This is a genomic window from Rhodococcus sp. UYP9, assembly GCF_040547235.1.
Lineage (GTDB): Bacteria > Actinomycetota > Actinomycetes > Mycobacteriales > Mycobacteriaceae > Rhodococcoides.
The window spans coordinates 1-57,671 of the sequence record NZ_JBEPPH010000010.1 but is presented as its reverse complement, the minus strand read 5'-3'; the positions used below and the strand labels follow the sequence as shown (position 1 = coordinate 57,671).

Sequence of the window (57,671 nt, the reverse complement as noted above, 5' to 3'; positions counted from 1 at the left end):
AGCATCGGTAGTCAACGACAACATCGAATTCGACGACACCGCTGGACGGTTCGAGGTCAACTCCGCACCCGAAACGGTTCTCTCGAAGATGGCGAAATATTCCGACCCGTCCGCTACCTCGACCGAGGAGATGATCGACGAAGCGATCGGTGCGGTAACCAAGATCGCCGGCATGGCCATCGGTGCTGCGATCACCGTCGCCAAAGACGTCATCACCCCCGAGACAATCGGCCAGCTCGCCACCGTCGGACTGACCAACCCGCCAGCAGCACTCGGCCTACTCGCCGCCAAGGTCGCGACGTCGACAGTCAAGCTCGTACCCCCAGCCACCATCGACTCCGCCGTCGACGTCGCCTTCAAAGAAGTATCGAACACCATCGACGAAAACGCCGGCCTCGCCCAGCTCGTCACCGACACCTCGTACTGGAACACCGCCACCAAACACAGCTCCTACGACAGTGTCCCGGTCGGATCCAAAGGTGAAACCCCCGTCGAGCTGACAGTCCGGTGGATCGTCGCCCTCGCCGCCGACCTCACCGGCGATCAAGCTCTCGCCGACAAAGTCGGCGCAGTGATCACACAGGGCGCGGCACTGTTCGCCACCAACGAGACCGTGCGCAGCGCCGGAAGCATCCTCACCGCCCACGCCACCACCGGAGCAACACCTACCGCCACCGCCACAAGTGTGCCGCAGACCCCGGCAACGAGCGCCGCCACTGCACTTACGACCGCCGCAGTACCGACACCCGCAGCCCGCACCGCTGCGTCGACACCAACCCCCACCGCGACCACACCCACTCGGTGACCGAGAACGCCGGAGAAGGAGGTGCGCCCAACATGGCCGCACAACCAGCAGAGCACCGTGATTTCTACCCCGCCCACCAGCCGCCCATCACCCCTGCCGGACTGCGGGTGCCCCCATCTTCGCGGTGCGCCCCGATCCACCAGGACCCGGTCGCCGAACACGGTCGTCCGCCTGTGGTGTGGCTTCTGGCCGCCCACGGGCGCTCCGGCGCAGGCACACTCGCCCAAATCTGGGCACCGGCAGGAGATGCCCGACGCGGCTGGCCCGCAGCGGACCGTCATCGGGGCGTCGTGGTTGTCTCTCGCACCGACCGCGACGGCCTCGATGCTGCCCATGACGTGCTCCTGCAAGCCGCAGGGGGCCTGACCGGCGGCTGCACCCTCCTGGGCCTGGTACTGGTCCCCGATGCCCCCGGCCCACTCCCGAAAACACTGCGCAGACGCGCCGACGTCGTCGCCTCCGCCGCCCCAGCGGTATGGCGCGTCCCCTACATCCCCGACCTACGCACCCACGCCCAGAGCGAGCTCGCGGTGTGGTCACCGAAAGAACCCGACCCGCTCCCACTTACGCGGATGCGCGCACTCGCCCCCTCGACCACAGCACCACACCCCGAACTTGCCGCGATCGGGCGGGACATATTCACCGCCGCCCGCATCGCGGCAGGCCGCTGACGTTCGCCCTCCCACCCGAACAGAAAGAAACATCATCATGATCACCACTCTCGCAGCATCCGCCACCGACTTCCTCGCGCAGAACATCGGCGATGTCAGCCCCACCGCGCCAACTGGCGCCGCAGGCACCAAAATCCTCGAGCTGCTCTCGTGGCTGATGTGGATCTGCATCATCGGGGCCGTCGGCGGTCTCATGGTCTGCGGCGCGAAGCTCGCCGTCAGCAAAATCGGTGGTCAAGGCGGCGAGAACGGATCCGGCCTGGCGTGGGGCTTGGCTGGTTCAATCCTCATCGGTTCGGCCGCCGGCCTCGTCAACATGCTCGTCCTATGACCGGCATCATCTGGGCTCAACCGCCCACCTCTCCTGTGGAGTGGCCCGCCGAGGTGTGGCAACCGATCATGACCGGTCTGTCATTGCTGCTTTGGTTCGCCATCATCACCTGCGTCGCGGCGCTGATGGCGTGCGGAGCGGTATTCGTGAACCAGCGCAAATCTACCGGCACACAAATGGTCGAGGACGCCACCATGGCACGGATCCTCATCTGCGCCGCACTCATCGGCTCCGCATCCGGAATCGCTCAAGCCGTTCTCGCCTGAGTACCTGAACCCACTGCACCCGTTCTTCATTCGACCCGAAAGGCATTGTCCTGATGACCACCTCGCGCACACTCCGGATCGCCGCGACAGCGGCGACCGTCTTCGTACTCGCTGCGTGCGGATCCGGCACCGACGACGCACCGGCCACCACCACAGACCCGGCACCGGATCTTCGGTCCGCTCCGGCCGAGCTGACCTGGCGTCAAATCAACGGCGTCTCAGTACCGACATCACGGATCGATGGCCCTCGCACCGGCACGTCGGTCAACCGCACCGGATACACCCAGACACCACAGGGCGCTGTGCTGGCCGCGATCAACGGTCAGACCGCACTCGCCGTCGCCGACGACCGGACATGGCCGGACGTGGTCAACACCGTCACCGCGCCTGGACCTGGACGCGACCAGTTCGCGGCCGCGCGCACCGCAGTGACCGTCTCCGGCTCAGTCCCCCCCGACGCTGCACCGAAGTTCGTCGGCTTCGACATCACCGACTATCAGACCGATCAGCTCTCGGCGGCGGTGTCGGTGGCACAAACAATCGGCGACGACAACCAGCTCTACTCGTATCCCGTTGCATTGCAGTGGATCGGCGAGGACTGGCGGATCGTCCTTCCGACCGCCGAAGAGAACATCGACGCAGTCGAGCTCGACTCCCTCGACGGCTACACCACCTTGGAGCAGAACTCATGAGCCGCCGCCTGCGCAACACCCTGATCGCGGCCGCGGCCCTCGTCGTGGTCGCTGTGGTCGGCGGGATCTTCTTCATCGTTCCCAACCTCAACGACGACGCTGCACCGACCACAGCCGCACCGCCGACCACCCAGCAAGCACCGCCCGCATCTTCGGGATCGGGGAACAACGGGCAGAACGGTTTCGGCGTACCAGTGGTCGACATCCTCGGTCGCAAGGTCACCGTCCCGAACAACCCCATCGGGCAGCCGCTGCCACAGAGAAATCCGGAACAGCGGATCGAATGCACCCCGACCAACACCCCGATCACATCACCGTCCGGAGTGCAGATCCAACAAACCGCCTCGTTGCCGCTGTTGGTTTCGACCACGGACGGCCCCGTCGCTGTGACCGGCAACGTGCCCACGGGTTACACCCAAACTCCGCAAGGGGCTGCTCTGGCCGGATGGAATTGGGTTGCAACGACCTACGGACCCGGCCCGGTCGCCAAAGACGCCTATGAGCTCCTCACGGTGCACACCGACGAACTCGATCGGAAAGCATCCACCGAGACATGGGACTCTCCCGGCCAGGACGCCGGCACTGGATACCCCGCACCGGTGGCGTTCCGGATCGCAAGCTGCACCGCCGATTTCACGTCGGTGGAGTACGCGATCGAAATTCCCATCGACGACAACGGTCAGCGCCGCACCACACCGGTCTACACGGTGCTTCGCACGTCGATGTTCTACGACGGCAGTACCTGGAAGAGTCGATTGGACCAACGTTCCGTGGCCGCCGACACCAACGTCACCGACATCAGCTCCTTCACGCGCTGGAGCTTCGTATGAGCGCGTTACGCTCGATCGCCGGACTCCGCACCACCCTCACCCGTCTACTACTGCTGGCGGTCATCACCCTCGGCATCGTCGCCGGAAGCAACGCCGTCGCCTACGCCCAAGACAACCCGCCGCCCGCGGTCCCTGGAATCGCCGACATCGCAAGTGAAGGTAACGACTTCCAGAAGGATCGGCGCGAATGCCTCGCCGAGACCGCCGACGGTAACGCATTCCAGAACTTCATGAACGACATCACCGGCAACGCCGTCCCACAGGCAGCGTGCTTGGTCCAGTCGTTCGAAAGCAACCCCGGTGATGCAGTCTCCACCGCCGTCTCCTCGGCAACATCAGCGTTCTGGGGCGACCCTATCGGGGACTTCACCAAATCAGTGATGGAAGGCAACTCCCAAGCCTTCCGGTCCGTGATGACGTTCTGGATGTCCTCGGGCATCCCCGGTCTCGCAGCCGAGAACGCCATGTCGGGCCTCCGCAACATCATCTCCGCATTCACCGTGGTGGCCTTGTTCGCCTCGATCGTGATTGCCATGACCAAACTCGCCCTCGCCCGAAAACAAGCAGTGATGGAAGGAGCCGCAGAAACGGCGAACATGCTGGTCCGCACCGTCATCACCGTCACTTTGCTCCCGGTTCTGGTGCTGATGTTTCACCAGGGTGGAGACATCGCATCGGCGTACGCGCTGGAGAAGTTCGTCGGCGGGGATCTCAACGAGAAGATCACCGCCATCACCGCCTTCGACGACAAGACGGGCCTGGGCCCGATCCTCGCGCTCGCCTGCGCCGGATTCGCCTTCCTCGGCTCCGTCGCCCAGCTGATCGCCCTGCTCATCCGTGAAGCGATGCTCTGCGTTGTCGTGGCCGTCATCCCAATCGCCGCTGCGGCGTCTGCGACCGGCACCGGCCGATCCTCCTACAAGTCGATGATCGCGTTCACCCTCGGCGCACTGTTGTTCAAACCGGTTGCCACACTGCTGTATCTGTTCGCGTTCTGGGCTGCCTCGGCGTCGGCAGACGATCAGATCGCCACTGTCATCATCGGCTCGATGCTCCTCGCCGTGGTCGGCTTCTCCCTGCCCACCTTGATCCGCATCGTCGCTCCCGCAGCAGAATCTATCTCCGCCGGTGGCCGCGAAGTCGGAATGCTCGGCGCCGCAGGTGGAGCAGCGATGGGTAGCGCAGCCGCAGGCGGCGCACGTGCCCTCGGCGGAATGGCAAGCACAATGTCCAGGCCTGCCGGTGGCGGCCGCAGCGGAGGCGGCTCGGGTGCCGGCGGTACAGGTGCACGTCCCGCCACAGGTCTGCAAGGGCGCTACACCGGCGGATCGGGAAGCAGCGGCGGACCGGGAAGCAGCAACACCACGCACGCCGGCGCATCATCCGGACCGATGGGCGCAGCCCGCCGTGTCGGGTCCGCAGCCGCATCGGCAGGACGTACCGGCACCTCAGCAGCAATGCGCGGCGCAGCGGGCGCACTCAAAACCGCGGGCAGCGTCGGCCGCGCCGCAGGATCGGCCTCGAGCACCCTCGGCTCAGCCGCTGAAGGCGCGGTCGGCAACTACCACGGACGGATTCAACGATGAGCAGTTCACTCGAAGCACCGTACGAACCTCCGATCTACTCCGCAGGCAACCGACCGCAGAACACCTTCGCGTTCGGGCTTCCAACCAAGATCGTCGGCTACGGGGCGGGATTCTTCGCAATCTCCTTCGCCGTCCTGATCTTCGTGCACGTCGTAGCCGGACTGGCACTGATGGGCATCGGCGCACTCGTTCTCACCCCTCTGGTGTTCGCACCGAACGGCCGAACCCTCTACGAGACAGGACAATTAGCTATGCAATGGCAGTTCCGTAAGCACATCGAGAAGTCCACCGAATACCACGCCGGACCGCACTCGCGGATCCCCGGCGGTCGCTACCGACTTCCCGGCATCCTCTCTCGCACCAACCTCTACGTGGGAATCGACCGGCACGGCAACGAATTCGGCATGATCCACAACCCCGACGATCACCGCTACACCGTCGTCTTCGATGCCCTCCCGGGCGGTGACGAAGCGATCATCCAACGCGACAAAGACCTCTACACCGCCGACTGGGGCGTCTACCTGGCCGATCTCGGCCTGCCCGGTGACATCGTCGGCGCGGTAGTGGTAGTGGAGAACATCCCGGCCACGGGCCTGCGGTTGGCCCGTCGCGCCCGGCAAGAACTCGTTCACTCCGCACCGCCCATGGCGGCTGAGTTCGTTCGCCAGTCCGCCGTCCGGATGCCCTCGGGTCGACACCGCACCCTCGCCCGGCTCGCGATCACCTTCAGAGCCACCACCAAGGAGCGGCAGAAAGATCCGGAAGAGATGGCCACCGAACTGGCTCGGCGTCTGCCGGACCTGTACGAATCACTGAGCGGAGCCGGGATCGACGCCCAACCGATGACTGCCGCCGAGATCACCGCAGCAGTGCACCGCAGTTACAACCCCTCGACCGAGAACGACTTCGAAGAACTCGACATCTCCGGTGAAGACCACGGCGTCGACTGGGAAGACGCCGGCCCGGGCCGCGCCAAGACCGAATGGGGTCATTACCGCCACGACGGCGGCGTCTCGGTGGTCTGGGAAATGGCTGCGCCACCGGAATCGGTGTTCACCGACACCGTCCTCAAACCGCTCCTGCAACCGCACGACGACCTGCCGCGCAAACGCCTGACCCTCATCTACCGCCCCTACTCGGCCGGGGACGCAGCGAAGAAGGTCGACAAGCAACACCGAGACGCCCTGCACGCCATCAATTCCCGCGGCAACAAGATCACCTCCGCAGGATCGGAGAAGCGCCACGAGATCGCCGAACAGGCACGACGAGAAATGGTCTCCGGAGCCGGATACGAGCGCTACTCCGCTCTACTGACGATCACCGTCGGCTCGGTGGAGGAAATCGCAAACGCGGCCGCAGTGACCGAATCCCTCGCGGCGCGTTCCCGCCTGCGGTTGCGGCGCGCGTTCGCTTTCCAAGATGCTGCGTTCGCCGCCGGTCTCGGCGTCGGAGTGCTCCTCCCCGACCAGATCTCCACCTCGATCCTGGTCCGGCGCAGCTAGACCACCCCATCGTCAAACCCCAACTCCTGCGACCACAATCCAGCTCACTGCGAAGAGAGAGACGCTCGATGACCCTCACCGACGATCGCCCCGAACTGGGCTACGACGATCCCTACTTGTTCGAGACCGACACAGTGCAGCCGTCGGCGTTCGTGCGATGGATCATCGGCGACACCGACTACGCAGACCTCGCCGCCCGCATCGCCACCGGTGACGCGGACGACCCCTACAAACTCTCCCGGCGCGGCATCGGACTGGCTCGGTGGCGGAACGATCACCCCCACACCGTCCGGGCCGTCGCCGAGGCAACCGGGGACCCCTGGTGGCGCGAAGCGCTGAGCAGCAGCGCCCGCGGCCTCAAAGGTGCAGGCGGTGGCCGCATGTCGACCGTGCCGGCACCGATCGAATACGAAGCCACTTCGGTTCAGATGTGTGGGCTGAGCCCCTGGGCGATCGGTGCGGCCGCCCCCTCGGCCGGAACCATCGTCGGCCAACACGCCGTCACCGACGATGCGGTCTCGTGCGATCCGTTCGCCTACTTCCGCGACAACCACATCGCCAACCCCAGCATGTTCGTGCTCTCGCTACCCGGTCTTGGCAAGTCGACGCTGATCCGCAAAATCCTCATAGGTGCGTGCGGATGGGGTCAGACCCCGATCATCGCCGGTGACATCAAAGGCGAATACATCAAGCTCACACGTCTGATGGGCGGGCAGATCATCACCCTCGGACACGGCGGCGGTCACCTCAACCCCCTCGCCGGCGGGGCGCTCGGACAAGCCGTCGTCCGCGCAATCGCCGCCCGCAACATCGAAACCGACCCCGACCGCATCGTCGAGCTCGACGAGCTGATCGCCACAGCCAAAATCAGCATCCGCACCCGCCAAATCAACGCCGTCTGCGCCCTGGTCGAGCTGATCCGCTACGACACCCACTCGGTGAAAGCCTTCGAGAACTCCCTGATCGGCATCGCACTGCGCGAGCTCTACTCCGAGGCCGGCGGGTTTTCCTACGAGAACCCGCCGCTGCTCAAGGATCTCTACAACCGCATCGACACAGGATCCCCGGCCATGTGGCAAGCGGCCTACAAGACCGAGAGCAAGGGCTACCGCGAGGCCATCACCGAACTCATGCAAGCCCTCGGCGCGTTGACCTCCGGCCCCCTCGGAGACATCTTCGCCGACCACACCACGCAGCCGATCGACCTCGATGCCCCGATGATCTGCATCGACGTCTCGAGCCTCGACCGGGGAGATACCACCCTCAAAGCTGCCGTGATGCTCTCCTGCTGGGCCGATGCCTACGGCACCGTCGAGGCCGCACACCTGCTCGCCGACGCGGGCCTGGACCGCCAGCGCCTGTTCCTGATGGCCCTCGACGAGCTGTGGCAGGTCATCGGCGCAGGACCGGGCATGGTCGCCCGCGTCAACGAAATCACCCGCCTCAACCGCACCGACGCCACCGGCCTTCTGATGATTACTCACACCGGCCGTGACCTGGAAACCTTGCCCACCGAAGCCGACATCAAGACCGCGAAAGGATTCATCGACCGCGCCGGCATGGTCGTGTGCGGGGGGCTGCCGATCGGCGAGGTCGAACGCCTGTCCGGGGAGCTGAAGTTCACCGCCGCCGAAGCCGACATGGTCACCTCCTGGTCACGCGGGGCAGCACTGCGCGGATCCGAACGCCGCACCGCTCGCGCCCCTGTTGGACGCGGACATTTCCTCATCAAGGTCGCCAAAGACAACACACCCGGCATCCCGATCCGAACCGTGCTCACCGACGTCGAAATCGAGACCGGCGTCCACGACACCAATGCCCGCTTCTCCGAATACTTCTCCGGCCGCAACGTCGAATCCGCTGCCCTCGACGATGATGCCTCCCAGATGGCCGGCGCGTACTGATGCGCGCCGGATACACCCCCCAGACCCGCGCCTGGGCACTCGAGGAATACAAGAAGTCCCGGCCCAACTACGGCTCCCGCGCCGAATGCGTTGCAGCACTCGCCGTAGCGATCGGAGCCCACGAGAACACTGTGGCCCGATGGATCAAGCTCGAATACGGTCCACCCCGGTTACCCGCCGCCGATGAGACGGTCGTGCGGATGCGGGCAGTGGAGGCCGAGAACGAACGCCTGCGCAACGAAAACCTTACGCTCACAGCACGGCTCGCCGCATATGTACCGCGCTCGATCGCCGGCGAGTCGCTCGGAGCGGCAGCGCTGTGAAAAAAGGCGGCGCGATAACCCTCACCGTCGTACTCGCGTTGTCACTGTTCGTGATCCTGTTCATCACCACCGGAGTCCGCGACGACGCCGCCGAGTGCCTGCCCTCCGGCGGCGGGGGCTCGTCCACGGCGGCGGGAGGGGTGCCTGCCGGATCGTTCGCGAAGCCGACGAAGACCACCGAATCGACCCTCTCGAGCCCGTTCGGTGAGCGAGAAGGCACCATGCACAACGGCATGGACCTCGCCGCCCCCGTCGGCACACCCATCTACGCCTACGCCGACGGCATGGTCACCCAGGCCGGACCCGCGACCGGATTCGGGCAGTGGATCGTCATCGAGCACAACATCGCCGGCCAGATCGTCTCCACCGTCTACGGCCACATGTTCCCCGACGGGGTCCTGGTCAAGGCCGGAGACCACGTCACCGCCGGTCAACACATCGCCGACGTCGGCAACAACGGACAATCGAGCGGGGCGCACCTGCACTTCGAATACCACACCGGGCCATGGTCTTCCAGCAACGCGATAGACCCGACACCGTTCTACGACGCCGCCGCCGACCCCGGCACCGGGCAGAGCGGCCAGAGCCCACTCCCAGCACCCTCCACCAGCCCACCGTCCGCACCGTCGCCTGCCGGCGGAACCGCAGAGATGGCGGCCTTGTCCGGATCCGTCGGCTCCGAAGACCACTGGCAGGTCGACACCGTCCGCGTCGCCCGCGCCGTGCACGCCAAGTTCCCGCAAATCTCACGTATCGGCGGCTGGCGGCCGGGCGGCGGCGGGTACGACGATCACCCGTCCGGACGCGCTGCGGACATCATGATCGAGAACTGGTCCTCCGAAGAGGGTAAAACACTCGGTGAGCAGGTCAAGGACTTCCTGTGGGCGAACCGCGACTACTTGCAGATCGAGTACATGATCTGGCGTCAGCAGTACATTCCCTCGACGGGTGAGTCGAACACGATGGAGGACAGGGGATCTCCTACCGCGAACCATTTCGATCATGTCCACGTCACCACCGTCGGCCACGGAATGCCGGTACCAGGGCAGACCTATGGACCTATCCCCGGCGGTACCGGATCGGCACCGAAAGCGGCAGGGAACTGCACCACAGCCCCCGGCGCTGGGCTCGGTGACCGAGCCGACCTGGCGGCCGGCCAAATCCCGCCTGAATTCCAGCCCTGGCTCACGCGGTCGGCCGCACAATGCCGCGAGGTGTCCCCCGCGATCCTCGCCGCACAGCTCAAACAAGAAGCCGGTTTCACACCCGGCCTGAAGAGCCCCGCAGGGGCCAAAGGGTACGGACAGTTCATGCCCGAAACCTGGGCCGCATACGGATTCCCCGTCGATGACAACGGAACCGTCACCGGCCCAGCAGGAGCAGGCGACCCGAACGACATCGGTGACGCCGTGATGGCACAAGGGCGCTACAACTGCTCGCTCGCGGACACCCTGCGGCCCGGTATCGAATCCGGCTCCATCACCGGCGATCCCGTCGAACTGATGCTCGCCGGATACAACGCAGGCCCCGGTGCCGTGCAGCAGTTCGGCGGTATCCCGCCCTACCCCGAAACCCAGAACTACGTCACCACCATCACCGCTAACGCCGCGAACTACGACCTCGCCCGATAGCCGCACCCACCAGGAGACCCCGATGACAACACCTCACTGCGCCGACGATCACCCGACACCGCCGCAACTGTTCGAAGCCCGCGGATGGCTTCTGGACTGCGGTTTCAGCGACGAACTGATATTCGACCTCAACGACAGCGCGATCATGCGCTTCGTGGACCGCGAATACGAGGAAGGCTGGGCCGCGTTCCTGACCGCCAGCACAGGCACTCTCATCGAACGACAGATCACCACGAACCGCCACAGTGTCACTACCGATGCCACTACCGATGCAGTGGCACAGTGGACGCTCATGCTCGCCAAAGCACACGCACTCGGGCAGCTCCGACCCGATGACCAGCCAGCTCCAGCGCGTAATGGAGCTGGACTATGACCCGGCGAACCTTGGCCGTGTTGATCGGCCTCGGCCTTCTCGCCGCTGCTGGGGTCGCGATCATCGTCGTGCTGATCTTCGGCGGCACCAGCTCCCCTGAGCTGCCAGGCACCGATGCGGGATACGCCATGTCCCCGATCGGTACCGAACCTGCCGACGTCGCTGTAGCGGTGATGTCAGGGGTCTTCACCTGGCAACCGGCAGCTCAAGACTCCTCATGGGAAGCACTGCACAACCAGAAGGACCAGCTCAGCGGCGCGATGGCCACCGCCGCAGCGCAGCCACCAACACCCGCACCGCGCCCCCTTTCCGAATGGGCAGCATGGGCACGAAGCCGGGACACCATCACCGCGATCGTGCAACCGGACGGCGACACCGTCGTCGACGGAGACACCGCCACCGTGCCTGTCACGATCAGTCAAACAGTGCAGCACACCGACGGCTCCGTGACGTCGTTCACCACCTACACCGCCAGCGTGACACTCGAAACTGATTCCGGTGCTTGGAAAGTAGCGAACTATTCTCTTCAGAACAGCGACCGGTAGATCGTGCTCGCGCATGAGATTCCCGAGCAGTACTTCGGATCTACAAGTGCTATTATTGCTGCATGTCGGACGAGTGGAGTGAACTGCGGGCGGTCTCGCGTGATCAGTTCTGGTTGTTCACCGCCGCCCAGGCACGCCATCGCGGGTTTCGCACGTACCAGTTGGCCCGAGCAGTGGATCGGAACGTACTCGTGCGGGTCCACCACGGGGTCTACGGGTTCGTCGACGCCGAAGGGTGGTGTCCGTTCGAGAACGTCGCCGCCCAGTGGCTTGCGCTGGACCCCGGAGCCGACATCGATGCGCGCCGCGGCGCGCCGGAGGTGATCGTCAGCCATGAGAGCGCTGGCTCGATCAGGGGCATGGGAACGCTCGCCTCGTACGGGGTGGACCTGACATCGCCGAGGCGGATCAACGTCCGTGACCCGCATACCCGCACCTACCGCCGGCCTCTCGGGGAGCGCGGCGTCGACTGGGATCTGTACGAGGGATTACCGGTGGCCACCGAAACGCGGGTGATCACCGATCTTGCCGAAAAGCGGGTCGATGGCGGCGATCTGGGCACTGTCGTACGCGATTGCATCGACTACGGCACCCTGTCGGCCGACACAGTCATCGACCTTCTCGCCCCATACGCCGCGCGGTGGAATCTCCCGGCGTTCGACGGCAAGAGTCTGCTCGAGCTGCTGTTGTGGTCGTGCCGTGAGCCGGTAGGGGCCTGAGTGCCGCATTACGCCGACGAGGGCGACTTTCGGAAAGCGTTGATCACGCGGCTTCGACAGCTCGGCACGGACACCGGATGGGGTCCACAGGACGCCGCTCGCGCCTTCGCACTGCAACAGCTCACCTCACGACTGTTCCGATCTTCCAGCGCCCAGAGCTGGGTGCTCACTGGCGGTACCGCCCTGCAATACCGCAGCAGCGAAGCCCGTCCGACCACCGACGCCGACCTTGCGTTCGCGGCCGACACTGGCGCGCTCCGCAGCACTCTGATGAGCGCCCTTGCACCGCGCGAGGGCGAGTACGGCACTTTCGACCTCGCCGTGAGTGTCTCCGCTGACCGGGGCCAGCACAAAGCTCGCATCACCTATCTGGTCGACGGTCAGCGGTTGGCCAGTGCAACTCTCGACGTGAATACGACTCGTACAACCGATTTCGAGCCGGACACTCTCACTCCGGCGCCGTTCGTGTCGATGCCCGACCTTCTACCGCCGCCGCCAATGCAGGTCTATCCCGTCGCGCGGCATCTGGCGGACAAGGTGACCGCGATGTACGAACGTCACGGCGCCGCTTCGGCGTCGCCTTCCACGCGCCCGCACGACCTCGCCGACATCGTCATCCTCGCCCGCAGCAGTACCGTCGATGCCATCGATTTGCTCGGCGCGATCCGCAGCGAAGAGCAACGCCGCGGTGTCACAGTGCCATCCCCACTTGTTCTGCCTGACGAATTGTGGGTGAGCAGCTACCGTCGCCGCGTCGAACGCAGCGGATTGCCTGCCTCACTGCACGAGGCGCGTTCTGCACTGGGCGTCGCCAACGAACTGCTTGGCCCGATCATGTCCGGACAGGTACTCGACGGGCGGTGGGATCCGAGCTCTCTCACCTGGACTGCTGGCGACACGGGCGCAGGGCCTCCGCTATCGATGAGGATGCTCTTTCGTGCTGTCAAGCCGCGGCAATCGACGTCGCAGCCACGGCAATCAAATCACCAGTCGGCGCCGCAACCTCCAATACCGCCGATTCACGAAGCGCGCCCGGACACCGGATTCTCACTGTGAGGCTTCGCCGCGAAGGGCGGGGCGCTCCCGGAGTACGGCACACTGGTTTCAGACTTTGGTCAGTCGCTCGATCGCGACCTTTCGAGCACCATTGCCACGTACTCGCCGTCATCGGCTGACCACTCGACGCGGTGTAGTGACGCGCGTCGACCATGTTCGCGACGTCCTTATCGGTGGCTGACCTGTGGTTAATTCACTGTTCCTCCTCTGTAGATTGTTCTTCCGGCCTCTTCAGTGCGGCGACGACCTGCTTCACCTGGTAAAGCTGGGCAGATCCGCCGCTGCCCTCTTGAAAATTCACCCGTGGACCGCCTTCCCAGGGCATCGAGAACACCGCGTGCTCGTGCCCTGCTGACGCGGCGATCCGAAGATGGACGCACACCGCGATCAGCTCGGCGTACCGTACGGCGTTCAGTGACGTTTCGAGCAATACGCGAGGTAACAGCTGTTGGCGGCACGGCCACCACCCACACGATCCAGCAGGGCCGGGCCCGCTGAGAAGGCCCCTGCCGTTGGATACTGATGCATGCCTGGTCTATGTACTGTCGTTCTCCTCTGCACAGGGCTCTTGACCCAACTTCTGGGTATAGCCCTTGTTGTCGCGGACATACGTCGTGACCGTCGCCTCAACAGAGAGTTTGAACGTTGGATTCGGGTAGCGAAGGAAGCCGAACAGGAAGCGGAGCTGCAGCGTTCGCAGCCAGGGCTGTCACTCGACGAAGATCTGGAACTCATAGTTGGGGCGATCACAGCGTGGGGTCCTGTCTATGATCCAGAGTTTCAACTCCAGCGCACAGCCGGGAGTGGCGCCGGCTGGGCAGGTGTCGTCTTGCTGGCGGTCGGGACCGTAGCGAACTTCGCCGCGTCAGTCGGACCTCTGATCTGAGATCCCCCCGATTTTGCTGCGTCGGATGACGCACCAAAACATCGTTACAAAGACGTTACAAAGATCCTGATAGCCCTTCAGGTTTTTTGGAATTAGACGAGCCACGGTCGCCCCCAGAGATCTGATGATCTTTTCCCGTATTCGATATACGGCCCCGCGAATGCGGCTCGCAACATGACACGCAAACCACCGAAAAACACTCCCGGAAGCGTTCTTTTCACGCCGTCACAACGTATTTCACCCTGGCCAACGATCAACTAGACTGTAACCGGAGGCAAAATCGGAGACCTCTATGCTGTCAAATCCTTTGACCAGCAATCAAATTCAGTATACTTGAGCGCGCTCATAGTCCATTGAACAATCCGAAAACAAGGAGGCGTTGCACAACGCTGATAACATGAAAAGTGAAGGTAAAGAATATGATTGGTAGAAACAATAGTAACCATAGTAGCAATAATGACGGTAAGCCAGAAGGGACATTCTGGTGGTTCTACGCTCACCCGATGACCTTGATTTTGCTGGTCGTCGTGTTCGTTCTGATTGGATGGGCCATCCTAGGACCAGTGCCCGTAGTGACGTTGGGGATCGCGATACTCAACTTTGCAGCTACCGGATACGGCGGTAGTTCCTAAGTAAATGATGAGACCGGGGCCTCGATGGGCCAGCAGTGCCATCGAGGCCCCGGTCTCATCGATCATCGGCAATGAAGATCATTTTGCCAGGCGCGAGGAAACGCGCCTAAAATCACCTCAAGGATCGAGCGTTGCCTGGCCGGCAATTTCGCGAGTTCTCGTACACCCTCGGAACCTCCCCCAACCGGCGGAAAGCGACGACGACTGCGGCGACTCGTTTTAGCTCCTTGCCCTTGTCCGTTCATTCAGCCGGACAACCCGCGCCCCTTCCGAGACGCGGGTTGTCTATAGGACAGGAGTTCTACTTGCTCTTGCCGGCACCGTTCTTAGTGCGATCGACGACCACGTAACCCTGCCCCGCTTTCGGAGCGCACGTACTCAGCAACGGCGTCGACTGGGTCAGCCTGTTTTTCGACGGTCGAGTGAAGGTCGCGTCACGTTCGCATTTGTGGGACATTGTCGACTCTGGCAGGCATACGGCGCTGGGTGAGTACGTCATCCTCGTTGTTGGCCGGGGCGCTCGATGTTGAACCGAGGCGAGGGCCGCCGAGGTGCCCGACTATGCGATCAACCTCAACCCAGCTCGGTCGGACGGTGGCCGCCACTGTGACCGCCGACAACGGCACATTCGTAGAGTTTGTCCACTACGGCAGCGTCAGGGTGGGCAGTGATGGCCGCGACATTGCAGAGACCTTCAACATCGGACGGGAATCACTCGACGGTGGTGCATCCGGCAGCGGCAGCGCCGTCATGGTCACCTTCGTCGGCACCTACAGACCGTCACGCCCGTGTCGCAACGACTTCCTCGTCGAGATTGCACCGCGTGAACGCCCCGCACGCAACCACCCTTATCCAGAGGGTACGTGATCGACGAAGGCAAAATAGGCCCACCAGCAGCCGAGACCCACTCGTGGTTCTAACAACCACGCCTATGGTGTTGTGCTCGCAATCGGGTTCGGACCGGGCCATGCTTCGCAGATGCTCTTGGCCAGCTCGACCGACCGGTTGTTGATGTCCGACTCAGTCCACGTCTCGGCGTGACGGTCAATAATCTCCTTATTGAGCACCAACACACTGAACTTGCTGAGTAACGATCGCTTGCCCCGCCCCGCTTCCTTACCTGTGGGAGCCACTTTCACGGCCTCGCTATCGGTCCACGGGCGATGCGAGAGCGATCCATTGAGGCCCTGCGTCACAAGGGTCAAGTTCCCCAAAGTATTGACCGCGGAATCCCGCCGTCGCGTGGCCGCGTCGTCGAGTGACGGGTTTTCGTCCCAGTGCTTTCTCCACTTCTGCGGCATCACATGCTCAATCTGCAACGGCTCGGCAATGGTGACGCTCTCGTGCCGTTTCGTCCGGAGCAGCTGCTCAATGCGTTCGAGTACCACTCTCAACCGGTTCTGCCGAATGTTCGCATACATCCTTAGCTCCGGAACGCGTTCGACCAGTTCAGAATCCGTCGGCCACAGTCTGGCGTCGGCCGTCTGAATCGTCAGGAACCCGCGCACCAATGTCCCGATCTTGTCGGCACCGTCCTTGTCGAACATCGACAGTATCGACACCATTGTCTTGTTGACGTCTTTCATGGTGTATCGGAGCAAGGTACGGCGTATCACCCAACTTTCGAGCGCCGACAATGCGATCGTAATCTGGTCCTCGGGAATCTTGTGGTTGTCGGAGATGATCCACAGCAACAGAGGTGTGGTCGCAGCGAGCTCGAACTCCTGCACCACCGTGCGATGAAACCTGCCGGCCGCAGTATCCGAGGGCTTCTGGGCCAGCTCTCGGTACTTGCGAGCGTCGAGCAGCAGTTCGCTGAGCAACCCTTCCGCCGCGGTTACCGTGGTCATCAAAGCTTCGGCATACTCGACAAACCTTCTGAATGTATCGTCAGTGAGGACCTCATTGCGGGTTCGCATAGTGAGCCAGTACTGAAGAAACGTATCGATGCGTGACCGCAGGTGACGACCTTGGGCAACCTCCTCACGCCACCACTCGTCATCGAACTCCGACCAGAACTTTTCTGGCCAGTTCTCGATGTCTGCTCGAAGCCGCTCACCTTGTTGAAAAACCCAATTCTTGACCAGATCTGCCTTCAAGAGGGGGGTACCGCGGTCGTTGAGTGTCTCAAAGATCAGTTGTGAGTCGTCGTGGCCCGACAAGTTGATAGCCACGACGTACAGCCGAGATTGAAGCACGTCGGTCAGAGCTCGTACCCGTTGCAGCTCGTCCCCGACGGCACCGCTGTTCGTATCAGTGATCCAGGCATGGATCTCGGACTTGAAGAAGTTGTGGGCTTGGACCACACGATGATCGCCGAATGCAGTCGTGTCAGCGGCGTCCATGACGGCAGCGAATGCATCTCTGTCCAGGCGCGACGGCCAGAGCTTGAGCCGGTCTGGTTTATTGCGGAAACGGTTTGCTGAGTTGAAGGTCAGCTCGTTCAGAGCCTCTGCGTCATCTACATACCCGAGCGTCTCGAACACTTTCTGTGCTGCGTCGAGGAGCAGTTGCAGCGTCGTAGTGCGCTGCTGACCATCGATGACCGAGTGTCGCGTGACGTCGCCGGACGACGCGGGTTTGGATTTGAAGACGATTGCTCCGAGGAAATGTCCGCCCACCCGTTCGAGCGCGTCCGGGTCTTCACCGGCGTCGAGGACTTTGAGTACGACACGCTGCACGTCCTCCCATAGCGGTGCCCACTGATCTACTTCTGACCACACGTACGGTCTTTGAAAGACCGGTATTTCGTAATGCACCGCGCTATCGAACAAGGCTTTCGGCGGCAAAGCGTCGGCTTTCAAGGGCATGCCTCTCGATCGGGGTGTGGCGACACTATGGTGCCTTGATCAAGCCCACGCCGAAAAACAAGGGTTCGATGATTCGGCCGAACGCCCGGTTTGTCAGGAGGGCGGGCAGCAGCTTCCAACCCGAAACCACGGTGCGTGAGCCACGCTGGACGCAGGCCGATCCCCCTCCGTTCATCATGTGCAAACTAGGGTCATCAACGTTGACCATGTCGTAGGTGTACCAAACACGGAGGCTCAGTGAGCGATTTCGAGCAATTCCTCGGTGACGCGGATGTCCGTGAAATCCCGTGGGCAAAGCCATCCGGTGCCCCAGTTTCGCTTACTACCGACAGGGTGCTCATCGCGGACGGTATCGACGCCCTCGAAATCGCAGTGGCCTCTGCGGCAGCCCGACCCAAGGTCGACGAGGTCCGTCGGTTGTGGGCTGCAAGATGGGGCCGTCGGGCGGCACCAGTCGTACTTGTAGTCGCATACATCGTCGACGGAGCCTATAAAGCCGCGGTGTGCGGGACGAAGGACGACCCTGTCGTCCTAACCGACTTGGACTTGTCGCAGGTCGAGCGGATTTGCACGGCCGCGCTGGCTGCGCCAGACCCGGTTAACGCCGAACGCGCCTTTCACCGACTCCTTGTCGGGCAGAAAGATCAGTTGGTGGCCGGCCTCACCAATGCTGGGCTGTTTGCCTCTCACGAGTTGAGGGCGGGCGTTCCCACGCGACCGGACTGGCAGAGTGAACGCGAAAAGGGAAGTGCACTGCTGCGGCAACGCGGAACCGACTTGATCCGTGGTCTGGGGTACAAGGTAACTCCCCACGGATCTAGTGCGCTGATTCTGACATCGAACGATACCCACCGGGCGGTTGCCGTGCTGCTCGATGACCACGAGGTGTTCGACCGCCCAACCGCCCGCTTCGGCGCGGTATCGCCGGTCGCGCAGGGTCTCGCGATCGCTCAGCAACAGGGTTTGCCTTGGCTCGTGGTGACCAGAGGAACCCAAATTCGGCTCTACCCTGCAAAACCTGACGTCGGCGTCGGGCGCAAGGGCCAGGCAGAGACGTTCACGGAACTCGACCTGGCATTGTTGGCCGACGACGACGCCGCGTACTTACCACTACTCTTCTCCTCCGACGCCCTGGGCTCCAACGGCAGTGTTTCCGCAATACTGGCCGCATCGTCCGATCACGCCGCCGCACTGGGAAAGCGGCTCCGCGACCGGGTATACGTCGATGTCGTCCCACAGTTAGCCGTTGCGGTCGCCAACCGGATGCGCGCAACCTCGGAGGCCGATCTTGCCGAGGCATACCACCGGACCCTGGTCATCCTGTTCCGATTGCTGTTCGTCTCATACGCAGAGGACAGGGGTCTGCTTCCGTACCAACGCAACCCCCGTTACACCAAGAAAGCACTGAAGACCACAGCCCGCGAGCTGGCCGAAAACCCTCACATAATCTTCGATCCGGACGCCACCGACCGGTGGGACGACCTTCTAGCAATCTGGCGCGCAGTCGACGACGGAAACAAAGAATGGGGCGTACCGGCATACAACGGTGGCCTTTTCGCCAGTGACGATGTGCATCCTTCAGGTAGAGCCATAGCCACAATGCGGATGACAAACGCCGAGATCGGCCCAGCGCTGAGATCGCTTGTCGTCGACACCGGAGAGGATGGAACGTTTGGTCCCGTCGACTTTCGATCTCTGTCTGTGCGCGAGTTCGGCACGATCTACGAAGGCCTGCTCGAATCATCACTCAGTATCGCGCCCAACGACCTAACAGTCGATCAGAAGACAGGAGCATATCTACCTGCAAAGCCATCGGAGACCATCGAAGTCCCGTCAGGCCAGGTCTACTTCCACAACGCCTCTGGATCACGTAAAGCCTCCGGCTCCTACTTCACGAAAGCGTTCGCAGTAGAGCACCTGCTCGACGCATCTCTTGAGCCAGCCCTGACCGAACACCTTGCCGGCGTCGCCACATTGCTTGAGTCAGGTGACGACGCCCAGGCCGCTGAGAAGTTCTTCGATTTTCGCGTGGCCGACCTCGCCATGGGATCCGGACACTTCCTCGTCGCTGCAATCGATCGCATCGAGAATCGGTTCGCAACGTTTCTGGCAACCCGCCCGATCCCTGAGGTGACGGAGGAATTGCGTCGGTTGACCCTTACTGCCCAAGAAGCACTAGGTGCGGAATCACTTGACATCGAGTTGGAATCCCGGGCGGTGCTCCGGCGCCAGATCGCGCGCAGATGTATATATGGTCTGGACTTGAATCTGATCGCCGTGGAGCTGGCACGCCTAGCGATTTGGATCCACACATTCGTACCCGGACTCCCTATGAGTTCACTGTCGCACGGACTTGTCGTCGGCAACAGCTTGACTGGAATCGCCACCGTCGACGAGGTACTGGACATCCTCGATCCCGACACGAGCGACGGCACCATCAGCATGTTCGAGGATCAAATTCTCGACGAGTTGAACACTGCGCGTGAGCGACTATTAAGAGTCGCCCGTACTTCCGAAGCGACGAAGAAGGAAGTGCGGGAAGCAGCCAAAGCACACGCCCAAGCTATGCGAGATGCGCAGGACGTCTCGGCAATCTTCGACGCAGCCATCGCTACACGATTGGGTTTGATAGGCCGTGTAGCGACCCCAGACGTCGCTATTCGAGCTGCTGCGGACCCCAAAGTGGCCGAACAGGTAAAGCACCTGAAGGCAGCGCACTTTCCGGTGCTCTTTCCTGAAGTGTTTCTCCGCCAGAATCCCGGTTTCGATGTTCTGCTCGGCAACCCACCATGGGAAGAAGCCACAGTTGAGAAATTGGGCTGGTGGACCCTGCGTTTTCCAGGATTGAAGAGCCAGGCACAGAAAGCGCAGAAAGAACGGATTGCCGAGCTTGAGGCGACTCGGGCCGACCTTGTATCTGAGTATGAGGCTGAAGTTGTCGAAACGGCCCTGTTACGTCGAGCGCTCCTGAGCGGCCCATTTGCCGGTATGGGTAGAGGCGACCCAGACTTGTACAAGGCCTTCACCTGGAGGTTCTGGCAGACAGCTCGCCAGGACGGCGCTATCGGCACAGTGTTGCCACGCAGTGCGCTAAGCGCGGCGGGAAGCGCAGAGTGGCGAAACGAAGTTTTGACTGGAGGAACCTTCTCCGACGTCACCCTTTTGGTCAATCATGGGAAATGGGTTTTTGAAGAAGTTCACCCCCAATACACTATTGGTTTGGTCGCGATCCGTAAGGGCCGTAAGCATTCGGGGGCCCTGCAACTGCGTGGCCCGTTTGCGTCGTTAACTGAGTATCGAGAAAAAATTAAAATAGGTAAAGCCACCGTCCTCGCAGAGGACTTTATATCATGGTCTGAAAGCGCTGCATTTCCAGCCATTCCGGACGTGACTGCACTACAGATATTTGTCAAAATGCGTCAGGCACCACGGCTCGACTCAAAACTTGGCAGATGGCGCGCCCGGCCAGTTACTGAATTTCACGCAACGAGCGACAAGAAGCATTTTTCACTGGATTTGAGCAACCCAGAGGGGTGGCCGGTCTACAAGGGGGCTTCGTTCGATCTTTGGGAACCTGATACCGGCACTTATTATGGGTGGGGCGAACCTGACCATGTAATTGCCGAACTGCAGGCTCGGCGGGTGCGGGGCCTTCGGTACACGCGATCTGCATTTTCTGAATTCGATCCAGCGGTGATTCACGACATAGACACCCTTCCTTGCCTGCATCCGAGGATCATGTTCAGAGACATAACGCGATCGACCGACACGCGGACAATGCGCGCAGCTTTGGTCGCGCCTGGGACAGTGGCGACCAACAAGGCCCCATATTTCGTCTTTCCGTTCGGGAGCGGCGCCGAAGAGGCGTATTTGCTGGGGATCTTGTGCAGCATTCCCTTGGACTGGATCGCCCGCACAGTGGTCGAGATAAGTATGAACTTCCATATCTTGAACGGCCTACCAATACCTCGACCCGAAGCTGACAGTGCAGTAGCCGTTCGAGTCGTCGAGATTGCGGGCCGCCTGGCGGCTGTAGACGATCGCTACAGCGATTGGGCAGACGAGGTCGGTGTCAAAACCGGTTCCGTCACCGACGAAGGAATGAAATCTGATCTTGTGGCCGAACTCGACGCACTGGTTAGCCTATTGTACGACCTCGACCGCGGAGAGGTAGAGCACGTCTTCGAGACCTTCCACCGGGGGTGGAACTACCAACCACGTCTGACCGCGGTACTGAGCCATTTCGACTCTTGGAAGATCAAGGCAACAACGTGAACAACGACGAACTCACCGCAACGTATCGGGCGGAATTCAGCACCAACAAGGAAGGAATCGAACGAGTCGCGGACGCGATAAACGGCCTGCTGGGAGGCCTCCGCACCCGTCTCGTCGTTCCCCCGGCCCTCGCTATAGCTACGGCCTACTTCAACCCAGGCGGGTTCAACCTCTTAGCCGATGAGCTCGAGCAAACCGGAGGGGTGAGGCTTCTACTCGGTGCCGAGCCAATCGAAGCCGAGGACCGACCCCGCGTACGCGCGCTGGCCGAACGCCGCCGCCGCCGAGGTCCCTCACCGGAAGTGCAACGCGCGCTCGAGGGCCACCGTCGTTCTCTCGAAGAGGATCGCGACCTCCTCGGCTTTACGCGAGAGGCTGACAACCAGGCCCGCCGCCTTGTTCGATGGCTGAGAGACAACCCCTTTGTGCAGGTACGACGCTACGAAGACGGATTCTTGCATGGGAAAGCGTTCATCGTCGAGACCGATGCGACGGGCGTCATCGCCGGATCGTCGAACTTCACCTACGCGGGCCTTGCCAAGAACAAAGAACTCAACCTCGGCAAATACGACCCTCACACTGTCAACCAAGTATTGGACTGGTTCAACGAGCAGTGGGAGGCGTCGGCACCCTACGATCTGGCTGCCTTGTTCGAGGCTCGCTGGTCACAGCACCAACCGTGGGATGTGTTCCTCCGAATGCTGTTCGAGCTCTACGGAGCTGACCTCGACGAAGAGACCGCCATCTCCTCCCGACTGGGTTTGACGGCCTTCCAGGCAGACGGTGTCTGGCGCGCCCGCCGCATTCTCGCACGGCGTAAAGGCGTCCTCATCGCCGACGAAGTCGGACTCGGCAAGACCTTCCTTGCCGGCGAGCTGATCCACGAGGCCGTCTTCGATCGCCGCCAGAAGGTACTCATCATCTGCCCTGCAACTTTGCGTGATTCGACGTGGACACCGTTCCTGCGGGAGAAGAATCTGCGCGCCGACGTTCTGTCGTTCGAGCAGCTGGTCGCTGACATCGAAGATGCAGGTGCACGAACAGCGAGGCTGCAAGCGCTCGACGAATACGCCATGGTGGTCGTCGACGAGGCCCACGCGCTCCGCAACGACAAGACGCTGCGCGCAGATGCGATGCGGCAGTTGCTGTCCGGGCCCAATCCGAAGGATCTCGTCGAACTGACTGCGACGCCGGTCAACAACAGTCTCGGAGATCTGTACAACTTGATCACGTATTTCGCGCCGAACGACGCTGCGTTCGGCGATATCGGTATCCCCTCGCTTCGCGCGTACTTTCAGCGTGCAATCGCGATGAATCCCGATGATCTCTCCCCCGAGCATCTGTTCGACGTTCTCGACGAAGTGGCCGTTCGCCGCACCCGTCGGTTCGTCAAGAACCACTACGTCGGGGACAAGATCATCATCAACGGTGTCGAGAAGGAGATCACGTTCCCGACCTGCCGGGTGGTCAAGGTTGATTACAACCTCAACGAGGTACTGCCCGGAGTGTTCGACGACCTCGCGATCGCGCTCGGCGCGAACGTGCAGGATGACGCCGATTCCGATGCCCTCGCCGCCGGTGTGATCCTCGACGACCCCGGCGCGGTGCTGACTATGGCGCGGTACGTGCCTTCCCGCTTTCGCAAGGACGGCGACACCGAGCAGTACGAGGCTCAGAATGCGGGTCTGCTCCGGTCAGGTCTGCTCAAGCGATTCGAGTCGTCGTCGTTTGCGTTCGAACGCACCGTCGGCAAGATGATCGGCTCCCACGATCAGTTTCTCGCCGCACTGGACGCTGGCCTCGTCCTGACCGGCGACACCCTGCGGGAGTGGGCGACGACCAACGTCGAGGACGTCGACGAGTGGATGGACTCATTGGACGATCTGGACGGTGTCGCTCCTGCCGCTGACTACGATGTCGTGGCGCTCACCGACGCCGTGCGCGCGGACCGCGCTCTGCTCGAAGCATTCGAGCTCCGGGTACGCACGGTCCATTCGGGCACCGATCCCAAGATCAAGGCCCTCGTCGAGGAGCTCGCCGCCATCGCCCACGACGCCACTGCCGAGGGCATCGGTGAGCAGGACACCTGCAACAAGCGCAAGGTTCTGGTGTTCACGTACTTCGCGGACACCGCGCGATATCTCGAGGCTGCCTTGGTGGGTGCGATACAAACGGATCCGCGGCTTGCGGTGTACCAGGGACGCGCGGTCACCGTGAGCGGTCCGGACAAGATCAACCGGTCCGACGTCATCATCGGTTTCGCGCCGCTCACCGCCGGAACCGGCGTGGAAGAAGACAAGTACGACCTCATCGTGACCACCGACGTTCTCGCCGAAGGCGTCAATCTGCAGCAGGCTCGGCACATCATCAACTACGACCTGCCCTGGAACCCGATGCGTCTGGTGCAGCGCCATGGCCGCATCGACCGCATCGGATCACCGCACACGGAAGTGTTCATGCGGTGTTTCTTCCCTGACGTCGACCTCGACAGGCTGCTGCGCTTGGAAGAACGGTTGCAACGCAAGCTCAAACAGGCGGCGGCGTCGATCGGTGTCGGTGAAGTCCTCCCCGGCGTCGACCCGGTCGATCGCAGCATCACCGACACACGAGAGCGCATCGAGCAGATCCGGCGGGAAGAAGCGGCGCTGTTCAACGATGACGGCAACGCCACGCTCTCCGGAGAGGAATACCGCAGGCGACTGGCCAATGCGTTCCGCGACACGAACACCAAGCATCGCGTCCTCGCCCTGCCGTGGGGCTCGGGCACCGGCTTCGCGCGAGCAGGAGCCGATCCTGGCTTCGTGTTCTGCGCGCGCATCGGTGACCACGCGAAGCCCTGGTATCGATATGTCCCCCTGAATGCGGACTTGACCGTGCAGACTGTCGGCGACGATCCCGTCGTTGTCGAGGACACTCTGTCGTGCCTGGCGCACGCCGACCCCCAGGTCGAGACGACGCCGGTGATCCTGGGCGAAACCATGTACGAGGCAGCGTTCGCCGCGTGGGCGATAGCGCAGCAGCACATCCACACGCAGTGGATGTATCAGACCGACCCTGCGAATCTCGCAGCTCAGGTACCGCGGGTGATGCGCGATGCGGCAGCTCTGGTTCGCGATCACGGCAGCTTTCTCGGCGATCTGCAGGATTCGCTGGCGACCAGGCTCAATGCACCGTATGCGTTGCGTATTCAACGCGAGATTCGCCGCGAGCTGACCATGGCAGGCGTATCGGACCGCGACAGAGTTCTTGCGTTGCGGGACTTGGCTGATCTTCGCGGGCTGACTCCGCCTCCCGCGCCGCCTGTGCTGCCGGTGATCGACTCCAACGACATCTACCTGGTCTGCTGGACGGCGATAACACCGGCGAATCCTGTTGTTGCATAACAATTCGTCCGATGCCGAGCGTGCGAATAGGCCCCTGGTCGGCTTGACATAAGGGTTTCATATCGGTGTTCGGGTTTCCTCTCGGGCAACACGGACGGCGCGACGGCACCGGCGCGTTGCACGACAGTCGAGCCGATGGACCGACCTTCTGCCGCGCCGCCTCGTCGGACACAGCACCATCTCGTCGGACGCAGCACCGACCGCCCTCCCCGTGCGAGGATGAAGCCGATGAGTGCACGCGAGGATCGGATCGAGCCGACCGGATACGGCGATTTGCTCGAACAGATCAAGACGCAGGTGCGGCGCGCCCGCGTACAGGTTGCACGCGCAGTCAACACCGAGCTCATCGAGCTGTACTGGCAGATCGGCATGTCGATTCGTCGGCGCCAGGAACACGAAGGGTGGGGTACGAAGGTCATCGCCCGTCTCGCCGACGACCTGCGGACCGAGTTCCCCCAGATGCGGGGACTCTCGCAGCGCAATCTGGTGTACATGCGAACCTTCGCTGGTGAGTTTCCCGAACCAAGTGCGCAACACGCTGTTGCGCACTTGCCCTGGGGCCATGTCACCGTCTTACTCGATCGTGTTCCGGACGCTGCGACACGCAACTGGAACGCCGAACGAGCCGTACAAGCCGTACATCACGGCTGATCACGCGCCACGCTGACCCATCACATCAGTTCCCGACGACACCTCCGAGTGGGGAGTGCACCGAACAACTTCCCTGCCACGTTAGCTGCACACGAGTCGGATCTGGCCCACAGCATTCTCCAGGACCCGTACAACCTCGACTCCGTGCACAGTGAACACGAACTCGAAGACGCACTGATCGGTCGTCTCACCCATTTCCTGAGCGAACTCGGTGCCGAGTTCGCCTTCGTAGGCCGCCAGTACAAGATCGCCACAGGTCAGCGGGACCATTTTCTGGACCTACTGTTCTTCCACCTGGGACTACGCCGGTTCGTGGTCTTCGAACTCAAAGTCGGTCAGGCTGAACCCGAACACATCGGCAAACTGAGTTTCTATGTCAACGCCGTCAACGATCAACTTTGCAAACCCGAGCACGGCGACGGGCGCTGATGATGGGATCGAAGCGACTCCCCCGTGCTCCCTTTTCGCCGGGCACCACGCGACCGCGTCTGAGAATCCACGGCATCGGTTCCTGCTCGGCCCGCATGTGTTCGTACATCGAACCGGTCTCGGACCCGGGAACCACGAGCGTTGATTCCGGCCGGCCGGCCGGCGCTGTGCGCGTCCATACCGAACCCGGCCGACAGTCAGGTCAGAGAGCGCCGGGCAGGTCCAGGCTGAACCCTTCCGGCGCGCCTGCGTTGTCGATGACGCAGAACCGGTTGTCCTCGGTACCTGCAATCTTCGTACGAGTTATGAAATTCGGGCAGCACTCCAGCTTCCTTCATGAGCAGCCGGTGCCATCTGGAATCCACCTGTACGCAATTCTGGGATGGTCAGTAGCGCACGGCGCGGGAAGCGAATGCCTCGAACCGGGACGTGACTTCTGACTCAGACTGGCCAGACACAGCCATGCTCAGGCCCTGGCACTCCATATGCGGTGACCATTTACAGATCGATACGAATCGTTTCCGTAAGCCGTTGGAGGTAATCAGCGTTTCGCTTGTAATGAATCCACGGCCCGATCTTCGTGCTCACCACCAGATTTGCGCGTTGCAACACTGCCATATATTGAGACGCGGTCGACTGCGAAACCCCCGCACGTGACTGTATGTGCTTGAGACACACTCCGACTTCCTCCGCCGGTTCCGACTGAGGCGGGAAGCTGCCAGGATCCTTGAGGGATCGCAAAATAGCCAGCCGTGCCGGATTCCCCAGCGCGCTGAAGACCGCAGCTAGTTCCACCGCATCCAGTTGCTTGCTCACCCGTGCCACTGTACTCGATATCGCGATATCCCGATATGTGTGGTTCAATCGCAATATCGCAATATCGCGATACGATGACAGGAGCGGACATGAACCAGAGAAGACGCCAAGCGGTCGTAGTTGGAGCTCGGGGGGTGATCGGAGGCAACCTCGTCGACCATCTACAGCAGAGCGGAGACTGGGACATCGTCGGCCTCTCACGCCGTGGTGGCGACGATGGCGAAAATCTACGACACATCGCGGTCGATCTGCTCGACATCGAGGACACGCGCCGGAAACTCGCCGGGCTTACCGAGGTGACCCACATTTTCTATGCCGCGTATCAAGACCGGCCTACCTGGGCGGAGCTCGTACCGCCGAATCTTGCCATGTTGGTCAATGTGGTGTGCGTCATCGAAGATAGCTCGCCGGCGCTTGAGCACGTCAGCCTGATGCAGGGATACAAGGTCTATGGAGCGCACCTGGGACCATTCAAAACGCCTGCCCGTGAGAGTGATCCACCGCACATGCCTCCCGAGTTCAACGTCGACCAACAGAACTTCTTGGAGACGCGCCAGCAGGGCAAGAACTGGACGTGGTCGGCGATACGCCCCTCGGTGGTATGCGGGTTCGCACTGGGGAACCCCATGAATCTGGCGCTGGTTATAGCCGTGTACGCAACGATGTGCGCGAAGCTGGGGGTTCCGATGAGGTTCCCCGGCAAACTAGGGGCGTACAACTCTCTGTTGGAGATGACGGACGCGGGTTTATTGGCAGAAGCGACCGTGTGGGCGGCGACGACGTCCGAATGCGCCAATCAGGCTTTCAACATCAACAACGGTGATCTCTTCCGGTGGAATGATTTGTGGCCGAAGATCGCGACGTACTTCGCTTTGGACGTTGCAACTCCGCTGCCGATGTCACTCGATACCGTCATGGCAGACAAAGAGCCGGTGTGGGATGCGATCGTGAACGAGAACGGACTAGCCGACGTCACGTATGCCGAGGTATCTTCTTGGGGTTTCGGTGATTTCGTGTTTGCCTGGGACTACGACGTGATCGCAGACGGATCCAAGGCGCGTCGCCTCGGATTCAATCGCCATATAGACACCGAATCCATGTTCGTTCAGATCTTCGACGACCTGAAAGCACGGAAAGTTATTCCCTGATCCCCTGCTTGGGACAGCCGCACGGTGAGCACAGCCGCCGGACCTCGTGCGGCTGCCCCAGCGATAACGGTTTGGTCTGCAAGCTCGACCGCGGACCCCATGTCAAGCGCGACCACTCCCTCGTACGACCGCCGAAAACTCGGCACTTCGAACAGAGGTGTCGAACTCTCGCCGAACTGTGCGAAGCAGCAGTGCGATGAACGCTTCGGCGAGCGGATCGGGTAGGGCTCGGGTGTACGCAGCCAGCGACCTGGAGATCGTCGGTGCAGGACTGCGGACCGAACCAGCGAAGTCGTGGGGTATGAGAGATGCAGGGATCAGTGCGACCCCAAGACCGGCCGCGGCCAACACCGGCGCCGAAGCCGACTGCTCTGTTCGCACGGCTATCTTGGGGCGGAACCCCGCTGTTCTGCACGCTGAGTCCACCACCTCGGACAAACCATTTTCGGGAGCGTAATGGACCCACCTCTCATCCCGAAGTGCTCCTATATCGATCTCCTGTAGCGCATTCTGCAGCGTCTCGTTGGATGGGGCACCCACGACCACGAACCGTTCAGATCCCAATTCATGAACGTCACCGACCCAATTGTTCGGCGTTGGTCCGATCGCAACATCGGCCTGTCCTGCCTCCATCGCGGTCACCAGTTCGCCTGCGTGCCTGTGTTCGAAAAGCCGAACGTCGATACCGGGATGCTCACCACTCCACAGAGTCAACGCCGCGGGCAGGATGCCCAGGCTGATCGAATAGACAGTTGCGATCTTCAGTTCCCCGGCAGCGAGTGCATCCACATCCCTGGCTGCTGAGCGCGCTTGATCCGCGTTCTGCAGACTGGCCTGCGCAAACGGCAGCATCGCCCGTCCCGCGGGGGTAGGCAATATCCACCTACTCGACCTCTCGATCAGTCTGGTCCCGATCGATTTTTCCAACGCCGCAATCTGGTGAGACATCGCTGGCTGAGAGACGTGGAGAGCCTCGGCCGCCCGGGTGAAGGAACCGTCCTCGATCACCTGTACCAGGTACTCCATTTGCCGCAGCGTGAACATAAACAATCCTTATCGGTGGCATGTAACCAATGTCTTGGACTTATTCTTTCATCTATTTGAGACTTGGAACACAGCGACACAGATGCAGAGAAGGGGACGCATGACAATCGATCAGAGTTACCTCGACGACCTGCCACTTGCAGGCGACGTGGTCGGACTGGCTTTCGACGGATGGACTGATCTGTTGCGTAGGGAATTCGAGGCAAACGCCCAGAACGGCAACGTCGGCGGTGTATTGCTTTCCGAAACAGACCGATTGCGGGTGTGGGCGATCACCTTGGGTGCGGGCGAACGCCTCCCCGCACACCGGCATGTACTCGACTACATGTGGACGGCGCTCACTCCGGGCGCAAGTCTTCAGCACACCCACGACGGGACGACACGCGCCGTCCGATACAACGCTGGGGAGACCCGAAACTATATTTTCGAGTCCGGCGAATTCTTGTTGCACGACCTCGAAAACACAGGAACCACCACACTCTCGTTCATAACCGTGGAGCTGAAAAATAGTGCCAACGAGGCGCTCACGCTGAACAGCGGACCCAAGAGATGACCTCGGACATGGTAAAGGCCGGCCCGCAGTCGACGATCAAACGATCGCGAGGAAAACAGTCAAAACCGTTGACTCCTCGCCAGGTTGGCCTGGCGGCAATGATGGGCAACGCTATCGAGCTGTACGACTTCATCCTGTACTCTTTCATCGCCGCAACCGTGTTCGGCCCGCTGTTCTTTCCCAACTTCGAGCCCTGGCTCGGAACTCTGGCAGCTCTGTCAGGCCATGCAGTTGCGTTCCTGGTCCGTCCGTTTGGTGCAGTCATCTTCGGACGCATCGGTGACCGACTGGGACGCAAACCCGCACTGCTCCTGTCTCTGAGCCTGATGGGTATCGCAACAGTCGGTATCGGGGTGCTACCCACATACACCGCACTTGGAATAGCTGCACCGCTCCTACTGGTTTCGCTACGGCTGGTGCAAGGAGTCGCAATCGGTGGCGAGTATCCGGGAGCAGTGGTCGTAGCGGTCGAACACGCACCCAAGCGACTGGCTACTTTCTACGGAGCTTTTCCCCAGATCGGCAACATGCTTGGAATACTGCTTGCAGGGACGTCGCTGCTGATCGTCAATTCGGTCGTAAGTCCGGCGGCGTGGATCGACTGGGCTTGGCGGATCCCTTTCCTGTTCAGTGGGGTTCTGGTCGTCTTCGGGCTCTTGCTACGTCGCCGTCTTGCCGAAACGCCGGCTTTCCTCGAAGTAGCAGACAAGATGGCTGGCGAACGCGAGGAAGCGGGGAGCCTGAAAACGCTCTTCACCGAATCGCGCCGGCCCTTGATGATCGGCATCTTGATGTGGATAGGTCCAGTTACCTTCGGTTACGCGTTCTTGACCAGCCTCCTGGCTTATGTCAAGAACTACCACCCAGAGTTGTCTCCGATGACCGTTCAGATCGGGCTGGTCATCACGGGCATCACACTTGTCGGATTGGTCGCCGGCACTGCACGGCTTGGAGACCGCCTCGGCCGAGAAAAGGTTGTGATTGTCTCCGGGATACTCACCATCGTGTGGGCGGTGCCGTCCTACCTTCTGGTCGGATCCGGAATTGGTTGGGCACTGTGGATCGCAATGGCGGTTGGTTCGGTGTCCTACGGCATCTTCGGTGGTGTCGCACCATCCCTGATGTCACAGTTGTTCGAGACAAAGGTGCGGTACATGGGCGTTGCGGTGACGATTGCGGCCAGCGCTTTGATCGGCGGGGCGATCCTGCCACTACCGACACTCGCTCTTGTCGGTCAGACAGATGGTTCGCCGGTCCCCATGATGGCGATGATGGTTCTGTCAGGTATTGCCACGACTATCGGCGGCGTGCTGCTGCGCAGACACAACTCGCGATGACATTGCTCAACGTTGTGCCAACACCGAAAGGCGCCCATGAGGTCAGCGACGTGCTCGCTAGTCTCGAGGGCGTCCTCTTCCCTCCGCGACGGGAGACATCACCGAAACGTGATGTGCAGACGATTCGAGAGACTACAAAGCGATACATCGACTATCAGAATCCACCGATCCCGATGCACAGAATCCTCGACTTCGACGTACCCGTAGTAAATGGACGCATTCGAGTCCGAATTTTCTACCCCACCGCCGAGCGCGGCGGGCCTGCGGTAATTCACCTCCATGGTGGTGGCTGGGTCGCGGGAGACCTACAAATTTACGATCGGCCCACACGCAGACTCGCTCAGTCCATACTCTGTCCAGTCGTCCTGGTCGAGTACCGTCTTGCCCCAGAATATTGTTTCCCGACACCACTGAACGACTGCGTGACGGCGATTCGGTGGGTATATTCGAACTCCAGCGCACTCGACATCGACGGACAGCGACTCGGAGTGATCGGAGACAGCGCAGGCGGCCAGCTTGCGGCCGCAGCCTGCCTAATACTCCAACGAGACCCAGAACTGCAGATCGCTTTCCAAGCATTGATTTACCCAGTTGTCGATCACTCTTCACGCACTTTCTCGTACACCGAATTCGAGAGCGGGTTCGGTCTCACGCGGGCAACGATGTCATGGAATTGGAATCAATACCTATTGCCAGGCACAGATCGGACTGATCCTAGAATCTCGCCCATCTCGTCAGTAGGTATATCCACCACAGCGGCTGCCAACTTCGTAGCGACCGCTGAGTTCGACATTCTGCGGGACGCTGGCGAACTCTATGCGCATCAGCTTGCAGCGGTACGCCGTCCAGTTCAGTTACGCCGATACAACGGCACCATTCATGGCTTCTTCCTGCTCGACTCTCTATTTCCACAGTCAGATGTAATGGTCGGCCACCTGGCGCACGCCGCGACGACTGCCTTCGCGATCTAGTTGTTTAGCCTCGATCCACCGACTGAGGTGATGCATTGTGGTCGGTGACTGAATTGTGGGGTCGGGGTCTTCTGGGCGTGTGTCGTCCGCTGGTCTACCCAGCGTTTCCACGATTGTCGTTGTTCGGGCCGAGTCGGCGTGTCGGTCAGGATCAGGCAGTCGAAGGTGGACTGAACCCAATGATGTTGCGCCATAGTTGAAGCCATGCGTCGAGCCATGGCCACTTTCGCGGCAGGTGCAGCGTGGGTGCGCGCTGCGGCCGCACGAAACGCGCGGGAATGTTGACGATCTTCCGCCGTAGCGTCATTCCGCGGGCCTTCGCGTGCCGCCCGCCTGCCACGGTTCCGGCAGCGCGCAGTAGGTTGTGCGCGATCGCTGCGCACTGCACCCACGCGGAGTTCGCGCCGAACGATCCCGAGGGCATGTGCGCGAGCGGTCCGTCGATCAGATCCGAGAACACGGTTTCGATGATCGCGTGTGCCCGGTGAACGACATCGGCGGTCGTCGTCGGCAGGGTGCTGTTGGTGAAAAACGGGTGATACCGCCACACCGGGAACAGTGCATCGCGGTAGCGGGCGTCTTTGACCCGCCGGACGATCAACCGTGCGGTGACAGGATGAGCGGTGGAAGAGAAAGCGGTGAAAGCTGTTTCAGCGACCTCTGCGTCGGAGATCCAGCCACCGGTGTCGGGGTCGCGGACCGCGCCCGGATATCGCACGGCCGTCCACGCATCGTCGGTGATGGAATCGATGGCTCGTTGGACGAGGCGGTTCTTGATCAGGACGAACGAGAACTCGACGGAGGCGTTGACGCAGGCACGTACGACACGGCTGTTGCCGTAGGCGGAGTCGCCGCGGACCATGATCTTTCCCGTCGCGCCGGCCATCCGGGCGGTGGCGATGGCGTGGGCGACCATCCGAGCGGCTCCGGTACCGGACCCTGCTTTGCCTGCTCGCAGCCGCATGCCGGTGATCACCGGAGCCGAGTCGGCGGTACTGATGATCGTCGCGAGCGGTGAAAGTCCTTTGCGGAGGATCTGCTTGCCCGCGATTTTGGAGTGACCGTAGGAGGCACCTTGTTTGGCGTGACCGTAGACCGGGCGCAGGAGCGAGTCGATGTCGACGAATGCGCGGTCCGCGATGCCGGGCAGGATCTCGGTGCGGTGAGCGAGAGCAACGAGGTGTTCGCGCAGGACCGATTCGAGTTGCCGATTGTGGCCGAACGTGAACTCGCGCAACAATGTTCCGACGGTAGAGGGTGCGTAGACGGAGTCGAAGAGGTGTTTCGTACCGCCGGACCGGAGGAGGTCGATGTCGTCGATACTGTCAGCACCCGCGCACATCGCCGCGATCAACGTCGTCAACTTCGGTGCCAGATTTGCGGTACCCGATGTGATCTTCGGGGCGGTGATCGACACCTTGTCCGCCAGCAGTTCGGTCAATCCGGTCTGGTCGGCAAGGGCCATGATCGGCAGCAGTCCCGCGCAGGACACGAGGTGATCGTCGTCGAACTTCGCGGAATCAGGGTGGAAGGTGTGGGATGATCGCACTGGAAGTGTCCTGTTGGTCTGGTCCGATTTTTTGTGTGAGAACTCAAATCATTCCAGGTCGGAGGGCACTTTCTTCAGTTCGACACCCCACTACCTCCCAGATTCATCGGTGGATCGAGGTTTAGGTGCCGGGCCTGACCGGTTCAAGATTGTGGTTTTCACCCGTGCCTTACCGATTGCGCGGCCGATGCCGTTCGGCGGTCGCTAGGTTCCACGGTTCGAGGCGAGGCCTTTCGGGTCGAAGGGACAGCTGGTCTGGTCAGGTGGGCGCGAGTAACGCCGCCAACCGGGCCAGCACGGTGATGATGAGGGACGACCGCGCGGTCTTCGATAAGCGAAGATGTTGCGACCATGCCAAGGGTTTTACGCCACGGGGACAGGCTTGCGAGTAGCTGATATCGATGCGTGGCACCATCAAAACTGCTCGGTTCATTCCCAATTTCCAAGTCGACTATTCAACACGTCCCAGCGTTGCAGCACTATCCCCACGCTCGAAGATGACCTGGGTAGCTCAACTCCCACGCAGCGCCTGCGAGCCGGTACCCGACGCAGTGATCCAACATTGCGTTCTTGGCGCACCATTCGACCGGTGAGCCGCCATCTACGGAATAGCTGACGAAGTCCAAGACAGATGCTGTGCCCTAAGCAGATGGGTTAAGGTAACTAGTGTTCGACCGTCGATGAGGGTCACGGTCGAGCGTCCATCCAGCAACAGCGCTGCACTGCAAGCCCTTTGGCTCGGTGCACGATCTGTGAGCTGGCCGACGCTCCTAGTGAAGGCCCTCATGCCATTTTCATTTCTGTTCGTTTCGAATAATTCCGAAGATTTGCCAGCTTCCGACGGTGGTGACCGTCGATGAACACTGGTTCCGTATCCACAGGCGAGCACCAGCGTCGGTCGCAGATCGCGGCCGCCGCGTACGAACGCGGCCGCCGCGCCGCCCTCGCCGCGATACACCGCAAGGGTCTGCATCAACGGGCTCAGACGCGGCGTGATGTCGTACAGACACGACCGGCCGAATACCGACCACGCAGCGATAGCCGAGCATTCAACATGATCGACACCGACCTGGCGCTGGCGCGGGCCGCTGCATACATGGCCGCAGCAACAGTCGCGCACGAGATGATCCCCACCGAAGCCATCCCGAACGAACAAGCGGCACAGGACTGGTCCGCAGCCGCACTCAACCGGACAGGCGTCCACGAAGACGCCTGGCGCGAACGGCTCACCGACGCCGGCATCGACGAGGCAGTCCTACGACCCGGATTGTCTGTCGACGCACTCGACGAGCTACCAGCGCAACTCGACGGCCTCGACTTCGACGAGATCGCCGAACACACCCTCGACGTGTCCTCCACAGCAGCCGATGTCGAACCGATCCGATTGTCCGACCTCATGCTCGAGACACCATCGCAGACCCAGTCCTCCGACTCGGCTATCGACGTCACCGGCAACCTCGCACAGGTCATCGAACTCGACCACGGCCGCGACGCAGCCTTCGAGGGCGGTGTGGACACATGGTGATCAAGAAACCGACCTCCAAGGGCGCCGGCACCTCATCCACAGCGTTCCCCCTGCTCGTAATCGGCGCGATGGTGGTGTTGATCCTGCTCGCCTACGTCTCACTTTGGGCCGGTCACACCCTCACCGGCACCAACGAGCACATTCCTGTAAACCCGCTCGCAGCATTGCTTTCCGTCACAGGCGGCACAGTGACCTGGCCGGCGACCTCGACGTGGGTGTTCGTCATCGCGTTCGTCATCGTTTGCGGCCTCATCGGAGTCGGAGCGGCCGCGCTCCAGTCCAGGACCGGACACACTGCGGTCGATGCAAAGGCGCGGCTGATGGGATCCACCTCGGAGCTGACCGGGGTGACCGGTTCGCAAGCAGCCGAGCGTGCGAGAACACTACGACCCGATCTCGCGGGGATCGAAACACTCGACGATGCCGATATCGGTGTGATCGTCGGCCGCACCGTGCAAGGTGACCGGAAAGTGTTCATGTCCTGGGAGGACATGCTCTTCGCCCTCGCCGGACCTCGTATGGGTAAGACCGCAGCCCTGGCGATCGACGCCTTGTGCACCGCACCGGGGGCGGCACTGTTCACCTCCAACAAGCGCGATGGCCACGACTTCACCCGCGGTGTCCGCGAGGAGCTCGGCACGGTGTGGCGCTACGACCTGCAAGGCATCGCCGAAGGCCCGCTCACCACAGGCGACGGGTTTTGGTGGAATCCGCTGCGCGGAGTCGACACCATCGTCGCTGCCCGCAAGCTCGCCTCGTACTTCGCTGCCGCATCTCGCGATGATTCGGCCAAAGTCGATGCCTACTTCGATGGTGGTGCGCAGGAACTGCTCGCGCAGATGATGTTCGCCGCCTCGTGCGGGCGCGGGGATCTGCTGCACGTCTACGGCTGGCTCTCCAACGAAGAGAACGAGCTCCCCCAACATCTCCTCGAAGCCCGGGGCCACCACATCGTGGCACTGCGCCTCAAGTCGGTGCGCGAGCTCAACCCGCGTCAGCGAGATGGTCTGTACGACATGGCACGCCGGTTCATCGGTCTGCTGGAGGAGAAGTCGTACGCAATGTCGATCGTGCCGCCGAACCGAACCGATCTCTCCACCGAGGACACGCCGGACACGAAGATCGGGCGCGGTGTGAAGTATCCGCACGCGATGAACGAATTCGTCGTCGACGATTTCGTCACGAGCACCGACACTCTCTACGCCCTGTCGAAAGAAGGCCCCGATTCCTCGGCGGCGTTGACCACGGCCTTGATCGGGTCGATCATCGACGCGGCGCAGCGCAAGGCCCGTTCGAGTCCTCGCGGTCGGGTGCCGGTGCCGATGCTCTGTGTACTCGACGAGGCCGCGAACGTCTGCCGCCTCCCAGAGCTTCCGGCGTGGTACTCCCACCTCGGTTCGCAAGGGATCTGCGTGATGACAATCGTGCAGAACCTCTCCCAAGCCCAACGAGTGTGGGGACAGGACGGGGTCAAGCAGCTCCTCGATGCCGCGAACTTCCTCTGGTACGGAGGCGGACTCAAGGACAAGACCACCCTGTCCGAGCTGTCGGCACTCGTGGGTGATCACGACGTCGAACGCTGGTCGAACTCCCGCAGCGGCGGCATCTTCGACGGCGGTTCGTCCTCTCGGTCGCAGTCCTGGTCGAAAGAGGCGATTCTCACCGTCGATGACCTCGCCGCGATCCCGAAGACCCGGGCACTGGTGCAGATTTCAGGAAACCGGCCGGTGCTGGTGAAAAAGGTCTACTGGTCCGATGGCCCGAACGCCGAAGCCATCACCGCCTCGTTCGACCGCTACGGCATCCCGGAAACCGCCACCGCCTCCGACAGTGATGAGGACTTGGAGGCGCGGTACGTGCCTGCCGAAGTTTCTGCTGCCGGCACCATCTCCGACGAGGAGCCTTTCCTGTGACCGCCACGCACGAAAGCGATCTCGCCGCCGGCACCGACTCCGATGCTGCGACGCCGTCGACGAAGTTCCCGACGTTCAACGCCTGGTTCGATTCGTGGTTCTCAGCGATCATCGCCCGGAAACTGTCCTCTACGGAGGGCAAGAATCGTGTGTTCTGCCCATGTTGGTGGGAGCACTCCGAGGTCGTTGTGCGGCTGCATTCACTGTGGACTGCGTGGGAGGGCGCGACCGCATCAGAGGATGGCGCGGCGATGTCGGGGTGGTGGGTTCACCACGCCGACCCGCAACTGCGCACCATGCTCGACGCCGAGCACGGGCCGATGTATCGGTGCACCAGCGGAAGCGGCGGGCATCAAACGACACCGCCGATGCGCAACAAGCTCACTCCCGCACCTGCCGGATGGTTCGACGAACTCAGCGGCTGACCGAACAACAACCTGACACAACCTGATGTGAAACCAAGGTGCCCTGGTGGGTCCGGCAAGACCCACCAGGGCCGATGTGGCCGGAGATCACGCCTCCAGCCGTCGATGACGTTAGCGACCCCCGTCCATTTCGGGCGGTGCGGGTGCACGCGAGCGTCTCGCGGAATCAAGGAGCGCGATACCCATGGCCAAAAAATCTGAAGACCAACTCGATTTGTTCGCCGACACAGAGGACAGTGATAGCCATGATCGACCCGACGACTCAGGACGTGATGAAGCTTTACCTCGACTACGTAGGGTTGCCGCCGGAGTTGAATCCTCAGGAGCAGCAGCAGTTTCTCGAACGCGAGAGCAGCAGGATCTCGGAGCGGATCGACAACATGAAGGTCCATATGCAGGACCAGGCACTGAGCCGTTACGTCAAGGAAAACGGGCATCCGGCCCCGTACCTGACGCAGGTGGGGCTGATCGAACAAGCCTGGGCGGACGCGACGAAGTTCGTGATCGACGAGGAGATTTACAACGAACTCCCACAGGACATGGAGGCGTATCCGGAGGACTTGGAGAGTCGGAGCTCGATGGAGGAACGCGATCGAGCGCGGATTCAGGTGCATCGCGGCGACCCGGAGAGGTGGCGCAACCCGCTGAACTGCGAGGATCCGAGCAAGGAAGCGGAGCAGCTGACGGACCTGCTGTGGGCGGAGAAGCCGCCGAGGTTCGGGTACTACGCGGTGCATCTGATCCAGGCGAGGATCGAGGACGGTCAGCCCTACCCGACGTCGATCGCTCACCCTCTGTATCCGTCGTTCACGAACCTGCTCGACGATCGGACGGCCGAGCACTCGGCACGCGGAAAGTAAACCGGCGCAGCGAAGCCGACGCACAACTGGACTTGTTCGCGTTCGATTCCGACGACGCTGCACCGCTCGACCCCGCCTCCACCAACGTCGGAGGCACACCGCTGCCGACCCCGCTCGACCCAGCACTGTTGAACGCGGCCGCTGCCGAAGAGGCTTCTATCGAACCGGAACCTGTCCTTGTCGAGGCAGGTATCGCCGAGGCCGAACCGATTGTTCCGGTGACCTCACCGGTGGACTTTCGATCGGGGCCGCAGGTGTTGGTGCCCTCGGGCACCAAATCGCGTGTCCGAGCCAACATCGAGGCGCTACGCACCCTCGCGGTCATCACCGAACAGCAGCGGTACGCGACCCCGGGCGAGCAGCAGATCTTGGCCCGTTGGTCGAGCTGGGGTGCAACACCGCAAGTGTTCGATCCTCGCCGCGACGACTGGGCCACCGAGCGCGAACAACTCCGTGGTCTGCTCGACGACACCGCCTGGGCACAGGCGCAACGCACCACAATCAACGCCCATTACACCGACCCGGCGATCGCCGACGCAATGTGGAAGGCGACCGTACGAGCCGGGTTCTCCGGAGGACGTGTCCTCGAACCCGGATGCGGTTCGGGGACTTTCATCACCCACGCGCCACCGTCGGCGCAGATGGTCGGAGTCGAGCTCGACGCCACATCCGCCGCGATCGCCGCCGCACTCTCACCTTCGGCGCAGATCCGCGCCGAAGGTTTCGAAAAGACGATGGTTCCGGAGCGTTCTTTCACCGCAGCGATCGGCAACGTCCCGTTCGCCGATGTGCGGCTCTATGATCCAATCCACAACGAGTCCAAGCATGCGATGCACAATCACTTCATCGTCAAAGCGCTGGCATTGACGGCCCCCGGCGGTTACGTCACGGTGTTGACCTCGCGCTACACGCTCGACGCCCAGAATCAACGGGCGCGACGACAGATCGCAGCACTCGGTGATCTCGTCGGGGCGGTGAGGTTGCCGTCGAATGCATTTCGCCGGGTGGCAGGAACCGACGTCGTTACCGACATTCTCGTGCTGCGTCGCCGCGAGGATAAGAAGAAGATGGCTCCACTGACCGAGCGGTTCCTGGGGCTCGAGAACGCCACCGCCATCGACGACGCCGGCGAGGACAAAGGCGTGCCGATCAACGCCGTCTACACCGATCACCCGGAATGGGTGCTCGGCGAACTGCGGGTCGGGCACGGGATGTACGCAGGTGATTCGATCAGCGTCGCCGCCCGCGGCGGGGACGATCTGGCCATGGTGGTCGAGGAACGCTTGAGCGTCATTGTCGACACCGCCAAAGCGGACGGTCTCGGCCACACCGCCTCCTGGAGGGACACCCTCGGCCCCACCCGCGAGGACTTCGAACGCGGGTTGCAGTCCTCGCAGCAGAGCGCAGCCGCCTCGGAAGATGTGGCGATCGGGACGATGCGGCACGACGCCGACGCCGGAGTGATCGAGCGGTGGATGCGCACCGGGTGGGAGACGGTGCCCACGCGCGGATCCAAACAAGTCGCTGAATGGGGACGCATGCTCGAACTGCGTGACACCACACACGCCCTCATCGAGTCCCAACGTAACTCGAATACTTCTCACGGCGAGAGGCAGGCGCTACGCGAGATCCTGAGCGAGCAGTACGACGGCTACGTCGCCCGCTACGGGCCGATCAACCGGTTCAAGCTCTCGATCCCCAAAGACCTCACCGATGCCCAGCACGAGGCCGCTTTGGACAAGCTGATCGCGACCTGGCGCACGGACGAAGGCGTCGCCGGTGACCCATATGCCGGCGAGATTCCCGAGGATGTCTACCTCCGTTTGTCCGACGATGCGTGGATCAATCCCAAATCGCCGACGAAGCTGCAAAACCACCTCGGCAAAGCCATTCGCAACGATCCAACGTTCGCTGCGGTGTTCGCACTCGAGCACTTCGACGAGGCCGCCATGACCGCGCGCAAAGCCGCGATCTTCCATGCCGATGTTTTGCACGCACGCGAAGTGCGGACCTACGCCGAGTCTGTCGACGAGGCCATGGCCATCAGTCTCGACGAGCACGCGCGCCTGGACATCGACCGGATTGCCGAGCTGCTCGGCGTCGACACCGAGCAGGCCGAAAGCGAGATGGAAGGCACAGCGTTCCGGACATTGTCCGACCCACAGCGGTGGGTGCCCGCCTCGACGTATCTCTCGGGCAATGTTCGCCGCAAACTCGCCGACGCCGAAGAAGTCGCTGCACTCGATCCGCGATACCGAGCCAACGCCGACGCACTCGCTGCGGTGATCCCGCCGCGCAAGACCGACATCGATGTCTCCCTCGGCGCACCCTGGGTGCCGATCGAGACCTACGTCCAGTTCGTACGCGAGACCTTCGAGGTACCCCCAGAGACCAAGGTTCTCATCGAACGCGCAGCGGCAAAGTGGGCAGTCAGCACCGGCGCGTACTCCGGCGCGCATGAGCACGATCTCAAGTGGGGTCTGGTGCCCAAACGTGGGGCATGGGCGACCTCGTTCAACTTCGAGTATCGACCCGCCGAGGACCGCGGTATCGCAAACGCAGGCGTCCGGTCCGGCGACTACACCTGGGGCGAGGTACTCGAAGACCTGCTCAACAGCTCATCCATCGAGATCACCACCTCCAAAGACTTCAGGGAGAAGGCCGGCGCTCCCCCGGTCCACGATGCCGCCACCCGCGCCGCGCAATCCAAGGCTCGTCGACTCTCACAAGAGTTCAGCCAATGGGCGCTGCACACCGACGACGTGCGCCGCGAGCAGCTCCTCGACATCTACAACGAACGGTTTAATTCCGTTGTCGCGCCTATTCATTCCGGTGCGCACCTGGCGCTTCCCGGACTCGGAGAAAAGTTCGACCCGCACCCGCATCAACGCGATGCTGTCGCTCGCATCGTCGCCGAACCGACAGTTCTGCTCGACCACGTCGTCGGCGCCGGAAAGACCGGCGTGATGCTGATGGGTGCAATGGAGCTCAAACGTCTCGGGCTGGCGGACAAGCCGTGGATCGTGGTGCCCAACCACATCATCGACCAAGTTGTCCGCGAAGCCGGTCAGTGGTATCCCGCCGCACGAATTCTTTCCGGCTCAGCAGCCACCGACGCCGAAGGACGCCGCCTGCTGATCGCGCAATCGGCCTCACAGGACTGGGACATGGTCATCGTTCCCCGCTCGGCGTTCTCCGCCATCGGCGTCGACCCGGGCACGAAAGCGGAATATATACGCAACCAAGTGACCGACCTGGATGCGCAGATGGAGCAGCTGGAGAGCCGCACTACCGTCAAGATGCTCGAAAAGCAGAAGGAGCGTCTCGAACAACAGCTCGAAGCCGCCCTCGACCAGGCAGGCAAGGATTCGGGGCTGACGTTCGAGGCATCAGGCTGTGACTACCTGTTCGTCGACGAAGCACACGAGTTCAAGAACCTTTACCGCGCCTCGGACGTGACCGAGCTGGCCAACGAAGGCAGCAAACGGGCCACGGATCTGGACCTGAAGCTGCGGCACCTACGGGCGATGCGTCGCGAGGAAGCAGTCACCAAAGGTATTGCGCCGGAGGAATACATCGAACGAGTCGCCACGTTCGCGACCGGCACACCGGTCGCGAACTCTCTCGCCGAACTATGGGTCATGCAGCACTACCTGCGCCCTGACCTGCTCGACGACGCCGGGGTTGCCCAAATCGGTGACTGGGGAGCGACCTTCACCGACACCGTCGAACGTGTCGAACTGAACTCCTCCGGATCAAGGCTGCGGGCAGTGACCCGGGTCGGTGAGTTCACCAACGTCGGCGATTTGATCGGCATGACCAGCGTCTTCACCGACGCTGTCACCCGAGACCAGGTTCCGGCGAACCTCCCGGTCAAAAAGGGTGGCCGCAACACCGATGTCCTGTTCACCCCCGCTCTCGAGGTGCAGGACTTCATCGCCGATCTCGGCTACCGCGCAGACAATGCCGACGCCAAACGCCCCGACATCGACAACGCCCTCAAGATCGCCAACGACGGCCGCAACGTCACCCTCGACCCGCGAGCTGCACACCTCGATCCCGCCCCCGCCGAGAATTCCCGCGCTCACATCGTGGCCACGCGAATTCTCGATGTGCACAACGAAACCCGAGAGAACACCTACCTCGACGCGGCAGGTGCGCCGCACCCGACACCAGGGGCGCTCCAGATCGTGTTCTGTGACCGCTCCACCCCGAAAGCGGACGGCTCGTGGTCGATCTACGACGGCATCCGGTCGGAGTTGATTGCCGGCGGAATGGACCCCGCCCAGATCGCCTACATCCACGACTACTCCAAGCCGTCCGAGAAGGCGCGCCTGTTCGAGATGTGCCGGACCGGCAGGGTCACGGTCATCTTCGGATCGACCGAAAAGATGGGCACAGGCACCAACATTCAAGACAGGGCGATCGCGCTGCACCACGTCGACGTTCCGTGGCGCCCTGCCGACCTCGAACAACGCGAGGGACGCATCATCCGGCAGGGCAACCAGAACACCCGCGTCCAGGTGTTCAACTACGTCGCCGAGAAGACCTTCGACACCGTGATGTGGCAGACCATCAACCGCAAAGCGCACTTCATCGAGCAACTCAAGAAGGCCGATCGGTCGATGCGGCGCGTGGCCGACCTGGACTCGGACTCACTCGCCGACAATTCGGCCATGACCAAAGCCCTCGCAACCGGGGACGATCGGTACATCAAGCAGATCGAACTCGACTCTCAGCTCCAGGAGCTCCAGTCCGAGGCCGACTCGCATTTCGCCGAACAACGCTCCGTCGAACGAGATCGTGATCGCTTGCGCCGCGAGATACCGCGGATGCGTGAACGGGTGGCACGGCTAGCGGCTGCGGCACCCACCCTCAAAGCACGGCGTGACGTGCAGCAGTGGCCCGGTATAACTGTTCGCGGCACGTTCTACAGCAAACGGGGCGATGCCGCACGCGCGCTGACGAAAGCTCTGCAAAGCACCTACTACAACCTCAAAGGCGAAGGCGCGACCAAAGCCGTGGTCATTGCAGAGATGAGCGGCTACCCGATCGAAGCGGCGCGGCCGGCAATAGAGAGCACCCTGTGGCTTTCGTTCGCCGATATCGGGTCCTCGATCAAACCGCTCGACGCGTCGTCGCTTCACCCGAAGATCGGCGACGGTGACGCCGCTCAACACGCGCTGGGGCTACTCACGCGGGTAGAGAACATGGCGTACACCGTCGACACGGATCTGGGGAAAGCCGAGTACTCCCTCGACCGTGACGAACAGCGCTTGCAGGTACTCGAGACAGTTGAACTATCGGACTTCCCGAAAGCTGTTCAGCTCAAAGACCTCTCCGACGAGGTGTTCCGGCTGCGTAAGGAGATCAAAGAAGCCGAGACCAGTCCCGAAGCGCTCGCTCGTGATGCCGCTCGCGCCGAACGCGCCGCAGTGAAAGGCCGTGAAGAACGCTGGTCGCTGATGCTCAACCCCACACCCGCCCTCGTCGAAGACCTGGGTATGGGCAGCGCCGACGATGTGCGCGCCATGATGCGCGACAACGAATTCGTAGCCGCGAGGGAGCAGCGAGGCCACGCGGCGTCAGACGAGATAGCAGAAGGAGGACCAGACACCCGTCCCGGCCGATTCTTGGGCGTCATCGACCACGACGCCCAAGGAACCAGACCGTGGCGAAGCACCGACGACGGGATCGAGCCACCCGACGTGAACAACCCACCCGAGCACGGTTACGACCTGGACACATGAGACAAACACTGACGCCCCTTGGCCCGCCCGAGCGAGTAGAAATCAAGACTGCGCGTAAGGGAAGTGCGGATCACCTCTCTCAGAGGCAGGACCGGGGTGTCACTGTTGTCGACTGCATCAATCTTTGATGGCGGGACAGGGCACCTCTTCGCGCCGTTGTTTCTGTGCGTGGTGTATCCCACCGCTCCTGCGAGCTGAGAGTCCAGCGTCGGTATCGCCGACAAAACAGTGCGACCCGTCAGGAGGTCTTGACGGGTCGCACTGCTCTCGTTCGTGCTCTGATCGTCCTAAAAAGGAGGTTCCGACCTCGATACTTCCGCCACTGCAGACATGTCCTCGCTACTCCAGGGATCGGCAGGTCTCAGGCCGCTGGGTTCCATGGCGCCGCCGAGGACCGTGATAATGACACTGTCGAAATCGTTCTTGTGCACGTCGAACGCTGCAGCAACGGTCGGGGCTAGAGTCACCCCCTGCTCCTTCGACAAGTCGGCGAGAGCGGATAGGACGCTGTGCCGGGCGTCCGGGTGAGTACGTTTGCTTATCGACTGAGCTTTGGCTTCTGTCTCGGCCGCCGCCTGCTTGTCGGCTTCTTCGCGTTCACGACTCTCGGCGATGTCACGCAGACGTTGCTCTTGTTGCGTGCGCAATTGTTTGTCGGACTGGGATCTGAGCCAGAGCGCATCGGCTGGGGCATCTCGTCCCGCGAGTTGAGCTGCTCGAATAGCCAGGTCAGCAGCGGCGTGCGCTCCGCGCGCATACCGCTCCGGCGGTAGATCGCGTAGACGTTCTTGCAGACTACTCACTGACGCCAGCTCCTTCCGGTCTCTCTCGTAGTACTCAGTGTGCGCTTGGGATCGCGACAATGCACGTCATTGCCCTGGCGGTGGGGTTGTTGGCCGCCTTGATTGTTCTATTCTCCAACTGGTCGACGCCTCCGAGGAGTACTGAGCAATGACCAGAATAAGCGCCCTATCCTTCAATGCGGCCGCTTCTTCGAGCAATGCTCCGATCAGCAGTGTTGCGACGTCTGGCGAAAAGACGGACCCCTTCAGTGGGTCCCCATCGGTGCTTGTTTCGCCGACTACCCAGAGAAACCGCGTCCAGCATCTCTCCAGCGATTCGGTGTGGATTTCTTTCTCGCGTTGTAGACGTGCAGATTCGGTTGCGGAATCACTGGTCCGGCGGTGCGCCCTGAAAGTGATGCCAGCGGCGGCAAGTGCCAGAAGGCCGGCTGTCACTACGCCCAAGGGTTGCGCGGCAACCTTCCAGAACTCCAGTGGCCCCGGCACCTCGTAGGCCCGCCCCAGGACGAAAGTGCCGGCAAATAGGACTGTCAGAACGAGACACAGGATCCACACCATGTGCAATTTCAGGTGGACGCCGCCGTTTTCCAAGCATCGAAGAGAGTCCACTGCATCATCGTCCGGCGGTGTGGTGCCCTTAGACCCTGCGGCATCTACATCTGCCGGGGGCTCATTTTCTGGGGCAGTCGGGACGTTGGTGGTCACGAGCTCGAACCCTAGACGCCATCAGTTCCTTTACCCCATCATGTTGGGATAGGTCGGGTGAAACTCAGAGTCCGTAGTCCTTGTCGTGGTGGCGTTCGCGTGCGTCAAGATCGGACTGTCCCATCGGATGCCTAGCCTGCGGAGGGCGGTGCGCTCGTCCGGGACCGGGTGCGTCTGCGAGCAGGCGCGCGATGTTCTTCTTTGCGGACGGATCTACTGTCCCGGCACCCGAAGTGCGATCCGCTGTGATCCCCTCGATCGCGGGGGCCTCCGCAGTGGAGGGTGTGCTGACAGCGCGGATGCGTTGCTCGGCGGCATGACGCTCGCCTGCCATAGTCACCGTGCGCACACGTCGGCCCTGTTCGGTGATGGCAGAGTCGTAGACCGCGGCGGCCGCGAGGTCACCGGATCGACGCTGTGGGTCGGTCGCACGCTCCGCGATCGCGGGCCACTCACTCGACTCGACTTGCACGCGCCCGGCAGCATCGCTGACGGCGCGCTGCGTCTCGCGGACCTGGCGGGCGAGGCGCTCTTCCCGTAGTCGCGCGTCCTCGACGGCGGGTTCGAGTGTCTTACGATCGCGCCGCTTCGCTGTGGACAGTCGGGTGGCGAGTGAGGCGTGCTCGGCACGCGCCGTGTCGTGTTCTGCGGTGATACGTCGCAGCTCGGCGGCGAGTTCACGCGCAGCGGCGATTGCGGATGCCTGCTCGGTGAGGTGGGAGTACAGCTTCTCGGTCTCTGCCGTGACAGTGGGCGACGTCCGTGCGCCTACACGGTCGATGAGGGCAGCCAAGTCCGCATCAGACACGAGCTGGATCGGGTTCTGTTCCATCATTACGCGCAGCGCAGCATCGAACGCCGACAGTGTCGATGCCGGTGCGGGTAGCGCCACGTCCTCGCCGACGGGCACCTCCGGGAACTGTTGTGCAGTCAACCGTTCGGGGTGGGCATCGGCAACCGATACGGTCTCCGTGTTCTCAGCGGCCGCGCTGACACTGCGGGTAGAGGGTGCCGGTGCTGTGGGCGCGGTGATCGCGGCGCGTCGTACCGCGTGCTCGGCGCGCCACAGGGCCGCCTCCAGTCGGCCGACTTCGGCTCGAAGTTCGGTGAGTGCACCGAGGTCGACGCTCGTCACGGTGCTGCGAGCGGTAATGACGTCGACGGCGGTGACCTCTCCGCCGTCGGCCGCGATGACACGGTCGTAGTCGGCGGCGGTCTCCTGAGCGAGAACACGAGCCTTGGCGGCGTGCTCGTCGGCGAACCCGGCGCGCCAAATCTCCCACTCGAGACCGCGCCCGGCGAGTACACGTGCATCCTCGTCGTCACCGGCGGCCGCGACCGCGGCGGCGACATCCGGACGGACAACGGTGTCAATGTGATGCCACAGAGCTTCGGCCTCGAACGTGGCGTCCATCCAGTCCTGGCGCGCGTCGAGCATCGCCACCCGCGCCGGCTTCTGCCGGTCGGCGGCGGACTGCATGTCCAGGAGCATCTGGTCGCTGTACAGCAGGGCGGGGCTGGCGTCGTCCTCGATGGCCGTAAGCAGCGCGGCGCGCTTGGCCTTGGCCTCCTCGACGTCTCTGCGGAGCAGGCGGACACGTTCGTCGCGAGTGACCGTCGGGTACAGCAACGGAACCGCGCTGGCCGCTACCGCGATCTTCTCCCACGGATCCTCCGGCACCTCGGCGGCATCGAACGATGCACCCTCGACAGAGTCGACAGCCTCGACGAAGGGCTCACTCGGGTACGCCTCGTCGAAGTCCGGTGGCGGCGGCGCGTCGTCGTACTCGACCGGGGCATCGAGTACGTCGAGAGATGCGAGATAGTCGGCGTCGGCCTCGACTGGGATCGACGGTGACGCTGCATCACCGGGCGCAGCGGCTGTGCGGGCGTTGACCGGCGGCGGCCGATTGGCCGGGTCTGCCCACTCGGCCGAGAAGACGTCGGCGGAAGCGTCTCCGACGACCTCATCGATCGGGGCGAGTGCTTCGTCCTCGGCGGCGAGAGGTTCGACGTCCGGGCCGGTGTAGGTGCGGGCGAGATGGTGTTCGCGCACCAACATTTCTGCACGCCACGTCAGCGCGGTGGCGAGTTCGTGGGCAGGGAAGGTGACACCGTGATCGACCGGGTCGATGCCGCCGTGCAGGAACTCGTACGCAGTCCCGAGCAACTCCCCGGGCGTCCATGCCGCCGGGTCGGCGGCGTCGATGGTCGCCACCAACGCCGGCCAGGACGGGTCGGACATCACCCGCACCGCAGCGGTGTCACCGAGCAGCTCGGTCAACACCGGCGTCCACGACGGAGCGAGGTCGCCGCTGTCACTGTCGGCATCGAGCACAGCGACAGACAACTCACCGGACAGTCGCCACCACAGGGCAGCAGCGGGAAGCTCGTCCGGCAACGGCGCCGTAGCGACAGCGTCTCGGACGAGGGTGTGCACGTCGATTCCCGCACGCGCGGCGGCGGCGAGCCGGTCGGCGAGGATCGGGAAGTACGGATCACGGGCAATGTGGCGGTCGAGTTCGTCGACGAACGGCTGCCACCGACTCACTGCGCCGTTGCCCGACCCGATGACAGCGCCAGCGCGGCGATCGAGCGTGCGCTGAACCTTCAGCGAGGCAGCGGCATACTGCTCGGGCCCTGTCGGCCTGCGGTCGGCCGGATCCACATCATGCGCGGCACGGAAGACCGCAAGATCGGTCAACAGGTCGATGTCGGGTTCTCCGGTGAGCAGCGGGCGCGCCCACACCGGAGCAGTCGTCGGCGTCCACGTCGCGGCGTCGGCACCGATACGTGCGCAATGCGCAGTCACCAGCTCTTCGCGGGCATCGAGGTAGTCACCCCACTCGGGCTTGCCGCGCAGCACGTCCGGGATGGCGGGAAGCCACGGCAACGGTCCGCGTCCGGCGGAATGCTTACCGGTGGGATCGAGCCGCCAGTCGAGAACGGCCGCCCTGTCGAGAGCGGAATCGAGTTCACGCGAACCGATCGTGCTGCGCAATGCCTCGACCGGGTCGCGTCCGTGTGCACCGATGATCGCCAGATGCCCGCGCAGTGTCGGCCACGCCGGTTCGTCGGTCAGACCGGGCGCTTCCTCTTCCGCGGCAACGTCGATGGCTGCCATTACTTCCGGTCCGAGATGTACTTCGGAGCCAGTGGCCACCGAGAAGTCGTAGGCCCGTGCGGCGGGAGAGAGATTGAGGTGCGGGTCGTCGGCGGCGGTGAGCGTCGAATGCGCGGAGACCTGCGCTCCGTCGCGGCGCAGGATGGCACGTAGATCATCGACAGCGGTCGGGGGCAGCAGTCCACGTTCGGTCATCGCGGTGTGCAGATCACCCTCGGACGCGGTCGCAAGATACAGGTGGTTGCTCTCCCGGCCACGGGTCAACGCGACATAGGCGAGCTGGCGGGTCTCATCGCCGGTGGCGACGACATGGCAGGTATCGGCGGTCGACCCCTGCGCGGAGTGCACCGTTCCGGCGTAGCCGAGTTCGGTAGCTGATTGCACATAACCGGCGGCGAGGGTGACGGTTCGGCCGAGTTCGAGATGGCGCACCACCAGTGACCCGTCGACGTCGACATCTTCGACGATCCACCGGTCTCCGTTGCGGACCCAGTCGGTACGCGAGAGCGGGTTGCGGCGATCGTTCGAGCGGGTGCGGACGGTGTCCCCGACGCTCGCGTAGAGCCCGTCGGCGAGTAGAGCTTCACGCCCGACCGGGGTGTCGGTGGCGGCGAGTCGGTCGGTGCGGGCGCGGGTGTTGAGTTCGGCGACGAGCTCGCGGGTGGGGGCGAGCATCAACGCGTCTTTGCCGGCCTCCTTGTCGAGCGTCCATGCGGTGTAGGCGTCGTCGGTGGCGGTAGCAATCGACCCGACGTGGACACGTCCGTTGTCGATGTAGAAGCCCAGTGCTGCATCGTCACCCTCACGCAACGCGAGCGTGGCTGCGCCCTCGGCGCTGTCGCTGAACCGCACCACCTGTGAGAGCGAGAGCGCGCCGACACGGTCGGCGATATCGCGCAACACACCACCGGATGCGACGGAAGCGAGCTGCTGATCGTCGCCGATCAACCGGATCGTTGCACCGCGCTCAGCGAGCGCAGAGACAGCTTCGTCCAGATCGAGAGTGCCGGTCATGCCGGCCTCGTCGATGATGACGAGAGTGTTCTCCCCGATCGCCGAATACCACTCGGGAACCTCGACCGACTTACCACCACGCAACCGGCGAGCGATGTCGACGAACTTCGACAACGTATCGGTATTCGTCAAGATGTCTTGACGCAAGACTGTGGCGGCGGCAGCGGTTGGCGCGAACCCGACAACCCGCCCGCCCGCGTTCTGCCACGACCGAGTCAACGCTTTCATTGCAGTGGTCTTGCCGGTACCCGCAGGCGCGAGAGCGAGCTGCAACTTCGCCCCCGAGGTGGCCATTGCGCGCACCAGCGAGCGTTGGCCGGCATTGAGGTCGCGCCCGTTCGCAGTGGACTCGAGCAACGCCATCTCCACGTGCTTTTCGGCCACTGCAACACCGTCACCGCGCTGTGCGAGGGCGACGATGCGGCCTTCCGCATCGAGCACCGCAGCGGTGGTCAGCAACGCAGATTCGTGGCGGGTATGCACATCGAGTCCGTCACGGCGGCGCATCACCTGCGGTGCGATCTCCGCGGCCGGGTCGATATCGACGGCGCCGGAGAGGTCGATGGAAGATCCCTCCGCGCAGGCGGCGTCGGTGATCGCTTCGACGAGTGCGTCGATCCGCTCCGTCGACGGGTTGTATTTGCGTACTTGACGTACTGCTTCCGCGCGAATGTTGTGCCGCAGGAACCTCGAACGCCCGCGTGAGACGACGTGCACGACATCGCCCGCCACAGCGTCGATCCACTGCGCATCGAACGCCGCGGTCGCCGCCTCGGCGGTGCGCCCGGTGATGGAGGACACCAACTCCGACAATGCTTTGTCGGAGCCGAGGATCTCGATCGCCTCGCCCCGCCACCCGCTGCGTTGCTCAGCGTGGCTGACCGGTTCGTGCTTCGCTGCACGAGTTTCCAGCGTTGCTTGTTGCGCAAGTGAGATCGCTTCGATCGCGCTCGGTTCGCGGCCGTGATCGGCTTGGAAAGTGCGGGCCAGTTCAGCGGTGCGCGCTTTGATCGCGGCGCTACGTGAGGACCAGCGCTCGGCAAGCCGCTCATCCATGCCGTCGATTTCGCGGACCGCCCGCTTGGACCGATCCTGCGACGGGCGCTCGGTGAACCGCACACCGATGCGGTCCCGTAGTTGCGCTTCGAGGACGGTGTTGTAGACCTCGGAAGCGGGCACGTTGTTGCGGTACAGAGCGGCACCGTCGAGGGCGAGCCACTTCGTCGTCCCGTCCGGCAATGTGGTCGCGACTTTGTTGCTGATCGCGACGTGCGTGTGCAAGTTCGGATCCCCTGCACGCGAATCACGGTGCGTGAACGCAGCGGCGATCAAACCGTTGCCGTCGACCTGCGCGACTCCCCCGGTCCCGACACGGGTGAAGCACGCGTGCTTCTCCAAGTACGTCACCGCAGCAGCAATTGCAGCCTCGTGCGCAGCCTCGATCTGCTTCGACACCTCACGCGGAGCGACCGCCCACAACGCCGACACACTTTTCACGGGCGTGAACGTCAAGTCGAAACCTGCAACAGCAGTGGTCTTCTGGCGTCCGATCTTCGCCACCCACCCGGACAGTTCACGTTCATCGAGCGGGGCGCGCCCGTACTCATCGGCGAACGTCTTTGTCCCGACGACGGTACGAATCCGGGCACGCTCGGCGGGCTCGATCGGCGCATTCCACTTCTCGCCGACGGTGAGATTGTGCGCGACAAAAGCCTCCGCGCATGCCACCCGGTACTCCGTGGCACCGGAGTCGATCTTGAACGCCCGACCCAGTTTCGCCGACCGCGCAGCATCCTCTCTCGATGCTCCTTGGGCGATCGCCAACTCGAACATCAGATCCGCGTTCGGGTGCAACCCCTCACCGAACAGCGCCTTCATCTGCGCTTCCGACACCTGCTGACCCGGTGCGACCGAACCCAGGCCGGCAAGACCGGCCCCAGCCCAACGGCCCGGAGACTCCCCCTTTTCGGAGTAGTAATCGGCCAGTGACGAGGCCCCTCTTTCGGTGGTATCGGCAGCAGCAACCTGCCGGGTGAGGTACTCGTACCCATCCCCAGCGGTCAGCTTGTGCAGACCCATCACAGCCGCGAACTCTACCAGCGGAAACGCGGGATGCAGCCTTAGTGCATGAGGTGTGTGGGTTAGAAAGGTGGTTCGATGACGCGAAAGCGTCATCGAACCAGGCGTGACGTTGGTGCTGTATCGGCGGATGCGGATCGGCGATACAGGAGAGCTTGTGTCAGGATCTGCGAAAAAGTCGGGGTTTGGGGTTAGGGTGGCGGCATGGCGTCGACTCAGGCACGACAGAACGCGCGCGCTCGGGCGCGGGCGGCGCAGCAGAAAGTTCTCGTCGACCGCAAGCGCCGCGACGACGCCAACATGACCTCGCTGACCGCGTTCTTCACTGCCGCCGAGCAGATCGACGCGGCCCAGTTGGCGATGGCGCACGCTCTCGACGACATCCGCAACCGGGAAGGAACCCTCAGCGCGGCCGCGACACTCGCCGGGATCACGACCGGGGAAGCACGCAAACTTCTGGCGCTACTCACCGTGAACACGACGACGTCGGCGAGTACCGACACCGATGGGTCGGACGCAGTCTCGGGTGCGGTCTCGGCCACAGGACCGCCCGCCGAGTCGGGCGCGCTCGACACCGCCGACTCGGCGTCGAGCGGTGACGCAACGATCCGAGATAACACCACCGACAACGGCGACTCGGACACCGCCGCTGCCACGGGTCAGGAGTAGTCCGTGACGGCCGCGGTGATGCAACTAGCGTTGTTCGGCGACGACACCGACGCTGCAACACCTCATCCGGTCCGTCAGGTGTGGCGACCGTTGCAGGAGCCGTTGACCGCGAAGACGGTGGCGCGGTTCTGGACGAAGGTCGTCAAATGTCCAGACCATTTTTGGTGGCGGGGGTCGGTGAGTCATCCAGATGGCTACGGCAGAAACCGAGCGGAGTTGCATCGGATTTTGCATTCGACTGTTCGTCGGTATCGCGCGTCGATGCGCGCCGGAGCAGTTGCCTCGGGTTCATCGTCGCACGCGCCGTGAGGTCTGAACAGGCAAAACTCAGGGGTTGCCACCAACGCAATAATGATGCATCGTTTGCAACATGGTGTCGGCGGCTGATCTACCGGGAGCGAGCCATCTCGTGCTCGCTCCCGGGGTAGCGCATCTCGATCCGAAGACGGCCGTTTTCGAGGCGATGCTCGACGGGTGGGCACGTCAACAACGGGCACGGTTCCTCAAGCCCGAAACGATCGCCGGCCGAGAGTTGAAGATCCGGCGCATGACCGAATTCACCAACGACTACCCGTGGTCGTGGAGATGCGCCGACGTCGAGGAATTCATCGACACCCGCCGCCACTGCGGACGACGCATCACCGTGGCAACCGCACGACTCTACGAACACACCCTGAGAACATTTCTCGAGTTCGTCACCGATCCGCGCTACGGATGGTCCGCTGAATGTATGCAGCGCTTCGACGTCGCACCATCGCAATTGCTGCACTCGGGCAACACCGTCGTCCACACCAGCGAATACGAGGGCAACCCGGACCGGCGGCCGTTGACGTACGACGAAGTCCAACTCTTGTTCGACGCCGCAGATACACGGGTCGAGGACATCCGTGCTCGTCACCGCAAAGGTGCACTCGGCGCGCTACGCGACGCCGCGCTGCTGAAAACGATCTACGCGTTCGGGCTTCGTCGCCGCGAAGCGTGGGGGTTGGATCTGGCCGATCTGCGGCACAATCCGAAGGTCCCCGAGTTCGGGCGCAGCGGCGGCTTGTTCGTGCGGTGGGGTAAATCCTCGCGCGGTGGACCGCCCAAACGTCGCACTGTCCTCACCGTCCCCGAGATGGACTGGATCGTCCCAGTTCTACACCATTGGATCGATGAGGTCCGGCCGCAATTCGGTGTCGGAGCGCATCCGGCGTTGTGGGTGACCGAACGCGCCGACCGCATGTCATTGCGTCGCATCAACGAAGCGTTCACCACCGCACGCACGGCCGCGAACCTTCCGGTAGAACTCGATCTGCATTGCTTGCGCCACAGCTACGTCACCCACCTCGTCGAATTCGACTATCCGGAGAAGTTCGTTTCCGCTCAGGTCGGACACGCGTACGCAGCGACGACAGCCCTCTACACCGGAGTCTCCGATGACTACCGCAACCGGCTGCTACACCGGGCCCTGACAAAACACTCCGACCTGTGGGAGAAGCCGTGACGAAAAAGATGAGCTACCACTGGCATCTACGCAAGATCATGGCGACGCGGGACCTGTACGCCACCTCGGACCTGGTGCCGTTGTTGGCCGAACGCGGCATCCACCTCTCCCGCGAACAAGTGTTCCGGCTCGTCACCCAACCCCCGCAACGACTGAGCATGGACACCCTCGCTGCACTGTGCGACATTCTCGACGTCGGGGTCGACGACCTCATCGAAATCACCGTCACCCACGACCAGGTCACCAAAACCGTCAACAGCCACCTCGCACCGACACCGGCCCCGACGGTGCGGCGCTCCACGATCCGTCGCCCGCAGGGACTGTGAACTTCCGCGAGCAGCGCCGCCGTGAGAAGACCGACGCCGCTGCAGCAATCACCGCGTGGATCTGTGTCCGTGTACCCGCTGCCGATCTCGACGCCGTGACGCGAGGACTCGACGCGTTGAAGTTGACACCCGTGCACACTGCACGGGTTCTCGCACACTTGCACGCGCATCCGGATGCATTGACCTCCGGCGACTCCGCTGGCCCCACAGGCGTGCGCCGCCTGCTCGACGTGCTCGCCGTCGACCACTCCGAAGTACGGCGAGCCGAATGCCGCCGCTGCGGCGAGCAGCGACCGTTGTCCTACCGCGCCGACGGCGGCTCGATCTGCGCCCGCTGCTACTTCCGATCCCACCGGATCACCTGTGTGCGCTGCGGGCAATCCGGTCCGCCCGCGTTCAAGGAAAACAACGGCACAGTGTGCGCCCGGTGCGCCAACGCAGACCCGACCCGTCACCGCCCATGTAATAGCTGCGGGAACGTCAAGCCTGTCGCCTACCGCGTCGACGGCCAGCCACTGTGCCAGAACTGCGGCCCGAAGCCGCGCCACACCTGCACCGGATGCGGCCGCCTCGACCAGCCCGCAAAAGCGGTCACCGAACACGGCCCGATCTGTTCGAGCTGTTACCACCGCTCCCGCCAACACCCATGCCACCAGTGCGACCGCGTCACGGAATATGTGCGGCGGGACGGTGATCAATGGATCTGCAGCAGGTGCCGAATACCACCGACGGCAACATGCAGCGTCTGCGGTGAGACCAAACCGTGCATCAGCGGCCACACCCTCGGTCGACCGATCTGCTCAACGTGCACATCCCGCACCCGCCCGCACAAACCATGCACCGAATGCGGAGTTACCCGCCGAGTCCTCGCGGTATTACCGACCGGACCGATCTGCGCGCCCTGCCACGCTGACTGCACACCGAAACCGATATGTGCGCGCTGCGGCGCATCGCGGGTCACCCGCATCACTGTGCCGATCGGACCGATCTGCACACCGTGCTTTCAGACGCTGCGCGCCACCCACGCACCGTGCGCGCGGTGCACCCTCAGCCGCCCACTCGTCGGTTCTCTCGCCGGTCTGTCACTGTTGTCGGAGCGTGGCCGCTCAGGACGAAGCCGTCGTTCTACCGGACCTGGTCGACACCCAAGCAAGCGCAGCGTCAACGAAAGGAGGCTGCGCTTAGCGGGCCTATGTCGGGTGAGGGTGACAGGTAGCCGTCTAGTCTGTACCTTTTGGTACAGTGCGTACTGATCAGTACAACGTGCACCGTCCGGTTTTCGCTTGCTCTCGAAGGAGCCCCCTCGTGTCTCGTCCTCCGCTTCCGCCGTTCACCGAGGCCACCGCGATCCAGAAGGTTCGCGCTGCCGAAGACGCGTGGAACACCCGTGAGCCCGAGCGCATCTCCCTCGCGTACAGCGAGGACAGCTGGTGGCGTAACCGCTCGACCTTCCTTGAGGGCCGCGCCGCGATCGTCGAGTTCCTCACCAGCAAGTGGGACCGCGAGCTCGACTACCGGCTCATCAAAGAGCTGTGGGCGTACACAGGCGACGTCATCGCTGTCCGCTTCGCCTACGAGTACCGTGACGACACCGGCCAATGGTTCCGCGCCTATGGCAACGAGAACTGGCACTTCGACAGGGACGGCCTGATGACCCATCGCCACGCGAGCATCAACGACGTCGCGATCACGAAGTCCGACCGCAAGTTCTTCTGGGACGCATCCGGTCCCCGTCCGGCCGACCACTCCGGCCTGAGTGAACTCGGACTGTAATGGCCCGAACTGTCCTCGAGCGCTCGGATGCGGTCCGCGCCCTCGCCAACGTCTTCCGCAAGCGAGGTTTTGAAAGCAGCTCCCTTTCGGTCATCCAGCAGGAGACCGGACTCGGCCGCGGCAGCCTCTACCACTTCTTTCCCGCGGGGAAGACGGACATGGCCCGCGCTGTCCTCGACCAGGTGGGTGAGTGGTTCGAGGAACAGGTCTTCGCGCCCCTCCGCACCAGCGAGAACGCCACGAATGCGGTCGAGGCGATGTCGCGGGAGGTAGCCGACTACTTCATGTCCCGCGAAAGCGTGTGCCTGTTCGCGGCAATCACGCTGGGCCAAGAGAAGGAAACGTTCACCGAAGCGGTCCGGAGCTACTTCACGGACTGGGTCGACGCCCTCGCCGAAGCACTGCAACGCGGCGGGCTCTCAAACCAGGAGGCGGCAGACCGTGCCCTGGACGCGGTCGCGGCGATCCAGGGCGGGCTGATCCTGGCCCGTGCCTACGGCGACTGCGCGACCTTTCTACGGATCATCGACCGCACCAAACAACACCTGCTCGCCCCCGCTCTCTGAGCGGGCTCTCGCGGTAGACCGAGCCGCCGTCCCCCGGGCACTCCACGCGACTGAGCGCCGGCCTCGCCGCGTTCGGCGCAACGTCGTAGCCACGACCATCGACTCGGTACCGACAAGCAACACGCTGGTGACCCAGAATTGGTCAAGCCGATCGCAACAACAACATTTCACTGGCTAGGGACCTTCGGCACGAACCTTGAGTGCAGTACCGTCACCGAACGTGCCGCCAGCTCCTGCGATTGTCATCGACACGGAGACCACGACCGGGAGCGCCGGGTCGACGACGCGGCGTGTGGGCGGCTCGAAGGTGGTGGGCCAGTTCCCGTACAGCTCGGTCACTGCGCCGCTGCCAATCCCCGCATGGTTCCTCCATCCGCCAACGCGCCGGCCTCGTCGACAGGCGACCAGCGCAGACCTCTCTCCCCAAAGGTCGGGGCATCGAGGATGTGGCGGCCGGTGCGCTGGGTAATTCCGCGGCCGTGGATGGTGGTTTCGATGGTCGAGGCCGGCGAGGTCAGTCGTGGTGCTGGCGGTGGTGGTCATTGGTATCCGACCTTTCACCGCGCGAATGAGACCTGTTCAGCATATTAGAACAAATGTTCGATTGCTAGGTCGCTCGGTTCTTGCCGTTCGTCGGTCGCCCTCAGATTGATCTTTCGACATCAAATCGCTGTTCATCGGCTGCAACCTTGCGCAGCAGGGCGACGACACCGGCGATAGCTTTCCTCAAGTGTGGGTCGTCGGGGTCGTATCCTTCGTCGATGAGTGCTTGCCTGTATTCCGCACTGTCTTCCACACTGACTTCGACGCACTGCTGCCGGGTTTGGTTCCGTCGTAGTTGAAGTTTCGCGAAACCAGCCCAACCGATGTCCGTGCGCGGGGCTACTGTGGGCGAGGTGAGCTTCGTCGAGTTGCAGGCCGGGGTGCCGAAAACT

At 62.7% G+C, this 57,671-nt stretch carries 47 protein-coding genes (1 of these 47 running past the window's edge); 37 read left to right on the top strand and 10 right to left on the bottom strand.

Annotated features, from left to right (window positions below; translation table 11 throughout):
* The 15 genes from ABIB36_RS21060 to ABIB36_RS20990 form a co-directional block, all read left to right on the top strand.
* Positions 1-805, top strand: the 3' end of a protein-coding gene (locus tag ABIB36_RS21060) for a cutinase family protein (protein ID WP_354563251.1). 908 nt of this gene lie to the left of the window's left edge; 805 of the gene's 1,713 nt are visible here — the last part of the coding sequence; the start codon falls outside the window, past its left edge; its stop codon occupies positions 803-805.
* A 32-nt stretch (positions 806-837) separates the two neighbouring features.
* Positions 838-1,476, top strand: a complete 639-nt coding sequence (locus ABIB36_RS21055; protein ID WP_354563252.1) for a DUF6668 family protein — start codon at positions 838-840, stop codon at positions 1,474-1,476.
* Between the two features lie 37 nt (positions 1,477-1,513).
* A complete protein-coding gene (locus ABIB36_RS21050) occupies positions 1,514-1,807 on the top strand; it encodes a hypothetical protein (protein ID WP_354563255.1) in 294 nt (97 codons plus the stop codon).
* Positions 1,804-2,073 (top strand): hypothetical protein, encoded by a 270-nt coding sequence (locus ABIB36_RS21045; protein WP_354563256.1) that lies wholly within the window; start codon positions 1,804-1,806, stop codon positions 2,071-2,073. The genes ABIB36_RS21050 and ABIB36_RS21045 overlap by 4 nt, the downstream gene beginning before the upstream one ends.
* A gap of 53 nt (positions 2,074-2,126) precedes the next feature.
* Entirely contained in the window at positions 2,127-2,765 is a 639-nt protein-coding gene (locus ABIB36_RS21040; protein ID WP_354563257.1) for a DUF8175 domain-containg protein, read from the top strand.
* The gene (locus tag ABIB36_RS21035; RefSeq protein ID WP_354563259.1) at positions 2,762-3,595 is read left to right on the top strand and encodes a DUF8175 domain-containg protein; all 834 of its coding nucleotides are present in this window, start codon (positions 2,762-2,764) and stop codon (positions 3,593-3,595) included. The genes ABIB36_RS21040 and ABIB36_RS21035 overlap by 4 nt, the downstream gene beginning before the upstream one ends.
* Positions 3,592-5,181 carry a hypothetical protein gene (locus ABIB36_RS21030; RefSeq protein WP_354563262.1) on the top strand — a complete coding sequence of 530 codons (1,590 nt, stop codon included), beginning with the start codon at positions 3,592-3,594 and terminating at the stop codon, positions 5,179-5,181. The genes ABIB36_RS21035 and ABIB36_RS21030 overlap by 4 nt, the downstream gene beginning before the upstream one ends.
* Complete coding sequence (locus ABIB36_RS21025) at positions 5,178-6,683, top strand: SCO6880 family protein (protein ID WP_354563264.1); 1,506 nt, start codon at positions 5,178-5,180, stop codon at positions 6,681-6,683. The genes ABIB36_RS21030 and ABIB36_RS21025 overlap by 4 nt, the downstream gene beginning before the upstream one ends.
* Before the next feature lie 68 nt (positions 6,684-6,751).
* Positions 6,752-8,587: a putative type IV secretion/conjugal transfer ATPase gene (locus ABIB36_RS21020; RefSeq protein WP_354563266.1), complete on the top strand. Its 1,836-nt coding sequence runs from the start codon at positions 6,752-6,754 to the stop codon at positions 8,585-8,587.
* On the top strand, positions 8,587-8,910 hold the full coding sequence (locus ABIB36_RS21015) for a transposase (RefSeq protein ID WP_354563268.1): 324 nt from the start codon (positions 8,587-8,589) through the stop codon (positions 8,908-8,910). Before ABIB36_RS21020 ends, ABIB36_RS21015 begins: the two co-directional genes overlap by 1 nt.
* Positions 8,907-10,541 (top strand): VldE C-terminal domain-containing protein, encoded by a 1,635-nt coding sequence (locus ABIB36_RS21010; protein WP_354563270.1) that lies wholly within the window; start codon positions 8,907-8,909, stop codon positions 10,539-10,541. Before ABIB36_RS21015 ends, ABIB36_RS21010 begins: the two co-directional genes overlap by 4 nt.
* 22 nt (positions 10,542-10,563) lie before the next feature.
* Complete coding sequence (locus tag ABIB36_RS21005) at positions 10,564-10,914, top strand: hypothetical protein (RefSeq protein ID WP_354563272.1); 351 nt, start codon at positions 10,564-10,566, stop codon at positions 10,912-10,914.
* Positions 10,911-11,459 carry a hypothetical protein gene (locus ABIB36_RS21000; RefSeq protein ID WP_354563275.1) on the top strand — a complete coding sequence of 183 codons (549 nt, stop codon included), beginning with the start codon at positions 10,911-10,913 and terminating at the stop codon, positions 11,457-11,459. Before ABIB36_RS21005 ends, ABIB36_RS21000 begins: the two co-directional genes overlap by 4 nt.
* 62 nt (positions 11,460-11,521) lie before the next feature.
* A complete protein-coding gene (locus ABIB36_RS20995; RefSeq protein ID WP_354563277.1) occupies positions 11,522-12,178 on the top strand; it encodes a type IV toxin-antitoxin system AbiEi family antitoxin domain-containing protein in 657 nt (218 codons plus the stop codon).
* Positions 12,179-13,234 (top strand): nucleotidyl transferase AbiEii/AbiGii toxin family protein, encoded by a 1,056-nt coding sequence (locus tag ABIB36_RS20990; protein ID WP_354563278.1) that lies wholly within the window; start codon positions 12,179-12,181, stop codon positions 13,232-13,234.
* A gap of 193 nt (positions 13,235-13,427) precedes the next feature.
* On the opposite strand, the gene ABIB36_RS20985 is transcribed toward ABIB36_RS20990, so the two are convergent.
* Positions 13,428-13,664, bottom strand: coding sequence for a toxin HicA (locus ABIB36_RS20985; protein ID WP_354563281.1), 237 nt, complete (start codon positions 13,662-13,664; stop codon positions 13,428-13,430).
* A gap of 138 nt (positions 13,665-13,802) precedes the next feature.
* Between ABIB36_RS20985 and ABIB36_RS20980 the strand changes: the two genes are divergently transcribed.
* The 3 genes from ABIB36_RS20980 (at position 13,803) to ABIB36_RS20970 (ending at position 15,619) form a co-directional block, all read left to right on the top strand.
* Positions 13,803-14,120 (top strand): hypothetical protein, encoded by a 318-nt coding sequence (locus ABIB36_RS20980; protein WP_354571681.1) that lies wholly within the window; start codon positions 13,803-13,805, stop codon positions 14,118-14,120.
* 503 nt (positions 14,121-14,623) lie between these two features.
* A complete protein-coding gene (locus ABIB36_RS20975) occupies positions 14,624-14,752 on the top strand; it encodes a hypothetical protein (RefSeq protein WP_354563283.1) in 129 nt (42 codons plus the stop codon).
* A gap of 561 nt (positions 14,753-15,313) precedes the next feature.
* The gene (locus ABIB36_RS20970) at positions 15,314-15,619 is read left to right on the top strand and encodes a hypothetical protein (protein ID WP_354563285.1); all 306 of its coding nucleotides are present in this window, start codon (positions 15,314-15,316) and stop codon (positions 15,617-15,619) included.
* Between the two features lie 62 nt (positions 15,620-15,681).
* On the opposite strand, the gene ABIB36_RS20965 is transcribed toward ABIB36_RS20970, so the two are convergent.
* Positions 15,682-17,562 carry a DUF262 domain-containing protein gene (locus ABIB36_RS20965; protein WP_354563287.1) on the bottom strand — a complete coding sequence of 627 codons (1,881 nt, stop codon included), beginning with the start codon at positions 17,560-17,562 and terminating at the stop codon, positions 15,682-15,684.
* 546 nt (positions 17,563-18,108) lie between these two features.
* On the opposite strand from ABIB36_RS20965, the gene ABIB36_RS20960 reads away from it, so the two are divergent.
* From ABIB36_RS20960 to ABIB36_RS20945, 4 genes are all read left to right on the top strand, one after another.
* Complete coding sequence (locus ABIB36_RS20960) at positions 18,109-21,837, top strand: Eco57I restriction-modification methylase domain-containing protein (protein ID WP_354563290.1); 3,729 nt, start codon at positions 18,109-18,111, stop codon at positions 21,835-21,837.
* Positions 21,834-25,220 carry a helicase-related protein gene (locus ABIB36_RS20955; RefSeq protein WP_354563292.1) on the top strand — a complete coding sequence of 1,129 codons (3,387 nt, stop codon included), beginning with the start codon at positions 21,834-21,836 and terminating at the stop codon, positions 25,218-25,220. Before ABIB36_RS20960 ends, ABIB36_RS20955 begins: the two co-directional genes overlap by 4 nt.
* Positions 25,221-25,448: 228 nt before the next feature.
* Entirely contained in the window at positions 25,449-25,871 is a 423-nt protein-coding gene (locus tag ABIB36_RS20950) for a DUF1016 N-terminal domain-containing protein (protein WP_354563294.1), read from the top strand.
* 48 nt (positions 25,872-25,919) lie between these two features.
* A complete protein-coding gene (locus tag ABIB36_RS20945) occupies positions 25,920-26,300 on the top strand; it encodes a PDDEXK nuclease domain-containing protein (protein WP_354563296.1) in 381 nt (126 codons plus the stop codon).
* Positions 26,301-26,798: 498 nt separating this feature from the next.
* Here ABIB36_RS20945 and ABIB36_RS20940 read toward each other — a convergent pair whose 3' ends face one another.
* On the bottom strand, positions 26,799-27,116 hold the full coding sequence (locus ABIB36_RS20940) for an ArsR/SmtB family transcription factor (protein ID WP_354563298.1): 318 nt from the start codon (positions 27,114-27,116) through the stop codon (positions 26,799-26,801).
* Between the two features lie 89 nt (positions 27,117-27,205).
* Here ABIB36_RS20940 and ABIB36_RS20935 point away from each other — a divergent pair, with 89 nt between their 5' ends.
* A complete protein-coding gene (locus ABIB36_RS20935; RefSeq protein ID WP_354563301.1) occupies positions 27,206-28,264 on the top strand; it encodes an SDR family oxidoreductase in 1,059 nt (352 codons plus the stop codon).
* A 102-nt stretch (positions 28,265-28,366) separates the two neighbouring features.
* On the opposite strand, the gene ABIB36_RS20930 is transcribed toward ABIB36_RS20935, so the two are convergent.
* Positions 28,367-29,290 carry a LysR family transcriptional regulator gene (locus ABIB36_RS20930; RefSeq protein WP_354563303.1) on the bottom strand — a complete coding sequence of 308 codons (924 nt, stop codon included), beginning with the start codon at positions 29,288-29,290 and terminating at the stop codon, positions 28,367-28,369.
* A 118-nt stretch (positions 29,291-29,408) separates the two neighbouring features.
* Between ABIB36_RS20930 and ABIB36_RS20925 the strand changes: the two genes are divergently transcribed.
* From ABIB36_RS20925 to ABIB36_RS20915, 3 genes are all read left to right on the top strand, one after another.
* Positions 29,409-29,861 carry a cupin domain-containing protein gene (locus ABIB36_RS20925; RefSeq protein ID WP_354563305.1) on the top strand — a complete coding sequence of 151 codons (453 nt, stop codon included), beginning with the start codon at positions 29,409-29,411 and terminating at the stop codon, positions 29,859-29,861.
* A gap of 98 nt (positions 29,862-29,959) precedes the next feature.
* A complete protein-coding gene (locus ABIB36_RS20920) occupies positions 29,960-31,198 on the top strand; it encodes an MFS transporter (RefSeq protein WP_354563307.1) in 1,239 nt (412 codons plus the stop codon).
* Positions 31,195-32,169, top strand: coding sequence for an alpha/beta hydrolase (locus ABIB36_RS20915; RefSeq protein WP_354571679.1), 975 nt, complete (start codon positions 31,195-31,197; stop codon positions 32,167-32,169). Before ABIB36_RS20920 ends, ABIB36_RS20915 begins: the two co-directional genes overlap by 4 nt.
* Before the next feature lie 151 nt (positions 32,170-32,320).
* Here ABIB36_RS20915 and ABIB36_RS20910 read toward each other — a convergent pair whose 3' ends face one another.
* Positions 32,321-33,718, bottom strand: coding sequence for an IS1380 family transposase (locus ABIB36_RS20910; RefSeq protein WP_354563312.1), 1,398 nt, complete (start codon positions 33,716-33,718; stop codon positions 32,321-32,323).
* Between the two features lie 856 nt (positions 33,719-34,574).
* Between ABIB36_RS20910 and ABIB36_RS20905 the strand changes: the two genes are divergently transcribed.
* From ABIB36_RS20905 to ABIB36_RS20885, 5 genes are all read left to right on the top strand, one after another.
* Positions 34,575-35,243 (top strand): TraI DNA relaxase, encoded by a 669-nt coding sequence (locus tag ABIB36_RS20905; RefSeq protein ID WP_354563314.1) that lies wholly within the window; start codon positions 34,575-34,577, stop codon positions 35,241-35,243.
* Positions 35,237-37,156, top strand: coding sequence for a type IV secretory system conjugative DNA transfer family protein (locus tag ABIB36_RS20900; protein WP_354563317.1), 1,920 nt, complete (start codon positions 35,237-35,239; stop codon positions 37,154-37,156). The genes ABIB36_RS20905 and ABIB36_RS20900 overlap by 7 nt, the downstream gene beginning before the upstream one ends.
* Positions 37,153-37,581 carry a DUF4913 domain-containing protein gene (locus tag ABIB36_RS20895; protein ID WP_354563319.1) on the top strand — a complete coding sequence of 143 codons (429 nt, stop codon included), beginning with the start codon at positions 37,153-37,155 and terminating at the stop codon, positions 37,579-37,581. Before ABIB36_RS20900 ends, ABIB36_RS20895 begins: the two co-directional genes overlap by 4 nt.
* A 245-nt stretch (positions 37,582-37,826) precedes the next feature.
* Entirely contained in the window at positions 37,827-38,441 is a 615-nt protein-coding gene (locus ABIB36_RS20890; RefSeq protein WP_354563321.1) for a hypothetical protein, read from the top strand.
* A 32-nt stretch (positions 38,442-38,473) separates the two neighbouring features.
* Entirely contained in the window at positions 38,474-44,191 is a 5,718-nt protein-coding gene (locus ABIB36_RS20885; RefSeq protein WP_354563323.1) for a helicase-like domain-containing protein, read from the top strand.
* A gap of 287 nt (positions 44,192-44,478) precedes the next feature.
* Here the strand turns inward: ABIB36_RS20885 and ABIB36_RS20880 are convergent, their stop codons facing one another.
* Positions 44,479-44,994 carry a hypothetical protein gene (locus ABIB36_RS20880; protein ID WP_354563326.1) on the bottom strand — a complete coding sequence of 172 codons (516 nt, stop codon included), beginning with the start codon at positions 44,992-44,994 and terminating at the stop codon, positions 44,479-44,481.
* Between the two features lie 769 nt (positions 44,995-45,763).
* Positions 45,764-51,916 (bottom strand): MobF family relaxase, encoded by a 6,153-nt coding sequence (mobF, locus tag ABIB36_RS20875; protein ID WP_354563365.1) that lies wholly within the window; start codon positions 51,914-51,916, stop codon positions 45,764-45,766.
* Positions 51,917-52,120: 204 nt separating this feature from the next.
* On the opposite strand from mobF, the gene ABIB36_RS20870 reads away from it, so the two are divergent.
* From ABIB36_RS20870 to ABIB36_RS20855, 4 genes are all read left to right on the top strand, one after another.
* The gene (locus tag ABIB36_RS20870) at positions 52,121-52,585 is read left to right on the top strand and encodes a hypothetical protein (RefSeq protein ID WP_354563328.1); all 465 of its coding nucleotides are present in this window, start codon (positions 52,121-52,123) and stop codon (positions 52,583-52,585) included.
* A 3-nt stretch (positions 52,586-52,588) separates the two neighbouring features.
* On the top strand, positions 52,589-52,894 hold the full coding sequence (locus ABIB36_RS20865) for a hypothetical protein (protein ID WP_354563331.1): 306 nt from the start codon (positions 52,589-52,591) through the stop codon (positions 52,892-52,894).
* 61 nt (positions 52,895-52,955) lie between these two features.
* The gene (locus ABIB36_RS20860) at positions 52,956-54,071 is read left to right on the top strand and encodes a tyrosine-type recombinase/integrase (RefSeq protein ID WP_354563333.1); all 1,116 of its coding nucleotides are present in this window, start codon (positions 52,956-52,958) and stop codon (positions 54,069-54,071) included.
* Entirely contained in the window at positions 54,068-54,397 is a 330-nt protein-coding gene (locus ABIB36_RS20855) for a helix-turn-helix domain-containing protein (protein WP_354563336.1), read from the top strand. The genes ABIB36_RS20860 and ABIB36_RS20855 overlap by 4 nt, the downstream gene beginning before the upstream one ends.
* Positions 54,398-55,091: 694 nt before the next feature.
* Here the strand turns inward: ABIB36_RS20855 and ABIB36_RS20850 are convergent.
* Positions 55,092-55,358, bottom strand: coding sequence for a hypothetical protein (locus ABIB36_RS20850; RefSeq protein WP_283478067.1), 267 nt, complete (start codon positions 55,356-55,358; stop codon positions 55,092-55,094).
* Between the two features lie 344 nt (positions 55,359-55,702).
* Between ABIB36_RS20850 and ABIB36_RS20845 the strand changes: the two genes are divergently transcribed.
* Positions 55,703-56,170 (top strand): nuclear transport factor 2 family protein, encoded by a 468-nt coding sequence (locus ABIB36_RS20845; protein ID WP_354563338.1) that lies wholly within the window; start codon positions 55,703-55,705, stop codon positions 56,168-56,170.
* Entirely contained in the window at positions 56,170-56,736 is a 567-nt protein-coding gene (locus ABIB36_RS20840; RefSeq protein ID WP_354563340.1) for a TetR/AcrR family transcriptional regulator, read from the top strand. The genes ABIB36_RS20845 and ABIB36_RS20840 overlap by 1 nt, the downstream gene beginning before the upstream one ends.
* A 174-nt stretch (positions 56,737-56,910) precedes the next feature.
* On the opposite strand, the gene ABIB36_RS20835 is transcribed toward ABIB36_RS20840, so the two are convergent.
* The gene (locus tag ABIB36_RS20835; RefSeq protein ID WP_354563342.1) at positions 56,911-57,075 is read right to left on the bottom strand and encodes a hypothetical protein; all 165 of its coding nucleotides are present in this window, start codon (positions 57,073-57,075) and stop codon (positions 56,911-56,913) included.
* A 304-nt stretch (positions 57,076-57,379) separates the two neighbouring features.
* Positions 57,380-57,671, bottom strand: a 292-nt coding sequence (locus tag ABIB36_RS20830; RefSeq protein WP_354571677.1) for a hypothetical protein, incomplete at its 5' end; no start/stop codon positions are given.

Bases quoted from the DNA above. Each gene is read 5' to 3' on its own strand.
- ABIB36_RS21055 (WP_354563252.1), top strand. From the start codon at position 838: ATGGCCGCACAACCAGCAGAGCACCGTGATTTCTACCCCGCCCACCAG.
- ABIB36_RS21050 (WP_354563255.1), top strand. From the start codon at position 1,514: ATGATCACCACTCTCGCAGCATCCGCCACCGACTTCCTCGCGCAGAAC.
- ABIB36_RS21045 (WP_354563256.1), top strand. From the start codon at position 1,804: ATGACCGGCATCATCTGGGCTCAACCGCCCACCTCTCCTGTGGAGTGG.
- ABIB36_RS21040 (WP_354563257.1), top strand. From the start codon at position 2,127: ATGACCACCTCGCGCACACTCCGGATCGCCGCGACAGCGGCGACCGTC.
- ABIB36_RS21035 (WP_354563259.1), top strand. From the start codon at position 2,762: ATGAGCCGCCGCCTGCGCAACACCCTGATCGCGGCCGCGGCCCTCGTC.
- ABIB36_RS21030 (WP_354563262.1), top strand. From the start codon at position 3,592: ATGAGCGCGTTACGCTCGATCGCCGGACTCCGCACCACCCTCACCCGT.
- ABIB36_RS21025 (WP_354563264.1), top strand. From the start codon at position 5,178: ATGAGCAGTTCACTCGAAGCACCGTACGAACCTCCGATCTACTCCGCA.
- ABIB36_RS21020 (WP_354563266.1), top strand. From the start codon at position 6,752: ATGACCCTCACCGACGATCGCCCCGAACTGGGCTACGACGATCCCTAC.
- ABIB36_RS21015 (WP_354563268.1), top strand. From the start codon at position 8,587: ATGCGCGCCGGATACACCCCCCAGACCCGCGCCTGGGCACTCGAGGAA.
- ABIB36_RS21005 (WP_354563272.1), top strand. From the start codon at position 10,564: ATGACAACACCTCACTGCGCCGACGATCACCCGACACCGCCGCAACTG.
- ABIB36_RS21000 (WP_354563275.1), top strand. From the start codon at position 10,911: ATGACCCGGCGAACCTTGGCCGTGTTGATCGGCCTCGGCCTTCTCGCC.
- ABIB36_RS20995 (WP_354563277.1), top strand. From the start codon at position 11,522: ATGTCGGACGAGTGGAGTGAACTGCGGGCGGTCTCGCGTGATCAGTTC.
- ABIB36_RS20975 (WP_354563283.1), top strand. From the start codon at position 14,624: ATGACCTTGATTTTGCTGGTCGTCGTGTTCGTTCTGATTGGATGGGCC.
- ABIB36_RS20970 (WP_354563285.1), top strand. From the start codon at position 15,314: ATGCGATCAACCTCAACCCAGCTCGGTCGGACGGTGGCCGCCACTGTG.
- ABIB36_RS20965 (WP_354563287.1), bottom strand. From the start codon at position 17,562: ATGCCCTTGAAAGCCGACGCTTTGCCGCCGAAAGCCTTGTTCGATAGC.
- ABIB36_RS20950 (WP_354563294.1), top strand. From the start codon at position 25,449: ATGAGTGCACGCGAGGATCGGATCGAGCCGACCGGATACGGCGATTTG.
- ABIB36_RS20935 (WP_354563301.1), top strand. From the start codon at position 27,206: ATGAACCAGAGAAGACGCCAAGCGGTCGTAGTTGGAGCTCGGGGGGTG.
- ABIB36_RS20930 (WP_354563303.1), bottom strand. From the start codon at position 29,290: ATGGAGTACCTGGTACAGGTGATCGAGGACGGTTCCTTCACCCGGGCG.
- ABIB36_RS20925 (WP_354563305.1), top strand. From the start codon at position 29,409: ATGACAATCGATCAGAGTTACCTCGACGACCTGCCACTTGCAGGCGAC.
- ABIB36_RS20920 (WP_354563307.1), top strand. From the start codon at position 29,960: ATGATGGGCAACGCTATCGAGCTGTACGACTTCATCCTGTACTCTTTC.
- ABIB36_RS20915 (WP_354571679.1), top strand. From the start codon at position 31,195: ATGACATTGCTCAACGTTGTGCCAACACCGAAAGGCGCCCATGAGGTC.
- ABIB36_RS20905 (WP_354563314.1), top strand. From the start codon at position 34,575: ATGAACACTGGTTCCGTATCCACAGGCGAGCACCAGCGTCGGTCGCAG.
- ABIB36_RS20900 (WP_354563317.1), top strand. From the start codon at position 35,237: ATGGTGATCAAGAAACCGACCTCCAAGGGCGCCGGCACCTCATCCACA.
- ABIB36_RS20890 (WP_354563321.1), top strand. From the start codon at position 37,827: ATGATCGACCCGACGACTCAGGACGTGATGAAGCTTTACCTCGACTAC.
- mobF (WP_354563365.1), bottom strand. From the start codon at position 51,916: ATGGGTCTGCACAAGCTGACCGCTGGGGATGGGTACGAGTACCTCACC.
- ABIB36_RS20870 (WP_354563328.1), top strand. From the start codon at position 52,121: ATGGCGTCGACTCAGGCACGACAGAACGCGCGCGCTCGGGCGCGGGCG.
- ABIB36_RS20860 (WP_354563333.1), top strand. From the start codon at position 52,956: ATGGTGTCGGCGGCTGATCTACCGGGAGCGAGCCATCTCGTGCTCGCT.
- ABIB36_RS20840 (WP_354563340.1), top strand. From the start codon at position 56,170: ATGGCCCGAACTGTCCTCGAGCGCTCGGATGCGGTCCGCGCCCTCGCC.